The organism is Methylobacterium sp. J-067, assembly GCF_022829465.1.
Taxonomy (GTDB): Bacteria; Pseudomonadota; Alphaproteobacteria; order Rhizobiales; family Beijerinckiaceae; genus Methylobacterium; species Methylobacterium litchii.
Genome location: NZ_JAKSXZ010000108.1, coordinates 1 through 52,315, shown reverse-complemented (window position 1 = coordinate 52,315; position 52,315 = coordinate 1). Strand labels below are relative to the sequence as shown.

At 69.5% G+C, this 52,315-nt stretch carries 66 protein-coding genes and 1 other RNA gene (1 of these 67 cut by a window edge); 26 read left to right on the top strand and 41 right to left on the bottom strand.

Annotated elements, in window-relative coordinates; genetic code table 11:
* The 3 genes in view from MKK52_RS14215 to MKK52_RS14205 are tightly spaced (at most 41 nt apart) and all read right to left on the bottom strand, a layout consistent with a single transcriptional unit that may run on beyond the window.
* A protein-coding gene (locus MKK52_RS14215; RefSeq protein ID WP_243954809.1) for a rhodanese-like domain-containing protein crosses the window boundary here: on the bottom strand, nt 1-470 show its 5' portion. The gene continues 121 nt to the left of window position 1, outside the view; the window shows 470 of its 591 coding nt (coding positions 1-470); it begins with the start codon at nt 468-470; its stop codon lies beyond the left edge, outside the window.
* The gene (locus MKK52_RS14210; RefSeq protein ID WP_243954807.1) at nt 470-1,279 is read right to left on the bottom strand and encodes a quinoprotein dehydrogenase-associated SoxYZ-like carrier; all 810 of its coding nucleotides are present in this window, start codon (nt 1,277-1,279) and stop codon (nt 470-472) included. Before MKK52_RS14210 ends, MKK52_RS14215 begins: the two co-directional genes overlap by 1 nt.
* A 41-nt stretch (nt 1,280-1,320) precedes the next feature.
* On the bottom strand, nt 1,321-2,289 hold the full coding sequence (locus MKK52_RS14205) for a quinoprotein relay system zinc metallohydrolase 2 (protein ID WP_243954805.1): 969 nt from the start codon (nt 2,287-2,289) through the stop codon (nt 1,321-1,323).
* 106 nt (nt 2,290-2,395) lie between these two features.
* Between MKK52_RS14205 and MKK52_RS14200 the strand changes: the two genes are divergently transcribed.
* Nucleotides 2,396-2,980, top strand: a complete 585-nt coding sequence (locus MKK52_RS14200) for a TetR/AcrR family transcriptional regulator (protein ID WP_243954803.1) — start codon at nt 2,396-2,398, stop codon at nt 2,978-2,980.
* On the opposite strand, the gene queC is transcribed toward MKK52_RS14200, so the two are convergent.
* The 3 genes from queC to cobT are packed head-to-tail and all read right to left on the bottom strand — an operon-like array spanning nt 2,961 to nt 5,099.
* A complete protein-coding gene (gene queC / locus MKK52_RS14195; protein WP_243954801.1) occupies nt 2,961-3,683 on the bottom strand; it encodes a 7-cyano-7-deazaguanine synthase QueC in 723 nt (240 codons plus the stop codon). The genes MKK52_RS14200 and queC overlap by 20 nt on opposite strands.
* Complete coding sequence (gene queD / locus MKK52_RS14190) at nt 3,673-4,029, bottom strand: 6-carboxytetrahydropterin synthase QueD (protein WP_243954799.1); 357 nt, start codon at nt 4,027-4,029, stop codon at nt 3,673-3,675. Before queD ends, queC begins: the two co-directional genes overlap by 11 nt.
* 53 nt (nt 4,030-4,082) lie before the next feature.
* A complete protein-coding gene (cobT, locus tag MKK52_RS14185) occupies nt 4,083-5,099 on the bottom strand; it encodes a nicotinate-nucleotide--dimethylbenzimidazole phosphoribosyltransferase (RefSeq protein WP_243954797.1) in 1,017 nt (338 codons plus the stop codon).
* 107 nt (nt 5,100-5,206) lie between these two features.
* Here cobT and cobS point away from each other — a divergent pair, with 107 nt between their 5' ends.
* From cobS to MKK52_RS14170, 3 genes are read left to right on the top strand one after another with little or no spacing between them, the layout of a single operon-like run.
* Nucleotides 5,207-6,031: an adenosylcobinamide-GDP ribazoletransferase gene (cobS, locus tag MKK52_RS14180; protein ID WP_243954795.1), complete on the top strand. Its 825-nt coding sequence runs from the start codon at nt 5,207-5,209 to the stop codon at nt 6,029-6,031.
* Between the two features lie 32 nt (nt 6,032-6,063).
* Complete coding sequence (locus MKK52_RS14175) at nt 6,064-6,276, top strand: DUF1289 domain-containing protein (RefSeq protein ID WP_243955104.1); 213 nt, start codon at nt 6,064-6,066, stop codon at nt 6,274-6,276.
* Entirely contained in the window at nt 6,273-6,968 is a 696-nt protein-coding gene (locus MKK52_RS14170) for a TIGR02281 family clan AA aspartic protease (RefSeq protein ID WP_243954793.1), read from the top strand. The genes MKK52_RS14175 and MKK52_RS14170 overlap by 4 nt, the downstream gene beginning before the upstream one ends.
* Here the strand turns inward: MKK52_RS14170 and dusA are convergent.
* On the bottom strand, nt 6,965-7,996 hold the full coding sequence (gene dusA, locus MKK52_RS14165; RefSeq protein ID WP_313898755.1) for a tRNA dihydrouridine(20/20a) synthase DusA: 1,032 nt from the start codon (nt 7,994-7,996) through the stop codon (nt 6,965-6,967). The genes MKK52_RS14170 and dusA overlap by 4 nt on opposite strands.
* A 36-nt stretch (nt 7,997-8,032) precedes the next feature.
* Nucleotides 8,033-8,953: a tRNA (adenosine(37)-N6)-dimethylallyltransferase MiaA gene (gene miaA / locus MKK52_RS14160; RefSeq protein ID WP_243954791.1), complete on the bottom strand. Its 921-nt coding sequence runs from the start codon at nt 8,951-8,953 to the stop codon at nt 8,033-8,035.
* Nucleotides 8,954-8,966: 13 nt separating this feature from the next.
* On the opposite strand from miaA, the gene serB reads away from it, so the two are divergent.
* Nucleotides 8,967-9,860, top strand: coding sequence for a phosphoserine phosphatase SerB (serB, locus tag MKK52_RS14155; protein WP_243954789.1), 894 nt, complete (start codon nt 8,967-8,969; stop codon nt 9,858-9,860).
* Here the strand turns inward: serB and MKK52_RS14150 are convergent, their stop codons facing one another.
* From MKK52_RS14150 to MKK52_RS14120, 7 genes are all read right to left on the bottom strand, one after another.
* Complete coding sequence (locus MKK52_RS14150; protein ID WP_243954787.1) at nt 9,861-10,703, bottom strand: hypothetical protein; 843 nt, start codon at nt 10,701-10,703, stop codon at nt 9,861-9,863.
* 156 nt (nt 10,704-10,859) lie between these two features.
* Entirely contained in the window at nt 10,860-12,371 is a 1,512-nt protein-coding gene (locus tag MKK52_RS14145; RefSeq protein WP_243954784.1) for a DegQ family serine endoprotease, read from the bottom strand.
* Nucleotides 12,372-12,492: 121 nt separating this feature from the next.
* On the bottom strand, nt 12,493-13,455 hold the full coding sequence (hflC, locus tag MKK52_RS14140) for a protease modulator HflC (protein ID WP_243954782.1): 963 nt from the start codon (nt 13,453-13,455) through the stop codon (nt 12,493-12,495).
* Nucleotides 13,452-14,636 (bottom strand): FtsH protease activity modulator HflK, encoded by a 1,185-nt coding sequence (hflK, locus tag MKK52_RS14135; protein WP_243954781.1) that lies wholly within the window; start codon nt 14,634-14,636, stop codon nt 13,452-13,454. The genes hflC and hflK overlap by 4 nt, the downstream gene beginning before the upstream one ends.
* Nucleotides 14,637-14,877: 241 nt before the next feature.
* Entirely contained in the window at nt 14,878-15,369 is a 492-nt protein-coding gene (locus MKK52_RS14130; RefSeq protein ID WP_243954779.1) for a dihydrofolate reductase, read from the bottom strand.
* A 2-nt stretch (nt 15,370-15,371) separates the two neighbouring features.
* Complete coding sequence (locus tag MKK52_RS14125) at nt 15,372-16,166, bottom strand: thymidylate synthase (RefSeq protein ID WP_243954777.1); 795 nt, start codon at nt 16,164-16,166, stop codon at nt 15,372-15,374.
* 60 nt (nt 16,167-16,226) lie between these two features.
* A complete protein-coding gene (locus MKK52_RS14120; RefSeq protein ID WP_243954775.1) occupies nt 16,227-17,069 on the bottom strand; it encodes a CPBP family intramembrane glutamic endopeptidase in 843 nt (280 codons plus the stop codon).
* Between the two features lie 54 nt (nt 17,070-17,123).
* Here MKK52_RS14120 and ssrA point away from each other — a divergent pair.
* The 3 genes from ssrA to MKK52_RS14105 all read left to right on the top strand — a co-directional run bounded on the left by ssrA (nt 17,124) and on the right by MKK52_RS14105 (nt 18,343).
* Nucleotides 17,124-17,283, top strand: a transfer-messenger RNA (tmRNA) gene (gene ssrA, locus MKK52_RS14115).
* Between the two features lie 17 nt (nt 17,284-17,300).
* Complete coding sequence (locus tag MKK52_RS14110; protein ID WP_243954773.1) at nt 17,301-17,921, top strand: SspB family protein; 621 nt, start codon at nt 17,301-17,303, stop codon at nt 17,919-17,921.
* 275 nt (nt 17,922-18,196) lie between these two features.
* Nucleotides 18,197-18,343, top strand: a complete 147-nt coding sequence (locus tag MKK52_RS14105) for a hypothetical protein (protein WP_243954771.1) — start codon at nt 18,197-18,199, stop codon at nt 18,341-18,343.
* Between the two features lie 16 nt (nt 18,344-18,359).
* Here the strand turns inward: MKK52_RS14105 and MKK52_RS14100 are convergent, their stop codons facing one another.
* Complete coding sequence (locus MKK52_RS14100; protein WP_243955099.1) at nt 18,360-19,760, bottom strand: cytochrome P450; 1,401 nt, start codon at nt 19,758-19,760, stop codon at nt 18,360-18,362.
* A 155-nt stretch (nt 19,761-19,915) separates the two neighbouring features.
* Between MKK52_RS14100 and fumC the strand changes: the two genes are divergently transcribed.
* From fumC to mepA, 5 genes are all read left to right on the top strand, one after another.
* Nucleotides 19,916-21,325, top strand: a complete 1,410-nt coding sequence (gene fumC / locus MKK52_RS14095; protein ID WP_243954769.1) for a class II fumarate hydratase — start codon at nt 19,916-19,918, stop codon at nt 21,323-21,325.
* A 63-nt stretch (nt 21,326-21,388) separates the two neighbouring features.
* Nucleotides 21,389-21,586: a DUF4169 family protein gene (locus MKK52_RS14090; protein ID WP_243954767.1), complete on the top strand. Its 198-nt coding sequence runs from the start codon at nt 21,389-21,391 to the stop codon at nt 21,584-21,586.
* A gap of 9 nt (nt 21,587-21,595) precedes the next feature.
* Complete coding sequence (locus MKK52_RS14085) at nt 21,596-21,823, top strand: ribbon-helix-helix domain-containing protein (RefSeq protein WP_409564666.1); 228 nt, start codon at nt 21,596-21,598, stop codon at nt 21,821-21,823.
* Between the two features lie 96 nt (nt 21,824-21,919).
* Nucleotides 21,920-22,537 (top strand): ParB-like protein, encoded by a 618-nt coding sequence (locus tag MKK52_RS14080; RefSeq protein ID WP_243954765.1) that lies wholly within the window; start codon nt 21,920-21,922, stop codon nt 22,535-22,537.
* Between the two features lie 84 nt (nt 22,538-22,621).
* Nucleotides 22,622-23,542 (top strand): penicillin-insensitive murein endopeptidase, encoded by a 921-nt coding sequence (mepA, locus tag MKK52_RS14075; RefSeq protein ID WP_243954763.1) that lies wholly within the window; start codon nt 22,622-22,624, stop codon nt 23,540-23,542.
* Here mepA and MKK52_RS14070 read toward each other — a convergent pair.
* On the bottom strand, nt 23,539-24,471 hold the full coding sequence (locus MKK52_RS14070) for a sugar kinase (protein WP_243954761.1): 933 nt from the start codon (nt 24,469-24,471) through the stop codon (nt 23,539-23,541). The two genes, mepA and MKK52_RS14070, sit on opposite strands and share 4 nt — an antisense overlap.
* A gap of 110 nt (nt 24,472-24,581) precedes the next feature.
* Here MKK52_RS14070 and MKK52_RS14065 point away from each other — a divergent pair, with 110 nt between their 5' ends.
* Complete coding sequence (locus MKK52_RS14065; protein WP_243954759.1) at nt 24,582-25,454, top strand: SDR family oxidoreductase; 873 nt, start codon at nt 24,582-24,584, stop codon at nt 25,452-25,454.
* A 7-nt stretch (nt 25,455-25,461) separates the two neighbouring features.
* Here MKK52_RS14065 and MKK52_RS14060 read toward each other — a convergent pair whose 3' ends face one another.
* Entirely contained in the window at nt 25,462-26,211 is a 750-nt protein-coding gene (locus tag MKK52_RS14060) for a Crp/Fnr family transcriptional regulator (protein WP_243954757.1), read from the bottom strand.
* A gap of 220 nt (nt 26,212-26,431) precedes the next feature.
* Between MKK52_RS14060 and dgcN the strand changes: the two genes are divergently transcribed.
* From dgcN to MKK52_RS14045, 3 genes are all read left to right on the top strand, one after another.
* Nucleotides 26,432-27,445 carry an N-acetyltransferase DgcN gene (dgcN, locus tag MKK52_RS14055; protein WP_243954755.1) on the top strand — a complete coding sequence of 338 codons (1,014 nt, stop codon included), beginning with the start codon at nt 26,432-26,434 and terminating at the stop codon, nt 27,443-27,445.
* A 2-nt stretch (nt 27,446-27,447) separates the two neighbouring features.
* Nucleotides 27,448-28,431 (top strand): N-acetyl-D-Glu racemase DgcA, encoded by a 984-nt coding sequence (gene dgcA / locus MKK52_RS14050; protein WP_243954754.1) that lies wholly within the window; start codon nt 27,448-27,450, stop codon nt 28,429-28,431.
* Nucleotides 28,432-28,495: 64 nt separating this feature from the next.
* Complete coding sequence (locus MKK52_RS14045) at nt 28,496-29,107, top strand: outer membrane protein (protein WP_243954752.1); 612 nt, start codon at nt 28,496-28,498, stop codon at nt 29,105-29,107.
* Between the two features lie 3 nt (nt 29,108-29,110).
* On the opposite strand, the gene MKK52_RS14040 is transcribed toward MKK52_RS14045, so the two are convergent.
* Genes MKK52_RS14040 through MKK52_RS14030 form a run of 3 tightly spaced genes read right to left on the bottom strand, consistent with a single transcriptional unit; the run spans nt 29,111 to nt 32,072 of the window.
* On the bottom strand, nt 29,111-29,458 hold the full coding sequence (locus MKK52_RS14040; protein ID WP_243954750.1) for a DUF1491 family protein: 348 nt from the start codon (nt 29,456-29,458) through the stop codon (nt 29,111-29,113).
* Nucleotides 29,459-29,467: 9 nt separating this feature from the next.
* Nucleotides 29,468-30,148 (bottom strand): peptidoglycan-binding domain-containing protein, encoded by a 681-nt coding sequence (locus MKK52_RS14035; RefSeq protein WP_243954748.1) that lies wholly within the window; start codon nt 30,146-30,148, stop codon nt 29,468-29,470.
* A 22-nt stretch (nt 30,149-30,170) separates the two neighbouring features.
* Entirely contained in the window at nt 30,171-32,072 is a 1,902-nt protein-coding gene (locus MKK52_RS14030) for a PAS domain-containing sensor histidine kinase (RefSeq protein ID WP_243954746.1), read from the bottom strand.
* A 258-nt stretch (nt 32,073-32,330) separates the two neighbouring features.
* Here MKK52_RS14030 and MKK52_RS14025 point away from each other — a divergent pair, with 258 nt between their 5' ends.
* Nucleotides 32,331-32,636 (top strand): hypothetical protein, encoded by a 306-nt coding sequence (locus MKK52_RS14025; RefSeq protein WP_243954744.1) that lies wholly within the window; start codon nt 32,331-32,333, stop codon nt 32,634-32,636.
* A gap of 24 nt (nt 32,637-32,660) precedes the next feature.
* Here the strand turns inward: MKK52_RS14025 and MKK52_RS14020 are convergent, their stop codons facing one another.
* Both MKK52_RS14020 and MKK52_RS14015 read right to left on the bottom strand, forming a co-directional pair.
* Complete coding sequence (locus MKK52_RS14020) at nt 32,661-33,755, bottom strand: hypothetical protein (protein WP_313898754.1); 1,095 nt, start codon at nt 33,753-33,755, stop codon at nt 32,661-32,663.
* Between the two features lie 104 nt (nt 33,756-33,859).
* Complete coding sequence (locus MKK52_RS14015) at nt 33,860-34,321, bottom strand: GNAT family N-acetyltransferase (protein ID WP_243954742.1); 462 nt, start codon at nt 34,319-34,321, stop codon at nt 33,860-33,862.
* Nucleotides 34,322-34,446: 125 nt separating this feature from the next.
* Here MKK52_RS14015 and MKK52_RS14010 point away from each other — a divergent pair, with 125 nt between their 5' ends.
* A complete protein-coding gene (locus tag MKK52_RS14010; protein ID WP_243954740.1) occupies nt 34,447-34,737 on the top strand; it encodes a hypothetical protein in 291 nt (96 codons plus the stop codon).
* Between the two features lie 119 nt (nt 34,738-34,856).
* Here MKK52_RS14010 and MKK52_RS14005 read toward each other — a convergent pair whose 3' ends face one another.
* Nucleotides 34,857-35,369, bottom strand: coding sequence for a MucR family transcriptional regulator (locus tag MKK52_RS14005; protein WP_243954738.1), 513 nt, complete (start codon nt 35,367-35,369; stop codon nt 34,857-34,859).
* 347 nt (nt 35,370-35,716) lie between these two features.
* Between MKK52_RS14005 and MKK52_RS14000 the strand changes: the two genes are divergently transcribed.
* The gene (locus MKK52_RS14000; protein ID WP_243954736.1) at nt 35,717-36,121 is read left to right on the top strand and encodes a PaaI family thioesterase; all 405 of its coding nucleotides are present in this window, start codon (nt 35,717-35,719) and stop codon (nt 36,119-36,121) included.
* A 7-nt stretch (nt 36,122-36,128) separates the two neighbouring features.
* Here the strand turns inward: MKK52_RS14000 and msrA are convergent, their stop codons facing one another.
* Entirely contained in the window at nt 36,129-36,785 is a 657-nt protein-coding gene (gene msrA / locus MKK52_RS13995) for a peptide-methionine (S)-S-oxide reductase MsrA (RefSeq protein WP_243954734.1), read from the bottom strand.
* 171 nt (nt 36,786-36,956) lie between these two features.
* On the opposite strand from msrA, the gene MKK52_RS13990 reads away from it, so the two are divergent.
* Nucleotides 36,957-37,448: a PAS domain-containing protein gene (locus tag MKK52_RS13990; RefSeq protein ID WP_409564665.1), complete on the top strand. Its 492-nt coding sequence runs from the start codon at nt 36,957-36,959 to the stop codon at nt 37,446-37,448.
* A gap of 9 nt (nt 37,449-37,457) precedes the next feature.
* Here MKK52_RS13990 and MKK52_RS13985 read toward each other — a convergent pair whose 3' ends face one another.
* The gene (locus tag MKK52_RS13985) at nt 37,458-37,778 is read right to left on the bottom strand and encodes a PetM family of cytochrome b6f complex subunit 7 (RefSeq protein WP_243954732.1); all 321 of its coding nucleotides are present in this window, start codon (nt 37,776-37,778) and stop codon (nt 37,458-37,460) included.
* Nucleotides 37,779-37,926: 148 nt separating this feature from the next.
* On the opposite strand from MKK52_RS13985, the gene MKK52_RS13980 reads away from it, so the two are divergent.
* Together MKK52_RS13980 and MKK52_RS13975 are read left to right on the top strand one after the other, a co-directional pair.
* Complete coding sequence (locus MKK52_RS13980; protein WP_243954730.1) at nt 37,927-38,595, top strand: HAD family hydrolase; 669 nt, start codon at nt 37,927-37,929, stop codon at nt 38,593-38,595.
* 394 nt (nt 38,596-38,989) lie between these two features.
* Complete coding sequence (locus MKK52_RS13975; protein WP_243954728.1) at nt 38,990-39,289, top strand: hypothetical protein; 300 nt, start codon at nt 38,990-38,992, stop codon at nt 39,287-39,289.
* A 22-nt stretch (nt 39,290-39,311) separates the two neighbouring features.
* Here the strand turns inward: MKK52_RS13975 and MKK52_RS13970 are convergent, their stop codons facing one another.
* The 3 genes from MKK52_RS13970 to argH form a co-directional block, all read right to left on the bottom strand.
* Complete coding sequence (locus MKK52_RS13970) at nt 39,312-40,013, bottom strand: invasion associated locus b family protein (protein WP_243954726.1); 702 nt, start codon at nt 40,011-40,013, stop codon at nt 39,312-39,314.
* A gap of 125 nt (nt 40,014-40,138) precedes the next feature.
* Complete coding sequence (locus MKK52_RS13965; protein WP_243954724.1) at nt 40,139-40,420, bottom strand: hypothetical protein; 282 nt, start codon at nt 40,418-40,420, stop codon at nt 40,139-40,141.
* A 99-nt stretch (nt 40,421-40,519) separates the two neighbouring features.
* Nucleotides 40,520-41,911, bottom strand: a complete 1,392-nt coding sequence (gene argH / locus MKK52_RS13960; protein WP_243954722.1) for an argininosuccinate lyase — start codon at nt 41,909-41,911, stop codon at nt 40,520-40,522.
* Nucleotides 41,912-41,953: 42 nt separating this feature from the next.
* Between argH and tlpA the strand changes: the two genes are divergently transcribed.
* The 3 genes from tlpA to recA all read left to right on the top strand — a co-directional run bounded on the left by tlpA (nt 41,954) and on the right by recA (nt 45,668).
* The gene (tlpA, locus tag MKK52_RS13955) at nt 41,954-42,589 is read left to right on the top strand and encodes a thiol:disulfide interchange protein TlpA (protein WP_243954719.1); all 636 of its coding nucleotides are present in this window, start codon (nt 41,954-41,956) and stop codon (nt 42,587-42,589) included.
* A 32-nt stretch (nt 42,590-42,621) separates the two neighbouring features.
* The gene (locus MKK52_RS13950; protein WP_243954717.1) at nt 42,622-44,403 is read left to right on the top strand and encodes a carbamoyltransferase; all 1,782 of its coding nucleotides are present in this window, start codon (nt 42,622-42,624) and stop codon (nt 44,401-44,403) included.
* 173 nt (nt 44,404-44,576) lie between these two features.
* Nucleotides 44,577-45,668 (top strand): recombinase RecA, encoded by a 1,092-nt coding sequence (gene recA / locus MKK52_RS13945; RefSeq protein ID WP_243954715.1) that lies wholly within the window; start codon nt 44,577-44,579, stop codon nt 45,666-45,668.
* 191 nt (nt 45,669-45,859) lie between these two features.
* Here the strand turns inward: recA and rpsQ are convergent, their stop codons facing one another.
* The 12 genes from rpsQ to tuf all read right to left on the bottom strand — a co-directional run.
* Entirely contained in the window at nt 45,860-46,126 is a 267-nt protein-coding gene (rpsQ, locus tag MKK52_RS13940; RefSeq protein ID WP_243954713.1) for a 30S ribosomal protein S17, read from the bottom strand.
* Between the two features lie 10 nt (nt 46,127-46,136).
* Nucleotides 46,137-46,355, bottom strand: coding sequence for a 50S ribosomal protein L29 (gene rpmC / locus MKK52_RS13935; protein ID WP_243954711.1), 219 nt, complete (start codon nt 46,353-46,355; stop codon nt 46,137-46,139).
* Between the two features lie 11 nt (nt 46,356-46,366).
* Nucleotides 46,367-46,780: a 50S ribosomal protein L16 gene (rplP, locus tag MKK52_RS13930; protein WP_243954709.1), complete on the bottom strand. Its 414-nt coding sequence runs from the start codon at nt 46,778-46,780 to the stop codon at nt 46,367-46,369.
* A gap of 8 nt (nt 46,781-46,788) precedes the next feature.
* Nucleotides 46,789-47,535 carry a 30S ribosomal protein S3 gene (rpsC, locus tag MKK52_RS13925; RefSeq protein ID WP_243954707.1) on the bottom strand — a complete coding sequence of 249 codons (747 nt, stop codon included), beginning with the start codon at nt 47,533-47,535 and terminating at the stop codon, nt 46,789-46,791.
* Nucleotides 47,536-47,545: 10 nt separating this feature from the next.
* Nucleotides 47,546-47,932 carry a 50S ribosomal protein L22 gene (gene rplV / locus MKK52_RS13920; protein WP_238206638.1) on the bottom strand — a complete coding sequence of 129 codons (387 nt, stop codon included), beginning with the start codon at nt 47,930-47,932 and terminating at the stop codon, nt 47,546-47,548.
* 1 nt (nt 47,933) lies between these two features.
* Complete coding sequence (gene rpsS, locus MKK52_RS13915) at nt 47,934-48,212, bottom strand: 30S ribosomal protein S19 (RefSeq protein WP_012319190.1); 279 nt, start codon at nt 48,210-48,212, stop codon at nt 47,934-47,936.
* 5 nt (nt 48,213-48,217) lie between these two features.
* Nucleotides 48,218-49,054, bottom strand: coding sequence for a 50S ribosomal protein L2 (gene rplB, locus MKK52_RS13910; RefSeq protein WP_243954705.1), 837 nt, complete (start codon nt 49,052-49,054; stop codon nt 48,218-48,220).
* Nucleotides 49,055-49,075: 21 nt separating this feature from the next.
* The gene (locus MKK52_RS13905) at nt 49,076-49,372 is read right to left on the bottom strand and encodes a 50S ribosomal protein L23 (protein ID WP_243954703.1); all 297 of its coding nucleotides are present in this window, start codon (nt 49,370-49,372) and stop codon (nt 49,076-49,078) included.
* A complete protein-coding gene (gene rplD / locus MKK52_RS13900; protein WP_243955093.1) occupies nt 49,369-49,989 on the bottom strand; it encodes a 50S ribosomal protein L4 in 621 nt (206 codons plus the stop codon). The genes MKK52_RS13905 and rplD overlap by 4 nt, the downstream gene beginning before the upstream one ends.
* A complete protein-coding gene (rplC, locus tag MKK52_RS13895; RefSeq protein ID WP_243954701.1) occupies nt 49,989-50,726 on the bottom strand; it encodes a 50S ribosomal protein L3 in 738 nt (245 codons plus the stop codon). Before rplC ends, rplD begins: the two co-directional genes overlap by 1 nt.
* A 49-nt stretch (nt 50,727-50,775) precedes the next feature.
* On the bottom strand, nt 50,776-51,084 hold the full coding sequence (gene rpsJ, locus MKK52_RS13890; RefSeq protein WP_238206654.1) for a 30S ribosomal protein S10: 309 nt from the start codon (nt 51,082-51,084) through the stop codon (nt 50,776-50,778).
* A 73-nt stretch (nt 51,085-51,157) separates the two neighbouring features.
* Nucleotides 51,158-52,315 (bottom strand): elongation factor Tu (gene tuf / locus MKK52_RS13885; protein WP_243954699.1); only part of this gene is annotated, 1,158 nt, incomplete at its 5' end.

The window sequence follows — 52,315 nt, the reverse complement described above, 5'->3', positions numbered from 1 at the left end:
AGGCGCTTGCCGGCGTTCCAGCTTCCCCAGCACTCCACATGGCAGAAGACCACGATGGGCTTGCCCTTGTCGCCGCCGGTCAATTGCTCCACGCGGTTGAAGAACAGGACCTCGCGCTCCGGCGGCAGGGGTGCCGCGCCCGCGTTCGGCAGCCAGACCGCGCCGGGAATCGACGGGTGGACCGGCAGCCAAAGCCGGCCCTCGGGGAAGTTGGCGGGCTTGCGCTCGCGCGGGGCCACGTCGATCAGCACCGGCTTGTCCGGGCCCGCGATCATCTCCGCGACCGCCGCCCCATCGACGACGTGGGCGCCCTTCAGGGTCGGGGGCGTGTAGCCCCGCTGCGGGCCGGTATAGAGACCCGGCGGCTCCGGCACGTTCACCGGCGAGTCGGCGGGCTCGGCGGCAGCAAGGCAGAGGGCGGCGGCCGTGATCGCCGCCGCCCGCCCTAGAAACAGGCCGCGAAGCCCCATCAGTTCGTCGGGCTCGGCGCGTTGAAGCTGTGCGACCAGCGACCACCCTGGTTGTCGCTCGCCGCGACCTTGATCGCCTTTCCATCCGGCTTGAAGCCGAAATTGATCACCGGGTTCGAGGCGATTGAGATGTCGCCCGTCATGGTGAAGACGGTCTCGTCGCCCGCCGAGACGGTGACCTTGTCGATGTAGCGGGCCGGCGTGAAATCGCGCGTCACCTGGTTCATCTGCATGCCCGAAAAGTTCGGGTGGCGGATCATCAGCGTCGCCTCGACGGGCTTGCCGGGCTGCGCTTCGGCGAACTTCATCCGCATGTCGCCCATGCCCTTCATGGCCTCCTCGTCGCTCATGCCCATGGGCGCCGAGCAGCCGCCGGAGGCCTTCACGAACTGCTTCGCCTCGTAGAGTTTGCCGTCCGGCGTCTCCACCACGGCGTGCATGTCCGTGTAGTTGTTCACCCGCACGCGCAGCTTCAGCTCACGGGTGTCGGCGGCCGGGCCGAACTCGAACTTGGCGGCGTAGGGCGCCGGGTTGTCGTCGATGATGAGCGAAACCGACTTGATCTTCTCGCGGTCGGGCATCGACAGGGTGATCGGCACGAGGGCCGCGTCCTCGGCGCGCTTGGGCGCTTCGATCTTCACCAGCGTGTCGGTGGATTCGATGGTCTTGTCGCCGAAGATCGACTTGGCGATCTCCTGCCAGCGCGCGTTGCGCTCCTGATCGGTATCGGATGCGCCCGCCGCGTGGGCGAGCGGCGCGAACAGGGTCGCGGCGGAGAAAGCGAGGGTGAAGGCGAGGGTCGGGCGCATGGCGTAGTCTCCCGTTGTTGCGTTTATCGGTTGATGACGGATCAATCCCACTCGAGTTCCTGGTAAGCCACCGTCACGTTGCGGCGGTTATAGTGCTCGAACAGCTTCCACTTGTCCTGCTGGCCCTGCGCGACCAATCCGACTGCCTTGTCGATGGGCACGTCCTTGGCGATGGCCGCCTTGGTCTCGTCCCGGAGCGCGGTGAGATAGGCGGTGAGGTCCGCCACGGCCGGAGCCAGCTCGACCCGCACCGGGCCATGGCCGGGCACCGCCTGCGCGGCGCCGGTCGCCTTGATCCGTTCCAGCTCCTTCAGCCAGCCCTTCAGGCTGCCGTCGAGGGAAGGGATACGTTCCACGAAGAGCAGGTCCGCCGGGAAGAGCAGGCCGCTCTTGGAATCGCGCATCGAGAGGTCGCTCGTCGTATGCGCCGGGCCATGGGCGGTGAAGACGAGTGTGCGGTCGCCGAGGTCGATCTCGGCCGTGTCCGCCACCGCCATCGTCGGGTAGACGACCGGCCCGGTCTTCTCCTCCCCGAACAGGTCGATCAGCCGCTTGCGGTAGAACTCGCCGCGCGCGTCCAGCGCCTCCTTCAGCTTGGCGTGGCCGACGAAGACCGGCTTGTCCGCCACGAAGGCTCCGGCGCCGAAGGCATGATCCGGGTGGACATGGGTGAGCACCACATGGGTGATCGGCTTGTCCGTGCGCTTGGCGATCTCGCTTCGCAGCCATTGCCCATCCGCGAGGCTTCCGCCGGATTCGGTGACGAGCACGCCATTCTCGCCGACGATGAAGCCGATATTGGCGATGGCATCCAGGTTCTGCGCATCGGCATCGGCGATGAGGCCCTTGCGGATGAAGATGCCGGGGCCGACCTCGTCCATCGTGAAGGTTTCGGCGTAGGCGCGCGGCGAAAGACCCGCCGTCCCGAGGCAGCACAGGCACAGGCCGCCGAACAGCGATTGCCGCCGCGTCAGGCCGCTTCTCGTCGGATGACCGGACGAAGCCGTCATGCCGAAACCTCCCGGTCTTTCTTTCCAACCAATTAGTAGGTAGATTTCGGTGGACGTCAAGCGGCGCTCATGCTTCCGTGATCGTGACGCAGGGCCGAGGAGAGCGATGCGGGACACCCGGGCCGAGTTGCTGATCGAGGCGGAGACCCTGGTGCGCAGCCGGGGCTATGCCGGCTTCAGCTATGCCGACCTCTCGGCGGCGGTGGGCATCCGCAAGGCGAGCATCCACCACCATTTCCCAACCAAGGCCGACCTCGCCGCCGCGCTGATCGCGGCCTACGAGGCTCGGTACGCCGAGGCGATGGCCTCGATCCGCGCCGAGGTGCCGGACGGGCCGGAGCGCATCGCGGCCTATGGCAAGCTCTATCTCGGCGGGGTCGAACAGGGGCTCGGCTGCCTCTGCGCGGCGCTGGCCATCGAGGGCGAGGCCCTGCCGGAGCGTCTGCGCGCGGACATCGTGGCGTTCTTCCGCAAGCACCTCGCATGGCTGGAGGACGTGCTGCGCGAGGGCGTCGCCGACGGGAGCCTGCGCCCCGGCCTCGAGCCCGCGACGCAGGCCCGCGCGATCCTCGCGACCCTCGAAGGGGCGCTGCTGATGGAGCGGCTGTTCGCGAGCCCGGCCGCCTTCGGGGATACGCTGGCGGCCCTGGTCGGCGGGCTCGCCGCCGGTTCTAGCCCGCCGTCGCCGTGAAGCGCGCGTAGCCTTCGGCCCGCAACTGGCAGGCGGGGCATCGGCCGCATCCATAGCCCCATTCGTGGCGTGCGCCGCGCTCGCCGAGGTAGCAGGTGTGGCTCTCCTCCACGATGAGGTCCGTGAGCCTCGTGCCGCCGAGGGATTGCGCGAGGCGCCACGTCGCCGCCTTGTCGATCCACATCAGCGGGGTGTGCAGCACGAAGCGGCGCTCCATCCCGAGGTTCAGCGCCACCTGCAGGGCCTTCACCGTGTCGTCCCGGCAATCCGGGTAGCCGGAATAATCCGTCTCGCACATGCCGGCGACGATGTGCCGGATGCCCCGCCGGTAGGCGAGCGCGGCGGCGAAGGTGAGAAAGACGAGGTTGCGCCCCGGCACGAAGGTGTTCGGGAGACCCGAGGCCTCGAAGCCGATCTCGGTCTCCCGCGTGAGCGCCGTGTCGGAGACGGCGCCCAGCGCGTCGAGGGACAGCACATGGTCCTCACCGAGGCGCTGCCCCCAGGCGGCATCGATGGCCGCGAGGCCGGTGCGCAGGCTCTCCCGGCAATCGAGCTCGATCCGGTGGCGCTGGCCGTAATCGAAGCCCAGCGTCTCGACGCGGTCGTAACGGTCGAGCGCCCAGGCGAGGCAGGTGGCCGAATCCTGCCCGCCGGAGAACAAGACGAGGGCGGCGTCGTCTCCCGCGATGCGCTCAGTCGCCATCGTACTCGGCCCAGGACATCGGCGTCTCGTTGATCCGCACCCGCGCGAGGCCGGGCAGGTCCGGCTTCAGGCGATGCCAGATCCAGGCCGCGATGTTCTCGGCGGTGGGATTTTCGAGCCCCTCGATCTCGTTGAGGCAATGATGGTCGAGCCGCAGCAGGAGCGGGCCGAAGATCGCCTCGATGTCGTAGAAGTCGATCACCCAGCCCGTCCGCTCATCGACCGGCCCCTCGACGGTCAGCTCGACCCGGTAGGAATGCCCGTGCATCCGGTGGCAGCGATGGGTCGCCGGAACGTTCGGCAGGCGGTGCGCCGCCTCGAAGGTGAAGGCCTGGGTGATTCTCATCGGAGGGTCGTTTCACTGAGGGGCGAGCGTGCCGCGAGGTTGGGCATGGTCTATCAACCCCCGCCCTGCCCCGAAACACCCGCCTGTGCGAAGGTCGCCATGCCCGTATGGCAGGCGAGCGCGCCCTTGATGATCCCCATCGCCACGGCGGCGCCCGAGCCCTCGCCGAGGCGCATCCCCAGCGAGACGACCGGCTTCAGGCCGAGCCGGTCCAGCACTTCGGCATGGGCGCCCTCGGCCGAAACGTGCCCCGCGACGCAATGGTCGAGGGCGGACGGGTCGAGCGCATGGAGCACCGCCGCGGCGGCGGTGGACACGTAGCCGTCGATGACCACCGGCACGTGCTGCAACCGTGCGGCGAGGATGGCGCCCGCCATGGCCGCGATCTCGCGGCCTCCGAGCCGGCGCAGGACTTCGAGCGGATCGTCGAGATGACCGGCATGGCAGGCGAGCGCCGCCTCCACCGCCGCGACCTTGCGCGCCAGCCCCTCGCCATCGACGCCCGTGCCGCGTCCGACCCAATGGGCCGGATCGCCGCCAAGCAGGGCGGCGTAGAGCGCCGCCGCGACGGTGGTGTTGCCGATGCCCATCTCGCCGATGCCGAGGCAATCCGTGCCCGCCGCCACCGCCTCCATGCCGAACGCCATGGTGGCGACGCAGGCGCGCTCGTCTAGCGCCGGGCCCTCGGTGATGTCGCCGGTCGGCACGTCGAGGGCGAGGTCGAAGACCTTGAAGCCGAGCCCGTAGGCCGAGCAGAGCTGATTGATGGCCGCGCCCCCGGCGGCGAAATTGTCGAGCATCTGGCGGTTCACGGCATCGGGGAAGGCCGAGACGCCCTTCCGCGTCACCCCGTGGCTGCCCGCGAAGACGCAGACCAGCGGCCGGTCGAAGCTCGGGGGCGCCTTGGCCTGCCACGCAGCGAGCCATGCAACGAGATCTTCCAGCCGCCCGAGGGAGCCGGCGGGCTTGGTCAGCACGGCGTCACGCGCGGCGACCATGGCGGCGGTCTCGGCATCGGGCCCCGGCATGGTGCGGACGAGGTTGCGGATGTCGTCGAAGGGCCCGCTCATCGCTGCCTCGATCCTGTGGGTAGCCGCGTTCCGGGCGGACGAAACCGGCGCCGCCCGCTATGAATGGTGAAGCCGGCGCATCGAACCCGGCATGCGGGACCGCTTCGATGGACAGGCAGACCGGCGGCGAGGCCGATTGGCCAGGGCGCGAGGCCCTGCACGATCTCGCCGCGTGCCTGCGCTTCTACTCCCGCCTGCCGGTACCGCAACTGCCGGGCGAGCCGGATCCCCACCGCGCCCCGGATTTCACCCGCCTGCCCCGGATGCTGCCGCTGGCCGGCGTGATCCTCTCGGCGCCCGCCGCCCTGGTCCTGGCGGCCGGCTGGCTTGCGGGGCTCGGGCCGTTCCTCTCGGCGACCCTGGCGGCGGCGGCGATGGCGGTCACGACCGGCGGGCTGCACGAGGATGGCCTTGCCGACCTCGCGGACGGGCTCGGCGCGGGCGGCGACCGGGCGCGGATGCTCACGATCATGCGCGACAGCCGCATCGGCTCCTATGGCGCCCTCGCCCTGTTCCTCGCCCTCGCCCTGCGGATCGGTGCGCTGGCGACGCTCCTCGACCGTACCGGCCTGCCCGCCGCGACGGGCCTCGTCCTGGCCGCCTCCCTCTCGCGGGTGGCGGCGCTGGCGCCGATGGTGCTGCTGCCCCCCGCCCGCAGCGACGGTCTCTCCGCCGCCGCCGGGCGCCCCGGCCGCGCGAGCCTCGTGATGGCCGGCCTCGTCGGGCTGGCCCTGGCGCTCGCCGCCCTCGCTCTGGGGCTCGAGCCGGGCGGGGTCGCCGCAATGATCGTCCTCGGCGGCCTCGCGGCCTATGGCGTCACCGCCCTCGCCCGGCGGCGCCTCGGCGGGCAGACGGGCGACGTCATCGGCGCCTGCCAGCAGGCCGCCGAGATCGCCGCCCTGCTCGGTCTCGTCGCGGCCCTGGCGCCTTGACCGCACCGCCCTCGTCCCACCACATCCCCCGCATGCCCGCCAGCCCGCCCAAGCCGTCCAGCCCCTGCACCAAGATCTGCGTGCTCGATGACGCGACCGGCCTGTGCCGGGGCTGCGGACGCACCCGCGCCGAGATCGCCGCCTGGGGGATGATGCGCGAGGCCGACCGCCAAGCGATCATGGCCGGGCTCGACGCGCGGCTGCGCGCCGCCTACCCCGCCACGGCGGAGCCCTCCGGCGCATGATCTGGCTCGGCCTCGGGGCGCTCGGGCTCGTCCTCGCCGCCCTCGTCCTGTCGGACGGCGGCGACACCCTCGGCGGCGGCCTCTCCCCCGATATGCTCGCCAACATCGCCTGGACGGGCACGATCCTCGCGCTGATCGTCGCCGGGTTCTGGCGGCAATTCCGGGCTTCGCCACTCCGCAACATCCAGGCGCTCGCCGCCTGGGGATTGATCGGCGCGGCCCTCGTCCTCGGCTACAGCTACCGCGACCGCCTTCAGGATGTCTCCGCGCGGGTGATGGGCGATCTGCGCCCCGGCGCGGCGGTGGACGGCCCCGGCGGGACGGTCACGGTCACGCGCCGCTCGGACGGGACGTTCCGGGTTCGCGGCCAGATCGGCGGGGCGAGCCAGGACTTCCTGTTCGACACGGGGGCGAGCAGCGTGGTGCTCACCGCCGAGAACGCGGCCTCCCTCGGCTTCACGCCCCGGCCCGACGAGTTCACCGCCCGCTTCTCCACCGCGAACGGCCCGACCAGCGCGGCCCCGATCCAGCTGGACTCCCTCTCGGTCGGGTCGATCACCGAGCGCAACGTGAACGCCATGGTGGCCCGGCCCGGCGCCCTCTCCGGCAACCTCATCGGCCAGACCTTCCTCGACCGCCTTTCCCGCTACGAGGTGCGGGGCGACAAGCTGGTCATGACCCAGGGGCGCTAGGCGGCTTCCCGCGCGTCGCCCCTGTCCCGCGAGACCAGGGCGATGGCCGCGCGCAGGGTGTCGAGATCCGCTTCCGGACGCATCCCGTGCGTCGAGAGGTGGCGGCGGAAGGCGCGGGCGCCGGGCCGCCCGTTGAACAGGCCGAGCATGTGGCGCGTCACGGCGTGAAGCCGCTCGCCCGATTGTAGCACGCCCGCCACGTAGGGCTCGAACGCCTCCACGGCGGCGAAGGGATCGGGTGCGGGCGCGGGCACGCCGTAGAGATCGGGATCGACCCGCAGCAGCAGGGCGGGCTCCATGTAGGCCGCGCGGCCGACCATGGCGCCGTCCACCTCCGCGAGGCGCGCCTGTACCTCCGCGATCGTGCGCAGGCCCCCGTTCACCGCCAGCGGCAACTCCGGCCGCGCCTGCTTGAGGCGGGCCGCCCGGTCGTAATCGAGGGGCGGCACGTCCCGGTTCTCCTTCGGTGACAGGCCCTTCAGCCACGCCTTCCGAGCGTGGACCACGAGCCCGTCCACCCCCGCCGCCACGACAGCCTCCGCGAGAGCGTCGAGGGCGGCTTCGGGGTCCTGGTCATCGACGCCGATGCGGCACTTCACCGTCACCGGCACCCGCACGGCGGCCTTCATGGCGGCGACGCACGCGCCGACCAGGGCGGGCTCGCGCATCAGGCAGGCGCCGAAGCGGCCCTCCTGCACCCGGTCGGACGGACAGCCGACGTTGAGGTTGATCTCGCCGTAGCCGAACCCTTCGGCGATCCGCGCCGATTCGGCGAGATCGGCCGGGTTGGACCCGCCGAGCTGCACCGCCACCGGGTGCTCAACAGCCGAGAAGCCGAGCAGCCGTTCCCGGTCGCCGTGGATCACCGCGCCGGTCGTGACCATCTCGGTGTAGAGCCGCGCCCGGCCCGACAGCGCCCGGTGGAAGGCACGGCAATGCCGGTCGGTCCAATCCATCATCGGGGCGACGGAGAACCGCCAGCCCGGAAGGGCGGCCGGTTCGTCCGCAGAGTAGGCGGGAGAAGTCACGGGCAGGATCTGCGGCTTTGGGAAGACGCCGCTCCTCTAGCAGAAGTCCGGCCGGGCGGCATCCTCGGGATCGACCCAGCGCCATGCCTCGCCCATCTGGTGGCGGAACCACGTGAATTGCCGCTTGGCATAGGCGCGGGTGTCGGCCTGCCCCCTGGCGATGGCCTCCTCCAGCCCGAGCGTGCCGTCGAGATGGGCAATCAGGCCCGGCACGCCGTGGGCGCGCATCACCGGCAGCATCGGATCGAGCCGCCGGACGCGGAGCGCGGCCACCTCATCGAGCGCCCCGGCCGCGATCATCGTGTGGAAGCGGGCATCGATCCGCTCGCGCAGGAGCGCCCGGTCGGGGGCGAGGAACAGCTTGACCAGACGCCGGCCCGCCAGCGGCCCTGGCACGGGGTCGCCGTAGAAGCTCGCGATGGGGCGGCCGGTGGCGGCGAGGATTTCCAAGGCCCGCATCACCCGCATCCGGTCGCTCGGGCGCAGCCGCGCCGCCCCCTCGGGATCGCGTCGGGCGAGGTCTTCATGCAGCGCCTCCGTGGGGCGCCCCTCCGCCTCCCGGCGGATCTCCGCGCGGATCGCCTCCGGCACGGGCGGCAGTTCCGAGAAGCCCTGTTCGAGGGTGCGGAAATACAGGCCGGTGCCCCCGACGAAGACGGGCAACCGCCCCTCCCCCTCCGCGAGCAGGGTCGCCGCATCACGGGCGAAATGGCCGAGGGAGTAGTTCGTCGCCCCGTCCACATGGCCGTAGAGCCGGTGCGGGACGGCCGCCTCCTCGGCCGCGTCGGGCCGGGCGGTCAGGACGCGCAGATCCGCATAGACCTGCATCGAATCCGTGTTGACGACAACACCGCCGGCCTCGCGGGCGATGCGACTGGCCAAGGCCGACTTGCCCGAGGCGGTCGGGCCTGCGATGAGAACCGCCGCCGGGCGCTCCCCGGCTTCCCACAACGGCAAGGCTTACCTCCGCATGCTGGTCGCGGTCCTGATAGCAAACCCGGACCGCCCGGCCATCACGGATGCGGTGCTCGCGGAAAGCCGCCGGGTGCTCGCCACCGAGCATCCCACCCGCATCCTTCATCGCGAAGTCGCCGCCGAAATCCTCGTGCCCGGCGCGCCTTCGGATGCCGCCGCGTTCACGGAGCGCCTGCGCACGGCGCTCGGCGGCGAACCCCTCGACATCGCCGTGCTGCCGGCCGATGCCCACCGCCGCAAGCGCCTGTTCCTCGCCGACATGGATTCGACCATGATCGAGCAGGAATGCATCGATGAACTCGCCGGGACGCTCGGTTTCAAGGACCATGTCGCGGCGATCACCGAACGGGCGATGCGCGGCGAGATCGCCTTCGAGCCCGCGCTGCGCGAGCGCGTCGCCCTGCTGAAGGACATTCCGGTCGGCGTGGTGGACGGCCTCATCGCCGACACCCTGACTCTGACGCCGGGCGGGCGCACCCTGGTGCGGACCATGGCCGCCCACGGCGCCCATACCTGCCTCGTGTCGGGCGGCTTCACCTTGTTCACCGGCCCCATCGCGGCCAAGCTCGGCTTCGCGGAGCACCGGGCGAACCGCCTCGCGGTGGAGGACGGCAAGCTCACCGGATCGGTCGAAGACCCGATCGTCGGCAAGGCCGAGAAGCGCGCGACCCTCATGGAACTGCGTGACCGGTTCGGCTTGGCGCCCGCCGAGACGATGGCCGTGGGCGACGGCGCGAACGACCTCGACATGCTGGGCGAGGCCGGGCTCGGCGTCGCCTTCCGCGCCAAGCCGGCGGTCGCCGCCGCCGCGCGAGCGCGCGTGGAGCACGCCGACCTCACCGCCCTCCTCTATCTCCAGGGCTACGCGGCCTCCGAATTCGTCGGCTGATCAGGCAGCGAAGATCCGCCGCTGGTAATCGATCACCAGTTCGTCCACGGCCGCTTCCGTCAGCGCCGCCTCACCCTTGGGGCGAAGCCAGAGCCACGACATCATCCGGTAGCGCGCCTCGACGCAGAGCAGCCACGAATCCCAGTCCGACCAGTTCCGCAGGAGCGGGATGTTGCGCATGTCGCGCAGGCCGTCCTTGACCTCGCACACGTCGAAATAGCGCTCGGCGGCCTGCTTCAACTCAGCGATGGCGTTGTCCCGCCGGGCGGGGTCGGTGAGCAGGAAATCGTGCAGTTCGATGATGACGTGGGAGTGCTGAAGCCGGCTGAGAACCGCGTCGGTGAACAGCGAGAACTCCGCCCCCTCGATATCGCAGAGCATGACGCATTGCGGCAGCGCGACGCCGCTCGCCTCCACGCGATCGAGGAAATCGGGCGTCGCCTCGCCGAAGACGGAGATCCTGTCCGCGACGCCATGAGCCTGCGCCATCTCGGCGAGGGCCCTTTGTCGGTCGGCATCCAGTTCGAAGATGAGGCTTCGTCCGAAGGCGCCGACCTCCACCAGCCCCACGCCGAACACCCCATCCGCCCCGCCGAGATCGACTAGCACCTTCCGGGGGCTGCGGAGCAGATCGAGGATGGCGCAGATGGAGACCTCGTAGGTCCCGAGGATGTAGGCGCTGGAGATGATCTCGGCCCAGTTGCTGGGCGGCACGCGGAACCCCTTCAGGATCCCGTACTGCACCACCGAGTCGCACTGCGACCGGATCATCATCGACAGGTACTCGCGCCGGGCATGGACCGCGCGGGTCGTCGTGTCGTCGAAATAGCGGAGCAGTTCCATGCCGGGTCGCGGGATCAGCCAGAGCGTCGAAGACGACGCTTTTAGCTGATCCCACCCGGCAATATCCAGTGATCGAGAGTATTGACAATATTGGGTTGAGCAATACTGAGACTACAACCCTTAGATGCGGGTTGGGATCCGCGTATCGGTTCTCGTTCAGTCCAATCCGAGCGCCACGAAGCGCACATCACCATTCGCGGCGGCGACGAGCAGGAGCACGGACTTGCGGCCGTCCTTCTTCAGGGCGTCGATGCGCTTGGTCACGTCGGCCGGCGTCGAGACAGCCTCCTGGCCGACCTCCACGATCAGTTCGCCCGGCTGAATGCGCTTGTCGGCGGCGTTCGAGCTGGGATCGACGCGGGTCACCACGACGCCCTTCTGGCCGTCCTTGATGTTGTAGCGCTTGCGGAGATCGTCCGTGAGCGAGGACAGGTTGAGGCCAAGGGCCTGACGCACGGCGTTGTCGGCATCAGGCTGCTTGAGGTTGGCCTGCTGCGGCTTCTCGTTATCCTCCAGGCGGCCGAGGGTGACCGCCTTCGTCACTTCCTCGCCCTTGCGCACGACCACCACATCGACCTTCTGGCCGACCGGGGTGGAGGCCACGATGCGCGGCAAGTCGCTCGACGCCTTCACCGCCGTGCCGTTGAACTTCACGATGACGTCGCCGACATCGAGCCCGGCGGTCTTGGCGGGGCCCTTCTCGTCCACGCCCGCGACGAGGGCGCCGCGCGCGCCGCCCTTGAGGCCCAGAGCCTCGGCGGTGGCGTCGTCCACGTTCTGGATGCGCACGCCGAGCCAGCCGCGACGGACCTCGCCGAACTCGCGCAGCTGATCGATCACCTGCTTGCTCGTGTTCGACGGTACGGCGAAGCCGATGCCCACCGAGCCGCCAGTCGGCGACAGGATCGCGGTGTTGATGCCGATGACCTCGCCGTCCATGTTGAACAGCGGGCCGCCGGAATTGCCCTTGTTGATGGCCGCGTCGGTCTGGATGTAGTTGTCGTAGGGGCCGGACTCGATGTTGCGGCCCCGGGCCGAGACGATGCCAGCCGAGACCGAGCCGCCCAGGCCGAACGGGTTACCGATGGCGATCACCCAATCGCCCGGCCGCATCTTGTCGGAATCGCCGAAGGGCACCGCCTTGAGCGGGCGGTCGGCCGTCGGCTTTACTCGCAGCACGGCGAGATCGACCTTGGAATCCTTACCGATGATCTCGGCCTTCAGCTTCGTGCCGTCGTGCAGGATCACCTGAATGTCGTTGGCATCGCCGATGACGTGGTTGTTCGTCACCACGATGCCGGAGGCGTCGATGATGAAGCCCGAACCCAGCGAGTTCGACTTGCGCGACCGCGGCGCCTCCTCGCTGTTGCCGCCACCCCCGCGACCGCCGCGCTTGTTGAAGAACTCCTCGAACAGGTCCTCGAAGGGCGTGCCCGGCGGAAGCTGCGGCATGGTGCGGCTGGAGCGCGCCTCGACGGTGGTCGAGGCCGAGATGTTCACCACCGCGTCGGTGACCTGCTCGGAGAGGTCGGCGAGGGAGGCCGGCCCCTTGGCGAAGGCCGGCGCCGGCAGGGTCGCGCCCAGCACGGTGACGCCCAGCATGATCGCCGTGGCGACGGGGCGCAGGCGGGTGAACGGCCCCGGACGGGATGCCTCGACGGGGTTCATGGCGGACCTCTTCAGCAAAGCGTTTCCCTCAGGCGCCGGCCGCTGCATGGCGGCCGGCGGTTCGTCACGGGTCATGCCCGTGCAAAGGTAGCCCGCGAACGCGCAGCGTCCAGCGTCGGGGTCAGCGCGCCGCGCCCGCCGTGGAGCCCGTCGCGGCCGCCGGATCCTGGCCGGGGCGACCGTTCGCCGGCGCTTGCCCGCCCTGGCCCTTCGGATCGCTGAAGTAGCGGAAGAAGTCCGTGTTCGGGCTGATGACGAGGCGCGTGTCGGAACCCTTCAGCCCCGTCTCGTAGGCCTGCATCGAGCGGTAGAACGCGAAGAAGTCCCGGTCCTTGGCGAAGGCGTCGGCGAGGATGCGGTTCTTGTCGGCGTCGCCCTGGCCGCGCAGCTGCTCGGACTTCTGCGTCGCCTCGGCGAGGATCACCGTCACCTCGCGGTCGGCCTTGGCGCGGATGGTCGCCGCCGCCTGCTCGCCGTTGGCGCGGATGTCGGCCGCCTCCCGCTCGCGCTCGGTCTTCATCCGCCGGTAGACGGCGGCCGAGTTCTGCGCGGGCAGATCGACGCGGGTCATGCGCAGGTCCACGATCTCGATGCCGAGCGCCCTGGCCTGCCGGTTCACGTCTTCCTGGATGTTGTGCATCAGCTGGCCGCGCTCGTTCTTGACGATGGCGTCACGGGTCGAGCGGGCGAGCACGCTGCGCAGGCTGGAATTGGTGAAGCTCTGCAGGCGCTGGTTGGCGATGTTGATGTTGCCCACCGACTGGTAGAAGCGCAGCGGATCGAGGATCCGGTAGCGGGCGAAAGCATCGACTTCGAGGTTCTGCCGGTCGGCGGTGAGGATCGTCTGCACCGGCAGGTCGAGATCGAGCACCCGCTTGTCGAAGGTGACGACCGTCTCGGCGAACGGGATCTTGAAGTAGAGGCCCGGCTTCTCCTCGCCGGTGGCGTTGAGGACGGCGCGGACGCGGCCGAACTGCAGGACGAGGGCCTGCTGCATCTGGCCGACGACGAAGACCGACGCGTAGAGGCCGATCGCCACGATCGCCGCGACGACGATGAGGCCCGTGCGGAGTGCCTGATTCATCGGGCGGCTCCCGTCTGGGCCGGGCCACGGGCGCCGAACTCGGAAAGGGGCAGCACGGGCAGCACACCCGCCGCCGTCGAGGCGGAGCCGGGCGACCCGTTCTGATCGATGATCACCTTGTTCACGGAGCCCAGAACCTTCTCCATCGTCTCCAGGAAGATCCGCTCGCGGCTGATTTCCGGCGAGAGCTTGTACGAGGCGTAGACCTCGTTGAAGCGCGCCGCCTGACCGGTGGCGTCGGCGGTCGCCTTCGTCTTGTAGGCCTCGGAGGCCTGGACGATCTGCGAGGCCTTGCCTCGGGCCTGCGGGACCTCACGGCTGGCGTAGGTCTTCGCCTCGTTCTGCGCGGTGTCCGCGTCCTGCTGCGCGGCGTTCACGTCCACGAAGGCGGGACGCACCTCCGGCGGCGGGTTCACCGAGACCAGCTGCACCACCTCGATGCGCACGCCCGCGCCGTACTCGTCCAGCGCCTTCTGGACCATCTCCTTCACCTCCTGCGCGATGCTCGCCTGCTCGTTGGTGAGGATCGCCTGGATGTTCCGGCGGCCGATCACCTCGCGCATGGCGCTCTCGGCGATGGCCTTGATGGTGCCTTCGGGGTTCTGGATGTTGAACACGAAGTCCGAGGCCTTGAGCGGGTTCACCCGCCACTGCACCTCGAAGTCCAGGTCGACGATGTTTTCGTCGCCGGTGAGCATCAGGCTCTCGTCGGGCACGTCGCGGTTGCGCGTCTGGCCCGGCCCGGTGCGGTAGCCGACCTGGATGGAGTTCACCTGACCGACATTCGGCTTCACGACGCCGCCGATCGGATAGGGGAAGTTGTAACGAAGGCCCTCGCCCGTCGAGCCGACATAGCGGCCGAAGATGGTCTCGATGCCGACCTGATAGGGCTCGACCTTATAGAAGCCGGTGGCGAGCCACACGGCCACGGCGAGCGCGCCGATCACCAGGGCCCCGCGACCGCCGCCGAAGCCGGAGCCGCTGCCCGAGGGGCCGCCCGGTCCGCCGCCGCCGGGGATGATCCGCCGCAGGCGGTCCTGGCCGCGCTTCAACAGGTCTTCGAGGTTCGGCGGGGTGTTGCCACCGCCCCCGCCCCCACCCCAGGGTCCACCGCCGTTGCCGTTGGGGCGCCCCCACGGGCCGCCACCACCGCCACCGCCATTCTGATTGCTCCAAGGCATCCTGGCCGTCGTCTCCTGACCTGCCGCACCCGCCGCGCCCGCGTCTGGGCGCCCCCTGCCAACGGTCGCAACCGCCGGCTCAATCCCGAGTGCCGCCCAATCGCCTGGGATTCACACCGTCGACATCCGCAGAGGCGCAGGCGACGGCGGACCCCTCACGGCACCTGCGGGTCCGCCCCCCTCGCTGTCAAGGCTGGCAGGTGGGCACGGCGAGCCCCGAGCGCAACCGCGACGGGCCGCCTCAGCGCAAACGGGCCAAGTCGATAAATGCGTAAGGATAATCGTCCTTCGGCCCGGCCGGGTGCGCTTCGCGGAACACCTCGCGGTAGGCCGTGCGGTCGAAGGCCGGGAAACGCACGTCGCCCTCGGGCTCGGCCTCGACCTCCGTCAGGTGGATGATGTCGGCCCGCGGTAGGGCGAGTGCGTAGACCTCCGCGCCGCCCACCACCATCAGCCGGTCCCCCGCCGCCGCGACCGCGCTCTCCCACTCATGCACCGTCTCCGCGCCCTCCACCCGGAAGGCGGGATCGCGCGTGAGCACCAGCGTCCGCCGGCCGGGCAAGGGCCGCCCGATGGACTCCCAGGTGCGGCGGCCCATGAGCAGCGTCGTGCCCATGGTGAGCGCCTTGAACCGCTTGAGATCGCTGGACAGGTGCCACGCGAGCCCGTTGTCCCGCCCGATGACGCCGTTGCGGGCGACCGCGACGACGAGGGCGATGGTCGGTGCGGCCATGGTCAGACAGCGACCGGCGCGGCGATCGCCGGATGCGGGGCGTAGCCCTCGATGGCGATGTCCTCGAAACGGAAGGCGAAGAGGTCGCGTACCGCCGGGTTCAGGCGCAGCTGCGGCAGGGGCCTCGGCTCGCGCTCCAGCAGGATGCGGGTCTGGTCGAGGTGGTTGCGGTAGAGGTGGACGTCGCCGAAGCTGTGCACGAAGTCGCCGGGGGCCAGCCCCGAGACCTGCGCGACCATATGAGTCAGCAGCGCATAGCTCGCGATGTTGAACGGTACGCCGAGGAAGGCGTCCGCCGAGCGCTGGTAGAGCTGGCAGGAAAGCCGACCCTCGGCCACGTAGAACTGGAACAGGCAATGGCAGGGTGCCAGCGCCATCCGGTCGAGATCGGCCGGGTTCCAGGCCGAGACCACGAGGCGGCGAGAATCCGGGTTGCGGGCGATCTCGTCCAGCACCCAGCGGATCTGATCGACGCTGCTGCCATCCGGCTTCGCCCAGGAGCGCCATTGCCGGCCATAGACCGGGCCGAGATCGCCCTGCTCGTCGGCCCACTCGTCCCAGATCGTCACGCCGTTCTCGCGCAGATAGGCGACGTTGGTGTCGCCCGCGAGGAACCACAGCAATTCGTGGACGATGGACTTCAGATGCAGCCGCTTCGTCGTGACGAGCGGGAAGCCCTGGCTCAGGTCGAAACGCATCTGGTGCCCGAAGACCGAGAGGGTCCCCGTGCCCGTGCGGTCCTCCTTGGCCACCCCCTCGTCGAGGATCTTCCGGAGCAGGCTCTGATACGCGTCCATCGGACGAGCCTGCGCCGCCGGGCCGCCGGGGGCAAGCCCGGCGCGGGCCTGTCCCCAGGGTCAGTGCGGCCAGAGCAGGTAGACGACCAGCGCGAGGTTCGACCATCCGTGCAGGGCGATGCCGGGCCAGAGCCGGCCGGTGCGCCAGCGCAGCAGTCCGACGGCGAAGGCGAGCGGCAGCAGCGAGATCGGCCGGGCGAGGCCGAAGGACGAGATGTGCGCCAGCGCGAAGACGAGGGACGTCGCGGCGACCGCCCAGGCCGTGCCGAGGGTGCGGTTGACGAGGTGATACATCTCGCCGCGCACCAGCAATTCCTCGGCGAGCGGCGCGAGGATCGTGAGGTAGGCGAGCCACGCCACCACCGCCGTCCGGTCCATGAAGGGCGAGAGGCGCAGGCCCCGCCCGAACCCGCCGCCCATCAGCTCGGCCGTGCCCGTCACCCAGGCGATGTGCAGGACCGGCCAGAACAGCAGGATGCTGAGCAGGACCACCGGCCGCAGGCCGTTCGGCTTCTCCCGGTCGAGGGCGAGGCGGCGGCGCCAGCCGCTGCGATCTCGCCACCACGCCCAGGCGATCACCATGGAGGCGAGGAGCACCTGCCGCAGCACATCGACGGCGAAGGCCCGGTGGGCGAGTTGCACCACCCCGACGAACGGCCGCCGGGCTATCGGCAGGAACGGATCGATCCCGTACCAGAGGTCGAACCCCACCCGCACGATCCCGAGGGCGGCGAAGCTCGCGACACCGAGGCAGACGATGCCGAAGGCGACCATCCGGCCGAGGGCGAGGAGGGTCGGCCAGAGCCCGTGCGCGCCCGACCGATCGCGTGGGGGCGCGTCGGCGGCCACACTCACCGGATCGCCCATCGCCTCCGGCACGGTTGCGGCGTGATCGGGCTTCAAAACCGGGCCGATCCCCTCTATATTCGTTTTGCCGGGTCGCAAGGCCGGCCATGGCGATAAACGTTCTTCGAAATAAACCTATCGGACCCGGGGGCGGTACCCGGCGCCTCCCTTCAAGCCCAGGACCGATGGCCGCAAGGCCGCGGATGAATGGACTGGGCTTCGGCGGCGGCGAAGGTGGATCGACGAGGGCGTACAGGCGGCGGACGGGTCGGGCAAAGCGAACGCAGAATGGCAGACGACCTGATTCGCTACGACCTGCTGGTGCAGGACGCCCTTCGCGGCGTCGTCCGCAAGGTGCTCTCGGATGCCGCCCAGAACGGGCTGATGGGCGAGCACCACTTCTACGTCTCGTTCCGCACCGAAGCGCCGGGCGTGCGCATCTCGCAGGCCCTGCGGGACAAGTATCCGCAGGACATGACGATCGTCCTGCAGCACCAGTTCTGGGATCTGAACGTCACCGAGCATGCGTTCGAGGTCGGGCTGTCCTTCTCCGGTGTGCCGGAGCGGCTGCTGGTGCCGTTCGACGCGCTCTCTGGCTTCTTCGACCCCTCCGTGCAGTTCGGCCTGAAGTTCGACCTTGGCGAAGTCGGCAACGACCTGCCGGCCGAGCCTGAGACTCCTGTCGCCAAGAACGGCCCGCGCGGCGCGGCGTCCGAGCCGGGTGAGGTCAAGCCGAAGACCGGCACCGGCCTCGCGACCATCGGCGCGACGGGCGTCCCGACCGTGCTGCCGGCCGCCGCCCAAGGCGGCAAGACCGACGACAAGGCCCCCCGCCCCGCCGCCAAGAAGGACGGCGAGGAAGGCACGGCCGAAGTCGTCAGTCTCGACGCCTTCCGCAAGAAGAGCTGATGATCGCCCTTAGGCGCCATGGTTGAGCCGGCTCCGCTCACATCCGGTGAGCGGAAGTTCCGGGCCAAGCGATACAACGAAGGATTGAAACTTGCGGCGACGCTCTTCAATTCGTTGTCGATCGTCACGTTCGGCACGGCCTTCGTCGGCCCGATCACCCAGGGCCACTTCGAAGTCCTGTCCGGCGGCGGATGGGCTTTGCTTCTCCCGGCGTTGTGCCTACATTTCGTAGCGCAGGCAGTCCTCCGACTGCTCCGTCCAGAGGAGTGAGCGGCATGCCCTTGGACTATGCGCTTCAGATCACCGCTATCGCCTTCGGGCTGTCGGTGCTGGGCCTCGGCGGTGCGTTCATCGCGTCGCGCATCTACGACCGGAACACCCGGCGCTACGACGAGGCCGCGCGGCTGCACAAGGCCGACTAGGCCCAGGCCGCCCGGTTCACCCCCTCACCTCGGCATCCATCCGCAACCCGTGCTCCGGCCGGAGCGTGACCCTGTGCAGGGGCGTCACTGGCGGGTGGTCCGGCGGCAGGCGGAAGCGCACGACGCGGAGAACGTGGGCGAGGAGGATCGTCGCCTCCTGCACCGAGAAGCTCTGCCCGATGCAGACGCGCGGACCCGCTCCGAAGGGCAGATAGGTGAAGCGCGCGATCTGCTCCCGCCGTCCGGGCATGAACCGCTCCGGCATGAAGGCGTCCGGCTCGTCCCAGAGCAGGTGGTGGCGGTGCAGCACCCAGGGGGCGATCAGCACGAGGCTCCCCTTGGGCACCTTGATCCGCCCGAACCGATCCGGCTCCACGGCCTGACGGCTGAGGAAAGGCACGGGCGGGAACAGGCGCATCCCCTCCTCCACGATGGCCCGCGTGAAGGGGAGCGCGTCGAGGGCGAAATCCCCCTCGCCTGCCGCATCGATTTCCGCCTCCACCTGCTCCTGCGCCGCCGCGTCCTGCGACAGGCAGTAGAGCGCCCAGGTCAGCGCGTTGGCGGTCGTCTCGTGGCCGGCGGCGATGAAGGTGGCGATGTTCGCCCGCACCGCGAGGTCCGTGAGCCCGTTGCCGGTCTCGGGATCCTGCGCGGCGAGGAGCAGGGTCAGCAGGTCCTGCGGCGCCTCGGCGGTCTCCATCAGCGTGCGACGCCGCGTGATGAGTTCATCGACGATCTCCGCGAAGTATCGCCCGGCGGGGCGCGCCCGCAGCCGGCCGATGCGCGGGATGAAGTCCGGCATGCCGAACACGTCGAGGGGGTCGATGGGCCCGACCGCTTCGAGGAAGCGGGTGATCGCACGGCCCAGGGCGTCCGGGTCGCCGGGCAATCCTTGCGTGAAGATCGTCCGTTCCAGCACGTCGAGGGTGGCGCGGGTCATCTCCAGGGCGACATCGACGCGCATCCCGTCGCGGCGGCGTAGGCGCTTGGCGATGCGGGCGCCGGCCGCGTTCATCGCGGCCTCGAAGCTGCGCACGGTGCGCGCGGAGAAGATCGGCGCGAGCGTCCGCCGCTGCAGCCGCCACTCGTCACCCTCGGCGCTGAGCAGCCCGTTGCCGAGGCCGGGCGCCAGGACGCGACGCTGGAGGTCGTCCTTGCGGTAGCGTTCGGCGTTGTCGATCAGCACCTGCCGGATCAGCGACGGTTCGCTCACCACGGTGATGCGCCCCATCACGCCCTCGGCCGCCACCACGGGCAGGCGGAAATGGGCATCCGCCCAGGTGGTGATCGGGTTGCGCCGGGCGGCCTTGAGGAAGTCGAGGAGGCCGAGCGGCTGCGTCAGCCGCGGCGGGACCGGCGGGCGGAACCGAGTCGCGGCGGCGTGTCCCTGGACGGGATCGGATAGGTCGGTGGACAGGCTCGTCGCTCCCGGGCTCGTGGTGGCCGTCGCCGCCCTACCGTTAACGGTGGACAGAGCGGCATGGATGTCGGGCAGCCCCGACCATGCGGCATCGCGCTCAGGCCCCGCCTCCGTTAAGTAGGCACCGCAGTGCACCAGACGTAGAGGCCACGATGTCGCCCACCGAAACCGCGACCCGCACCGAATCCGATACCTTCGGCCCGATCGAGGTTCCGGCCCATCGCTATTGGGGCGCGCAGACCCAGCGCTCGATCCAGAACTTCAAGATCGGCACGGAGCACATGCCCGCGCCGCTGGTCCACGCGCTCGGCCTCGTGAAGCAGGCCGCCGCCCTGGTGAACAAGGATCTCGGCGTCCTGGAGCCGAAGCTCGCCGACGCCATCGCTGCCGCCTCCGCCACCGTCGTGGCCGGCGAGCACGACGACGAGTTCCCCCTGGTGGTCTGGCAGACCGGCTCGGGCACGCAATCGAACATGAACGCCAACGAGGTGATCGCGAGCCTCGCCAACGAGGCGATGGGCGGCCAGCGCGGCGGCAAGAGCCCGATCCACCCCAACGACCATTGCAACCGGGGCCAGTCCTCGAACGACACCTTCCCCACCGCGATGCACATCGCCGTGGCGCGGGAGATCGAGGGCCGGCTGATGCCCGCCCTCACGCACCTCCACGAAGCCCTCGACGCCAAGGCGAAGGCGTTCGAGAGCATCGTGAAGATCGGCCGCACCCACCTGCAGGACGCGACCCCGGTCTCGCTGGGCCAGGAATTCTCCGGCTACGCGACCCAGGTGGCCCTCGGCGGCGCCCGCGTGGCCGCGACCCTGCCGGGCGTGCTCGCCCTGGCGCAGGGCGGCACGGCGGTGGGCACGGGCCTCAACGCCCACCCCGAATTCGCCGACCGCTTCGCCGCGAAGGTCGCGGAACTGACCGGCCTGCCCTTCACCTCGGCGCAGAACAAGTTCGAGGCGCTGGCCACCCACGACGCCCTGGTCTTCACGCAGGGCGCGCTCTCGGCGCTGGCCGCCGGCCTGTTCAAGATCGCGCAGGATATCCGCCTGCTCGGCTCCGGCCCGCGTTCGGGCCTCGGCGAACTCTCCCTGCCGGAGAACGAGCCGGGCTCCTCGATCATGCCGGGCAAGGTGAACCCGACCCAGTGCGAGGCGCTGACGATGGTCTGCGCCCAGGTGATCGGCAACGGCACCACGGTAAGCTTCGCCGGCTCGCAGGGCAATTTCGAGCTGAACGTGTTCAAGCCCGTCATTGCCAACGCCGTGCTGCAATCGGTGCGCCTGCTGGCGGACGCGGCGGTGAGCTTCACCGACAATTGCGTCGTCGGCATCAAGGCCAACGAGGACAAGATCGCCGACCTGATGAGCCGGTCGCTCATGCTGGTCACGGCGCTCGCCCCCTCCATCGGCTACGACAAGGCCGCGACCATCGCCAAGACGGCGCACAAGAACGGCACGACCCTGAAGGAAGAAGCCCTCCGTCTCGGCTACGTGACCGAGGAAGAGTTCGAGCGCGTCGTGCGGCCGGAGACCATGCTCGCCCCGAGCGCCGAGTAGGACCGGGACGGGCCGGCGCGGTTCTTGCGCCGGCCCGAAAGACGGACAGGGAGGGTTCGCGGGATGGGTGAAGTCATCAACCTTCGTCAGGTCCGCAAGGCCCGCGCCCGGGCCGAGGCCGATGCGCAAGCGGAGACGAACCGCATCGCCTTCGGCACTCCTAAGAAGGCGAAGACCCTCCAGCAGAAGCGCAAGGCGCTGGAAGAGACCCGGCACGAGGGCCACCGCCTCGAGGAGCCGGAGGACGGCGCCAGGGACTAGGTCGATCCGTTGAGCGGGATCGTCAAACGCTCGGTGATGATCGCCGGCCACCGCACCAGCGTGTCCCTCGAAGATCCGTTCTGGCAGGCGCTCACCGCCCTCGCCGCGGACGAAGGGCGCTCGGTCCAGGCGCTGATCGGCACCATCGACGGCACGCGCGGGGAGCAGAACCTCTCCTCCGCGATCCGGCTCCATGTCCTGGATGCCGCGCGAAAGGGGCTCCTCCGCACATCGTGATGGGCTCTCCCCCGCACGTAGACCGCGATGCGGTGGTTTGTGACGCCTGTGCGACCTACACCGCGTGTTTTCGACGCAACGTCACGCGAGGTGTTCATGGCCAGCCGCGAACCGCTTCTGAATCCTGTGCCGATCAGCGAACTGCGCCCGACGCAGATGACCGTGGGCCTGAGGGAGGTCGCCGAGAAGCGGCGGCGCTGGCAGGAATACGACGCGGAGAAGAAGGCCGCCTTCCTCGGCGCGCACATGATCCCGGCCCTGCTCGGCCCAAAGAAGCGGCACTACGTCATCGATCACCACCACCTCTCGCGCGCTCTCCACGAGGAGGGTGTGAAGGACGTGCTCGTGACGGTCGTCGCCGACTTGCACCACCTCGACAAGGACGCCTTCTGGACCGTGTGCGATCACAAGTCCTGGGTGCACCCCTACGACCATGAGGGCATCCGCCGGGACTTCGCGGACATCCCGAAATCCATGTCCGACCTGAAGGACGACCCATTCCGCAGCCTCGCGGGCGAGTTGCGCCGGTCCGGCGGCTTCGCCAAGGACACGACGCCGTTCAGCGAGTTCCTGTGGGCGGACTTCCTGCGCCGGAACATCAAGGGGAAGCGGGTCGAGGACGATTTCTCGGCGGCGCTCGAGAAAGCGCTCTCCCTCGCGAAGTCGAAGGACGCCGGCTACCTCCCGGGCTGGTGCGGGCCGTCGAAGGGCTGACGCTCCGTCGGATCCTGCCCGAAAAACGCCGCGGCCTTCGGCGAGGATGCAGCGTTCCTACGCGCCTCCCGGACCGACGCCCGCATGACGCTTCCGCGCCTCGCCTGCCTCACGACCTTCGCCGCCCTGGCCCTGACCGGCGCGGCGCATGCCCAGGACAGGGGGAGCGTGAACCCGAAACCGCTGCCGCCGCTGGCCAATCCGGACGATCCCTCGACGCCGGCCAAGGCCCTGTTCGGCCGCGTCACCCACCCGAGTGCGGGGGCGCCGCACATCTACGGCTTTTACGCGAAGGGGTGCTTCTCCGGCGGCGAGGCGCTGGCCCTCGACGGGCCGCATTGGCAGGTGATGCGCCCCTCCCGCAACCGGATGTACGGGCTGCCGGTGATGGTCGACTTCCTCGAGCGCCTGTCCGAGAAGGCGACGCGGGTCGGCTGGCCCGGCCTCCTCGTGGGCGACATGGCGCAGCCGCGCGGCGGGCCGATGATCACCGGCCACGCCTCGCACCAGATCGGCATCGACGCCGACGTGTGGCTGACGCCGATGCCCGACCACCGGATGAGCCGCGCCGAGCGCGAGGAGACCTCCGCCACGGACATGGTCCGCAGCGACCGCCTCGACATCGACCCGGATGTCTGGACCCCGAACCACCTGCAACTGATCAAGCTCACCGCCGAGCAGCCGGAGGTGGAGCGCATCTTCGTCAACGCCGCGATCAAGAAGGCCCTGTGCCGGGAATCCGGCGGGGGGCGCTGGCTGTCGAAGGTGCGCCCGATGTATGGGCACAACTACCACTACCATATCCGCCTGAGCTGCCCGGCGGGCCAGAGCGATTGCCAATCGCAGGATCCGCCGCCCTCAGGCGATGGCTGCGACGACCTCGGCTATTGGTTCTCCGACGCCGTGCTTCACCCGAAGCCGCCGAAGACCAAGCCGAAGCCCAGGCCGCAGATGACCATGGCCGCCCTACCCGCCGCCTGCCGTGCGGTGTTGAAGGCGCCCTAGCCCGGCATCGCCTCGCGCGGGATGATCGCGCCGGGATGGGTGATGACCACGGCGGCGAGCCGGTGCCCGGCCCGCGCGGCGGCGGCCGGGGCCTCCCCCCGCAGGCGGGCGGCGAGGTAGCCGGCCGCGAAGCTGTCCCCGGCGGCGGTGGTGTCGATGGGCGACACCCGCTCCGGCACCGGCACCGGCACCGCCTCGGCGGGGTCGTCGCCGCGCACCAGGCAACCGGGCTCGGCGAGCTTCACCACCGCCTCCGCGACGCCGGCCCCGTCGAGCCAGGCCAGCACCGCATCGGGTGAGCCGTCCCCCGCGAGCGCGGCCCAATCCTCGCAGCCGGCGAGCACCACGTCGCTGAGCCCGGCCATGCGGTCGTAGGCCTCCCGCGCCTCGGCGAGATCCGGCCAACCGCGCGGCCGGAAGTTCGTGTCGAAGGCGATCCGCGCTCCCCCCGTGCGAGCCCGTTCCAGGGCGGCGAACAGCGCCTCCCGCGCCGTCCCTGCAAACAGCGACAGGCTGATCCCGGAGAGGTAGACGAGCCCTGCCCCGGCGAGCGCCCCCTCCGTCGCGGCGCGATGGGGCGGGTCGAACAGCCGGCGCACGGGCGCCGCGTCGCGCCAGTAGAGGAAGCGCCGCTCGCCGGACGGGTCGGTCTCGATGACGTAGAGCCCAGGCAGGCTGCCGGGGATGCGGCGGACTTGGCCGGTGCCGATGCCCTCCTCCTCCCAGGCGCGCAGCATTTCCGCGCTGAAATCGTCGCCGCCGAGGGCGGTGACGTAATCGACCGCCGCCCCCAGCCGGGCGAGGTAGAGGGCCGTGTTGAGCGTGTCGCCGCCGAAGCCCCGCGAGAGCAGCCCATCGGGCCGCGTGCGCATTTCGAGCATGCATTCGCCGAAGCAGGCGACGCGGCGTCCGGTCAGGTCGGCTTGCATGGTCGGGCCTCCTGTTCGCGTCCCATCGCCACGGGATGGACGTGGAACGTGAGCGAACCGCGTCCTGTTGGCGGGGTAACCGGCGCGAGGCGCCTGGAGAAGGACACCCCATGACCGATCCGCTTCACAAGTACCCCCGTCCGCCCTTCGAAGGCCAGCCGCAGAGCTTCCCCGGCAAGACCGGCAAGATGAGCCCCGAGCCGGACCACGGCGAGGAGAGCTACAAGGGTTCGGGCAAGCTCACCGGCAAGGTCGCGCTGATCACCGGCGGCGATTCCGGTATCGGCCGCGCCGTGGCCATCGCCTATGCCCGCGAGGGCGCCGACGTCGCCATTTCCTACCTCCCCGACGAGCAGGCGGATGCCGAGGGGGTCAAGCAGTGGATCGAGAAGGCGGGCCGCAAGGCGCTGCTCCTGCCCGGCGACCTGAAGCAGGCGAGCTACGCCAAGGAGATCGTCTCCAAGACCGCCGAGGCGTTCGGGCGGCTCGACATCGTCGTGAACAACGGCGCCTTCCAGCAGCCCGGCAAGAGCCTGGAAGAGATCGAGGACCACATCTTTGAGGATCACTTCAAGACCAACGTATTCGGCTCGTTTTACGTCACCAAGGCGGCTCTCGCACATCTGCAGCCCGGCTCGTCGGTGATCTTCACCTCGTCGGTGAACTCGAAGCACCCGATGCCGACGCTGATGGCCTACAGCGCCACCAAGGGCGCGCTGAGCAACATGGTGCTGAGCCTCGCGCAGCTCCTCGCGGAGAAGGGCATCCGCGTGAACGGCGTGCTGCCGGGCCCGATCTGGACGCCGTTCATCCCCGCCGGCATGAGCGAGGACGCGGTGAAGTCCTTCGGCAGTCAAGTGCCCTTCGGCCGCCCCGGCCAGCCCGCCGAACTCGCCTCGGCCTATGTGATGCTCGCCGCCGAGGAGAGCAGCTACACCTCCGGCGCCCTGATCACGGTGGCCGGCGCGATGCCGGTCCTCTAGGCGCCCCTCAGGGCCTGATCGCCTCCAGGCCGCGCGCCGCATCGCGCGCGGCCCGCAGGTGCAGGTAGGACGGATCGAACTTGGCGAGCCGGCGCAGCCCCTCGGGATCGAGAAGGGTCAGGCGCCGGCCCTTCAGGCTGAGGAGGCCGGCGGCGCGCACGTCCTGCAACGTCCGGTTGATGTGGACCGTGGTCTGGCCGAGGGCGTCGGCAAGGTCGGGCTGGGTCAGCGGCATCGGGCAGTTCGTCCCGTCCGCGAGGCCGACGGCGGCGAGCCGCGCGTGCAATTCGCAGAACAGATGCGCGAGACGCTCGACACCGGAGCGGCGCCCGAGACTCACCGTCCATTCCCGCTGGATCGCGGCGCAGGCCAGTTCCTCCCGGTGGAAGGCGAGGTCGAGGGACGGGTTCCGGCTCTTCAACTCGACCATGGCCGTGCCCGGAATGCGCGCGATGGCCACGGGCGTCAGTGCGCCGATGGCGTGGTCGCGCCGGTCGAGCAGATAGATGTGCGGGTCGCAGCAATCCCCCGGCAGGAGGATCGAGATGATCTGCCGGCGGCCATCCTCGAATTGCCTGTAACGGCAGGCCCAGCCGCTCATCACGACGTTGACGCCGCGCGGATCTTCTCCCTCCTCCACAATATCCGCCCGAGGCTCGATCAGTCTCGACGGTTCGAGGACCTCCGCAAGCATGTCCCGGTCGGCGGTGGTCAGGGGAACGAAGTTTTTCAGCTTTCGCGACAGGGGGGTTTCCATCAGGGCCGCGGACTTGTTTGAGAGGCGACGTCCCGCCTAGCCGTGGGCCGGGCAGCGACCACCACACAGGTTATGATTGGCCGAGGCTCCGGCCGGTTGTGTCGGATTTCGCGTGGGGCAACGAGGATCGGTCTAGGTCGCGGCGGGAACGGTCGAGCTTCCGCCTTGCGGGACGGCGCCCCGATCCCGCATAGACGGGACGAAGCGAGAGGTCCGTCCGATGCAGATCGCCACGCCCTACCTGATGTTCCTCGGCGACGTGCCCGACGCGCTGGCGGCCAAGACCGCCTACGGCATCAAGGATTGGCGGCCGGAATGGTGCATCGGCCAGATGCGCCTGCCGGGCTGCCAGGCCGATCTCGGGATTCCCGACCTCACCCTCCCCGAGGCCCTGGCCAAGGGGTGCCGCACCCTGGTCGTCGGCGTCGTGAACGCGGGCGGCGTCCTGCCGGACCATTGGGTGAAGGAGATTGTCGCCGCCATCGAGGCCGGGTTCGACGTTGCGAGCGGCCTGCACACCCGCCTCGGCGCCGTGCCGGCCATCGCCGAGGCCGCGACCAAGCGGGGCAGCAAGCTCCACGACGTGCGCCACAGCAGCGAGACCTTCGCGACTGGCAAGGGCACCCGCCGCGCGGGGCGCCGCCTGCTGACCGTCGGCACCGATTGCTCGGTCGGCAAAAAGTACACGACGCTGGCCCTGGAGAAGGGCATGCGCGCACGCGGCCTCGATGCCGACTTCCGCGCCACCGGACAGACCGGTGTGTTCATCTCCGGCAAGGGTGTCGCAATCGACGCCGTGGTGGCGGATTTCATCTCCGGCGCCGTCGAGACGATCTCGCCGGAGACCGCGCCGCACCATTGGGACCTGATCGAGGGCCAAGGCTCGCTTTACCACCCGTCCTTCGCGGGCGTGAGCCTCGGCCTGCTCCACGGGGCGCAGCCCGACGCCTTCATCGTCTGCCACGAGCCGACCCGCACCACGATGCGCGGCGTCTCGCACCCGCTGCCGACGATCCGGGAGGTCATCGACCTCACCGTGCAGCTCGGCCGCCTGACCAACCCGGACATCCGCCCCGTGGGCATCGCCGTGAACACGCAGGCCCTCGCCGAGGACGAGGCGCGGACGCTCCTCGACGCCCTCGCCGCCGAACATGGCCTGCCCGCCACCGACCCGGTGCGCTTCGGCGTCGAGGCGCTGGTTGACCGGATCGTTGCCGACTTCCCGGAGGCCTGACCATGGTCCGCCGCCTGAGCCTGTCGGTCGAGCGCTTCCCCATCGCGGGGGCCTTCACCATCTCGCGCGGAAGCCGCACCGAGATCGCCGTCGTGGTCGCGCGGATCGAGGACGGCGCCCATGCGGGCCGGGGCGAGTGCGTGCCCTATCCCCGCTACGGCGAGAGCGTCGAGAGCGTGTCGGCGCTCATCGAGGCGCAGGCGGACGTCCTGGCCGGGGGTATCGACCGCGAGGCCCTGGCCCAGCTGATGCCGGCGGGCGCGGCCCGCAACGCGCTCGATTGCGCCCTCCTCGACCTGGAGGCGAAGCGATCCGGCCGGCGCGCCTGGGAAATCCTGGGCCTGCCCGCGCCCGCGCCGGCCACCACGGCCTACACGCTGAGCCTGGGCACGCCGGAGAGCATGGGCGAGGCGGCGCGCAAGGCGGCGTCCCGTCCGCTCCTCAAGGTGAAACTCGGCGGCGACGGCGACCCGGAGCGGATCGCCGCCGTCCGAGCCGGCGCCCCGGATTCCCGGCTGATCGTGGATGCCAACGAGGCGTGGCGGCCCTCGAACGTCGAGGCCAACCTCGCGGCCTGCCTCGCGGCGGGGGTCGCGCTGATCGAGCAGCCCTTGCCGGCGGGCGAAGACGCTCTGCTGGCGGACATCCCGCACCTCGTGCCGGTCTGCGCCGACGAGAGCCTGCACGACCGCGCCGGGCTCGATGCCCTGGCCGGGCGCTACGACGCGATCAACATCAAGCTCGACAAGACCGGCGGCCTCACCGAGGCGGTGATGCTGGCCAACGAGGCGCGGGCGCGGGGGCTGACCGTGATGGTCGGCTGCATGCTGGGCACGTCGCTCGGCATGGCGCCGGCCACGCTGCTGACCGGGGGCGCCGCGTTCATCGACCTCGACGGGCCATTGCTGCTGGCCCGAGACCGGGAGCCGCCGCTTCGCTACGAGGGCAGCACCATCTTCCCGCCCGACCCCGACCTATGGGGATAGCCACTCGCCGGGACGTGAGCTTGGCCGTCTGTCGCGACGGCGCCAACGTCTGTATCATGGGGGCATGACAGGACCGGCCTCCTTCAGCCCGCTCGTCGCCTGCCTTGCCCTGCTCTGCGGCGCAGGGCCTGCGGCGGCGCAGTTCGTGCCGTTCTCGGTGAGCTTCGGTCCCCTGCCGACCTTCGCGTGGCCGGGGCCGGAGATCGACGGACCGAGCCGGTGGGAGGGCTCCTACGCGCGCCTCTCCACCGGTTTCGAAGCCGTCTCCTCGAAACGTCTCGGCGGCTATTCCGGCCCGACCCTCGGCTTCGAGGGCGGCCGGTTCTGGCAGGAGGGGCGCTTCGTCTACGGCATCTCCGGTGGCGTCGATTACCTGATCCCGACCGGCGGCACCCTGAACCCCGGTTTCGGCCGCCTCGCCTATTCCCGCGATTTCGCGGGCGCCGTCCACGCGCAGGTGGGGACGCTGCTCACGCCGAGTGTCCTGCTCTACGGCAAGGTCGGCGGCTTCGCGGTCCACGAAACCCTGCGCGCCGGGCCGACCCCGTTCTCGCAGCCCTTCACCCGCGACGACGTCGCCGTCCTGCCGGATGCCCGCGTCGGGGTGGAATGGGCGCTGACCGAACGGTTGTCCGTCGCCGTCGAGGCGGGCGTCGTCGGCAACCGCCTGCGCTGAGCCTCACTCCTCGGCGATGTCGAGGAAGTGCCGGCCGGCGCGGTCATCGATCTCCACGATCCACAGATCGGAATCGAAGCGGATCTCTCGGGTGAGCCGTTCCTCCACGTCGAGGGGCGTGGCGCCCGCGAGCACGGGGGTGAAGCGCCTCTCGCCGAGATCGTCGGGCTCGGCCATCAACGCTTGGGGCGCCGGGCCGTAGAGGTCGGCGGTGCCGTCGAGGCGATCCACCTTCACGAAGATCGCACCCGCTTCCGCCGCGCCGCGACGCCGGAGCACGGCGGGAATGGTGAGGTCGTTGAGCCGGCGCAGATGCGCGGAGACCCAGAAATCGGAGCGCAGGCGGGGCATGGCGCAGGCCTACCCCTTCGCCGCTCCGGCTTCGAGGGCCTTCAGCGTGCGCCCGGCCGCCTCGCCGGTCACCGGCAACTTGCGGTCGCGCTCGAACTTCTCGATGGCCGCCTTGGTGGCGGGCCCCATGGCGCCGTCGGCCTTGATCGGCCCGTAGCCGAGCTTCGACAGGGCGCGCTGGGCGCGTGTCACCGCCACGTCGGCGGCCGGCGCCTCGGCCTTCGCGGGCGTGGGGGCGGGCTTCTGGCGCGGGTTGACCGAGGCGGTCGTGTCCTCGGCTCGGATCAGGTCGCCGATGGAATCCCCGGCGGCGGTCTTCGCCGTCTCCTTGGGGGCCTCCTTCGCCGCGTCGCGCTGGACGGGCGCGGGGGCGGCGGCGGGCGCGGGCACCTTCGCGGCGACCTTGGCGGGCACCTGCGGCAGGATCGGCGCCGGATGGCGGCCCTTCTGGGAATCGAGGGCGTTGACACAGATGAAGCCGGCGGCGCCGAGCGCGATCACCGCGCCGAAGACCGCCCCCGGCCGCTCGCGGCACAGGACCTTGCCCTCGGCCAAGCCGAAGCGCAGCATTTCGGCCGCCACGGCCTTCCAGCCCCCCTTCCGCAGGGACGGCATCGGTTTCTGAGCGGCCCGCGCCGGACGCCGTTGGCGCCCCTCGCTCGCGACGGTGATCTCGCGATAGCCAGCCATCGAATCTCCTTCCAGGCTCTCCTCAGCCGGCCCGCCGGAACGGCACCGATACGGTGAGATCGGACGCCGCCACCGCGCCGGAGATCGGCTCGGGGTCGAACAGGCCGAGGGGGAGCCTTACAACCTTGGGCTTTGCCAGCGCCGCACCGCGGACGGCGGTGAAGATCGGCGCGGGACCGCCCGGCGCATCCTGATCGCAACCGGCATAAGGAAGTGTCACCGTCACGATGGTTCCGTGGCCCGGCGCGCTCTCGATGCGGATCGTGCCGCCGTGCAGGCCGACGAGACCCTGCACAACCGAGAGTCCGAGGCCCGTGCCCTCGTGGCTGCGGGCATAGCCGCTGGTGCCCGCCTGGAAGAACGGGGTGCCGAGCCGCGGCAGGTCGTCGGCGGCGATGCCGACGCCCGTATCCGCGACGGTGATTTCGAGCCCGTCCACCGCACGGTTGAGGCTGACCGCCACCGTGCCCCCCGCGCCCGTGTATTTCAGGGCGTTGGAGATGAGGTTGATGAGCACCTGACGGCAGGCGCGGGGATCGGCCACGATCTCCTGCGGCCCGGCCGGGTTGGCGATGAGCTGCACCGCGCCCTCGCCGGCCTTGAGCTTCATCAAGTTGCAGCAGGACAGGACCAGTTCGGACGCATCCATCAGGTCCGGCTTGTAGTCGAAGTTGCCGCTCTGGATCCGGCTCATGTCGAGGAGCGTGTTGACCACGTCGAGGAGGTGGCGGCCCGATTGCTCGATCACGCCGGCATATTCCTGCGACTGATCGGGTCCGATCGTGATGCCGCCCGCCCCCGAGAGCACTTCGGAGAAGCCGATGATGGCGTTGAGCGGCGTGCGCAGCTCGTGGGTGACGTTGGCGAGGAAGCGGCCCTTCACGGCGTCGGCGAGTTCGGCGGCCGTGCGCGCGGCCTCCAGTTCCTGGGCGTGGCGGTGATGCTCGGTCATGTCGCGGGTGACGGCGACGACCGTCATCTCGCCGGCCAGCCCCGCATCGGCGATGCAGTGGGCGCGCATTTCCGCATGGATTAGGTCCGCCCGGTCGGCGCGGCGGGCGGCCGGATCGACATGCAGCCGAACGGCCAGCGTCGCCGGGCGGCCGGTGGCCGCGACGTCGCTCAGCGCGCTGAGCAGGGCGGGACGGTCGGCGACGTGGACGCGCTTCAGCAGGCCGTGGCCCCGCAGGGTCGCCGCGTCGCTGCCGACGAGCTTGATCGCCGAGGCGGAGGCCTCGATCACCCGGCCGTTGCAATCGTGCCAGGTCACGAGGTCGTCGATGGCCGAGAGGAGTAGGCGGTCGCGGGCCTCGTTGCTGCGTAGGCGCTCGCGCCACGCGCCCTCGTTGCGCAGGTGCTCGACGGCCTGGGCCGCCACATGGCCGAGGGCGGCCAGGGCGAAGACCGGCAGGGCGATGTTCACGGGCAGGGCGATGACCGGGTCGGCGCCGAGCCACAGCGAACCGATCAGCACGGCCCCGACGCCGAGGGCGGCGAGCACCGTTGCGGCCACGGTGGCGCGCCAGGAGCCGGAGACCAGGGCTTCGAGGGGGATGACCGCGAGCCACACGGCGGCGGGCGAGGCCGGGCCGCCGGTGATCATGGCGAGGCAGACGACGAGGCCGGTGAGCCCCGCCGAGGACACGGCGTGGGCGATCCAGAGGGAGCCGGTGCGCGACAGGAGCACGGCGGCCAGGACCGGCAGGAGCAGGCTCGCGAAGGCGGCGGCCTCGATCGCCGAGGGCACGCCCCGCCACAGGAGATAGGGAGGCAGCGCCGCCATGGTGACGAGACCGGTGGCGAGGCGGGACACGAGGAACCGCTCGTGCCGGTGCCGCATGCCGGAATCCTCGCTAGCGGAGCGGTGCACGAGACCGGCGAGGCGCTCGTCGAACAGGCTGGTCAGGACTTTATGGATGGTCAAGACTCACACCCGCGGCGCCAAGGTGCTTGTCAGACACCCGAGACGCTTCCTGTTCGACTTCGAACGACAGGGATAAGCTCTCAGACCCCCCTTAAACGAGTGTTGCGGAACTTTCGCGACTGCCAGAGATGCTTTCCACGAAGTAACCGAGATCCCGGGGGAATACGTTCACCATTTCGCAGGATTGGCGGCGAGGGTTGACGCCGGCTTCACCGAACCGAGCCAATCGTCCGCTCCGCATTCACGAAGGGGCGCCCCATGTTGTTCGTCCTGCGCGTCGTCCTGGTCGTCGGGGCGCTGTCCTATCTCGCGCTGCTGCGCGGCGGCGCCGATTCGGTGGAGGAGGCGCGCAAGCTCGCCACCCTCCCCTCCCCGAAGACGGCGGCCCCGGCCGTGACGGCCCTCGTGCCGCCGGAGACCCGCGAGCGGGTGGTGCGCGATGTCCTGGCGAAGGGGTTGATCGCCGAACTGAGCCGCCGGGCCGTGGCCGAGGAGCCCGCCGCATCCCGCGACACCCTCAACGAAGCCGACCGCAGCCCCGCCTGGCGTGGCGTGGAGCGGTAAGACGCCGGGCGATCCGGGACCGATCTAGCGGCTGCCGTCGAGGCGGTTCCGCGCGGGCGGGGCTGCGCGCACCGGGGCCGCGCGCTCGGTGCCGTGACGGAACGAGGCTTCCGGGCCGTGATAGGGCCGGTGGAGGTCGGGCGTGCGCTCGGCCAGGGGCCGGTCGAGGAGCGTGGCCAGCAGGTCGCGGGCCGCCGCGCGGCCGAGGGAGCGGAACACCGCCACCAGCGCCGTCACCCGCTCTGCCGAGCGCGCCACGCCCTGGTTGAGCGTCAGGAACACATAGACCGCCTCGTCCTCGTGCAGCCCTGCCGCGCGCATGGCCAGGGTCAGCAGGTCGTAGCGGGCATCGGGCTCGCCGGCCTCGGTCACGAAGTCGGTGGGCAGGCCGAGGGAAGCCGCCAGCGTCTCGACGAAGGTCGGCACATCCCGGTCGGTGGACAGCGCGGTCAGCGCCGCGCCGAGGCCGCGCGGCACGGGCGGACAGGAACGCAGCCCCGCAACCGCCTCGACCGCGCGGACGATGGCCTCGCGCGTCGCCGGATCGGCATGGAGATAGAGCGGTGCGAGATCGCCCGCCGCGAGATCCGGCCGGGCGAGGAGGACGCGGGCGAGATCGGCATCGCGGCGAGCGCGGCCGACCACCCGGCGCAGGGGCTCGCCGCCCAGGATGATCTCCCGGTTGAGGGCGAGGGCGAGATCGACCTCGGGCCGACCGTCACGCGACAAGTCTTCGATCGCCTCGCGGCGGAGCGACGGCAGCGAGGCGAGCCGGGCCGTGAGCATGGCCGGCATGGGACCGTCTTCGGCCGTGTCCGCGTCGGCGGCGGCCGGGGGGGCGATGATGCCCCGCGCCGCCAGGGCTTCCAGAACGGCCGGGGGCGTCTCGGGATGGGCGGCGAGCTTCTCGGCGACGACGCGGAGGGTTTCCTGATCGACGGTCGGAATCAATCCACAGGCCAGGGAGGTAAAAGTCTCGCGCACCGCCCGGTCCCGACGGGGCGCGCGCAAGTAGAGGTCCGTCTGCACGCGCAGGATGACGGGTTTGAGATCGAGCTGTTCGATCCTCGACAGTTCGAGGAGCCCGGAAAGGTCCGGCAGCGCATCAGATGCAGGCATCAGGGACCGGTTTACGCACGAGTACCGTTAGCCGAACCTAAGCCAGCGGCGTGAATCGACCTTTAAGCTGCGCCTTTTCCGATATGCTCCACCCTGGGACCGTCTCACTCGGCCTGCGACCCGCGCCGCAGCAGCGGTCGGAGGAGCAGGCCGCCCTCCGGCAGGAAGCCGGTCGCCGCCGCGAACTCTGCCAGCCCCGCCGACCCGGCATCGGGCACGAGGAGCAGCCGGTCGCATCCCGCGAGGCGGGCCGAGCGCGAGACCGCCTTCACGAGCAGTCGCCCGATGCCCCGGCGCCGCGCATCGGGGACGACGGCCAGGGTCGCGATCAGCCCAGCCGGCCGGGCCGCCGCGAGGTCGTGCACCACCTGCAGCGCGACGATCCCGCTCGGCGGCCCCCATTCCACGGCGATGAGCGCACTTCCGCCCGTCCTGTTTAACGCCTCGACCCGCCCCGCGAGGGCGGCGGGGTCGGCGGGGGCGCCGAGATCCGCCATCAGCGCCGCGAGGCCCGGCGCGTCGGCGGGGGATGCGGCGCGGATCTCCAGCCCGTAACGTTGGCCCAATCCGGTCTCCGGGAAACGGGACCGGATCGTCCGGTCTTGACGGTGAGATAGCGGCGCATCCGCCGCCCTTCCACGGCAGACGGCCTGCACCCATGTCTCAGGACAGACAATCCGAGGAGTCGAGAATGACGAAGACGGGCATTTCCCTGGCGGCGGCCCTGGCCGTCCTGCCGATGGCGACGGGCGCCGTCCTGGCCCAGCCCCTTCCGCCGGGCGTCGCCCCGCTGCCTCCCGGCGGCTTCGCGATCATCGACCGCAACAACACGGGCGGGGCGGTGAACATAACGATCCCCCGGGGCGCCACCGGCGCGGAGACCTACACGTCGAACTCGGCGGCGGGCGGCAATGCCGGGCGGCCGGAACTGGCGGTGCCGAACGGCAGCGGCGGCGGCGGGGGCGGCGGCAATTCCCGCTGAGACACAAAAGGTGCCTGGCCCCTGGGGGCCGGCACCTTTCAAGTCGGCATGGTCCCGGTGAGGACGGGGGCTCGCGCCCCCATCTCGGAGGGCCTTCCCGCAGGAAGGCCGGCGGCGACTTAGGCCGGCTCCTTCGTCTTGCGGGCGCGGGGCGCGCGCTTCGGCTTCTCGGCCGGCTCGTCCTGCGCGGCCGGCTCCTCGGCGGCGACCGCGGACGACTTGCGGCGCTGCTGGCCGAGGCCGAGGCTGCGGGCGAGCTCCGACCGCTGCGCCGAATAGCTCGCGGCAGTGGACGGATAATCGCGCGGCAGGCCGTAACGCTCGCGGTACTGCTCGATGGTCAGACCATTGCGCGAGAGGTGACGCTTGAGCGTCTTGTACGGCTTGCCGTCGATGAATGAAATCAGAGCATCCGGCGTGATCGACTTGCGCACCTGCGCGGGGGTCGGCTTGTCCGCGACTTCCGGCGCAGCCGGGGCGGGCGACGCCAACTTGAGCAACGCTTCATGCACGCCGGCGAGAAGCGCTGGCAGTTCCCCGACCGGGACCGAATTATTCGAGACATAAGCGGACACGATATCCGAAGCTTGCTCGATCAAGCTCTCGTAGGGGACTGCTGCCGTATCGTCCATCGTTGATTCCCTCTCCTTGGGGCTTCAGCGACGGTTCTAACGTTTGTGCGCCAAAATCAAGAGACACGAGAACACAATTTTCGTCAGGCACAGAGAAATCTGTCATGATTATTCGCAAAGGCCTCAAGCGCAGTCGTCCGAAACGGAACTTCCTGCACGAAGCAGCCTGAGACGCGTTAGCGCTTCGGCTTCCAGGCGCGTCTCGTTTTGAAGGGTTACGACGTGAGTAGTACGGGTTTCGACATTAATCGGTCTAAACTTGCCGTATCTGGTATGCCTGCACTGTACGACCGTTGCGAGCATCGAGCCGTCGGCGCGCCGCGAACGCGCGGAGAAGAGGCCCTAAAATGACGGAATGGGATCCCGAGACCATCTTCGGAGCGCAGATTCCATTCGTGCGGTTCTGCGGAATAGAAGCATTGGACGTCACAGAGGGCCGCACCCGCCTCAGGCTTGTCATGCGCCCAGAGCATAGTAACAACCTGGGTATCGCCCATGGCGGGATCGTCTGCACCCTGCTCGACGTGGCCATGGGCACCGCCGCCCGCCTCACCGCCGGGTGCCCGGTCGTGACCCTCGACATGCAGACGCGCTTCCTCAACCCCGGCCGGGGCACGTTGGAGGCGGTGGGACGCGTGACGCGCGGCGGGCGCTCGATCCTGTTCTGCGAAGCCGAGATGCGGGACGCCGAGGGCGTCCCGGTGGCGAGCGCGACGGGGCTCCTGAAGCCGGTGGCGAGGACGCCGACCTAGCTGAGGCTCAGGCCGGAACGTCGACGCCCACGGGGCAGCTGACGCCCGTGCCGCCGAGACCGCAATAGCCGCCCGGGTTCTTGGCCAGATATTGCTGATGGTACTCCTCGGCGAAGTAGAACGGGCCGAGGGGGACGATCTCGGTGGTCACGTCGGCGTACCGGCGCGCGCGCAGCGCCTCGGCATAGGCCGCCCGGACGCCCTTCGCGATGCGGGCCTGCTCCGGCCCGTTCGTGTAGATGCCGGAGCGGTACTGCGTGCCGACATCGTTGCCCTGGCGCATCCCCTGGGTCGGATTGTGGCTCTCGAAGAAGATCCGCAGCAGCGCGTCGAGGGGCAACACGACCGGATCGAAGGCGACCAGCACCACCTCGTTGTGGCCGGTGCGGCCGGTGCAGACCTCCTCGTAGATCGGGTTCGGCGTGTAGCCCCCGGCGTAGCCCACCGCCGTCACGAACACGCCCTCCGGCACCTGCCAGAAGCGCCGCTCCGCGCCCCAGAAGCAGCCGAGGCCGAGCACGACGGTCTCGGTGCCCTCGGGATAGGGGCCCTTAAGCGGGTTGCCGTTCACGAAGTGGCGCTCGGCCGTGCGCAGTGGGGTCGGACGGCCCGGCAGGGCGTCGGCCGCATTCGGCATCTCGACCTTCTTGCGGAAAAGGAACATCGCTCGCCCCGCGTGATTGTTCGGACCGCTCCCCAATATGGGATCGCCCCGTTCGCCGCGAAAGCGAAGGCATCTCCGCCGCAGCGGGAAACCTATTCCGAGGGACTAGACCACGGACGGGTAATTCTGATTGTACTCGGCGGCACGGTGCCAGGCAGGGAGACGAGACAGGTGGGAACGGAGCAGGCCACCACCCATCTTCTCGGAAGCTTGGAGAGCGAGGCGCAACTAGGCGACCCCTTTGCGGCGGCGGTGCGGGCCACGCGCATGCCGATGATCGTCACCGACCCCCGGCAGTTCGACAACCCCATCGTGTTCGCCAACGAGGCGTTCCTCAAGCTCACCGGCTACAGCCGCCTTGAGGTGACGGGGCGCAATTGCCGCTTCCTGCAGGGCCCGGACACCGATCCCGAGGCCGTCGCGCGGCTCCGCGGCGCCATCCGCGACGAGACCGACATCAAGATCGACATCCTGAACTACCGCAAGGACGGCTCGACCTTCCACAACGCCCTCTATGTCGGCCCGGTGCGCGACGAGGACGGCAAGGTCGTCTACTTCTTCGCCTCGCAGCTCGACGTCTCGGAGCATCACCGGATGCAGGCCGAGATCGCCGACCTGAAGAGCCGCCTCGCCGAGGCCGAGGCGCGGCTCGACCGGCGCTGAGCCGACGCCTCAGGGCCGCGTCAGGAAGCCGATGGGCTCGCGGCCGGGCTGGCCGAGCCACAGCAGGAACGCCCCGAGGACGAGCCCGACCAGGGAGGCCGGCGCGAGGGTGAGCGGCAGTCCGAGCACGTGCCACAGCCAGGGCGCCGCGCCCTCCACCCCCGTCTGCAGCGCCCCCGCCCTGTCCTTGAACAGGGTGGTGATCACGTCCGACACGGAGGTGAGGCGCGGGCCGTTATTCGCGATGGAGCGGGCGCCGTCATAGACCAGGGCGACGAAGCCGCCGGCCATCAAGACGAGACCGAGCAGGCGGGCGAGGAAACGGAGCATCACCGGGTCATCGAACCGCGCCGGGGCGGCGCGGTATTCCGCCTACGGGCTGCAGCGGGCCGGTGCAAGCGGTTGCCTGCCGCCGAGCCCCGTGCCACAGCCCCGCTTCGGAGGGCATCCCTCCGCGTGTGGGGGACGAGGGCTCGAAATGGCAGGCGCGACACCCGCCCTCGTGATCTTCGATTGCGACGGCGTCCTCGTGGACAGCGAACCGCTGAGCCTCGCCACCCTCACCGCCGGCCTCAACCGCATCGGCGTGCCCATCGACCTCGAAACGGTGCGCAACCGCTTCGCGGGCACCTCCATGGTCTCGATCATGGGGCATATCGAGCGCGATTACGGCATCCCCGCCCCCGAGGGCTTCGTCGATGCCGTGAAGGCCGAGACCCTCGCCACCTTCGACCGGGAGTTGAAGGCGATGCCCGGCGTCGCGGCGGCGATCCGGGGCCTCGACCTGCCGGTCTGCGTGGCGTCGAGCAGCGATCCGGTGCGGCTGCGCCACTCCCTCACCCTGACCCACCTGCTGGATCTCTTCTCCGGCCACGTCTTCTCCTCCACGCAGGTGGCGCGTGGGAAGCCTTTCCCGGACCTGTTTCTCTTCGCCGCCGAGCAAATGGGCGAAGCGCCGGCCTCCTGCCTCGTCATCGAGGACAGCGTGCCCGGCGTGACGGCGGCCGTGGCGGCCGGGATACGGGTCGTCGGCTTCACCGGCGGCGGGCATTGGACTCACGACCGGGCGGGCACCGATCTCCTGCGCGCCGGGGCAGAAACGGTGTTCTCCGATTATCTGAACCTCTCCAAAGTCATCACAGATTAGGAATGCACTTCAGAGTTGCGTTGCTGCGCAACAGGCTGGCATTGTCATAATTCCACTGAGCTCGGCCTCGAAAACGGAAGACAATTTCGTTGACGTCTGATGTTCGTGGGGGCATCATGTAGTCGTCGGCCTTGAAATGGCCGGCCGCGGTGATTTGATTAGCGTCGCTTGCGCCGCGTCACCAAACGCTAAAGCACTGCGAGGGCTTACCTATACCTCGCGGTCCTTCGATCTGGAGGACATCGTGACTGTCATACTCATGTCGCATCGGTCCCCGCTTCAGCTCCATCCGCGCTGTCGACGTTAGCCGCCCATTCCGATCCTCTCGGAAGTCACCGGCCCGTCACCGCAATCAGGCACGCCTTTTGCGCCGGCCCAGGGAGTCGCTCGTCCGATGCCCACATCCCTCTCGCTCGTCACACCCGTGAATCACACAGACACTCCCCTCCCCTCAGGCGAACCGCCGCCTCTGCCCTTCGAACCGGGCCCCGCCCTCGCGCGGGTGATCGAAGTGGGGGAGGTCGCGGCCGGTATCGCGGTGCCGGAGGATCGCGGCGTGCGGTTCTTCTCGGCCTCGCGGGATTTCGACGGCCTCGATGGCATGCTGTTCCGCAGCCCGGAGCAGGCGGCCCGCGCCGTCCGCGATCTGACGCGGCCGGGCGCGCGGAAGACCCCGCGCGCCGTCGCCGTCTAGGGCGCGACGGGGGTCACGCGCCCTACTTGGCGCATTCCTCGCGGGCGCGCTTGATCGCGTCCGCGAAGCCGGCCAGTTCGTATTCGTCGCTGGTCGGGTTGCCGCGCATCGAGGTGGTCTTGATGGTCAGCTTCGGCGCGCGGCCACTCATCTCCGTCACCACCCGCGTCTCGTCGGTTGGGTTCTGCAACCAAGCGTTGCCATCCTTGACGACGAGCCCGTAGCGGGACGCTCCAAGGCTCAGGCTCGGATCGGTCGCCGCCGCTGGGGAGCCAGCCTTGACCTGCGCGGCGGCGGGCTTGGGCGGGAAGCCCAGCATCACGGCCACCTCGTTGGGCACGTTCTCGGCCTTGCGCACCGTGACGAACAGGTAGGCGCTGTCGCGTTTCAGGGTCTTGGGCGACCGGGTCTGCGGCTGCGCGATGGCGTAGCAGATCCGGCTGCGCGCCTCGCCGTTCACGAAGACGTTCCAATCCCCGAAGATCGCCACCGGCACCGCCTGCTGCATGCCCGGCGGGGTCACTTGGCTCGTCTCGGACTTCCGGCTGCTCCGGCGCGAGGAATGGCGCGAGCGCCGGCTCGGCGCCGCTTCGGCCGGAGCCTCCGCGTCCTGCGCCACGGCCGGCGACACGCCGAACAGGCGGTTTGCCATCGAATCCGGCGGTGCGGCACAGGCGAGCAGAGCGACGAGGCCGACCGGAATCAGATGGGAGACGCGGACCATATTCATTCCCTGCGGGCGCGAGCCGAAGCGAGCTGTGCCTTTAGGGATCGATTAATGAACCCGGCTCGGGACAACAGCAAGGCGGCCGGCGACGAGCGCCGTGGACTGATCAGCCGTGAGCCGTTTCAAACCGCGCGGATTTCGGCGGCGGCGATGGCCGGCGCGACGAGGGCCGGCGACGGCTCGCTGTCCGAGTCCATCTGCACCGTGACCGGGGCCGGCACGGCATTGGGCAGGGCCCGGCGCTTCGGCGGATCGTTGTAGGGGGTGTTGTAGCCCTTGCGGACGGCGGCCCAGAAGACCTCCCGCGACAGATCGGTGCCCACCAGAGCGGCGTCTATGACAGCGCTCGCATGGGCGGCGAGATCGGCAACCTCTTCAGGCGTCATCCAGCTTTCGATCGACATGCTGTGCGGTCTCTCCCGTCGCGCGCTGACCCCCCATAACGCGGCGCACCTAGCTAGACGGTGAACGCACCACCGCATCGCTGGTTGCGCCGCATCATCTCAGCGTGAGGATTCGTCGAGACGGCCGAGCCAAGCCTGCGCCTGGGTGCGGACGTTGTCCGGTGCCGTGCCGCCGTAGCTGGTGCGGCTCGCCACCGAATTCTCGACGCCGAGCACCGCGTAGATCGCCTCGGTGATCTTCGGCTCGGCCTCCTGCATCTCCGCGAGCGAGAGGTCTTCGAGACCGACGCCCTTCGCGGCGGCGGCGCCGACGAGACGCCCGGTGACGTGGTGGGCCTGCCGGAACGGCATGCCGAGTTCGCGCACGAGCCAGTCGGCGAGGTCGGTGGCGGTGCTGAAGCCGGAGCCTGCCGCCTTGGCGAGGACGTCGGCCACCGGCTCCAGGTCCCGCACCATGCCGGTCATGGCCGCGAGGCAGAGCGAGAGGGCCTGGAGGGCATCGAACGTGCCTTCCTTGTCCTCCTGCATGTCCTTCGAATAGGCGAGCGGCAGGCCCTTCATGACGATGAGCAGGCCGGTGAGCGCGCCGACGATCCGCCCCGCCTTGGCGCGGACCAGCTCGGCCGCGTCGGGGTTGCGCTTCTGCGGCATGATCGAGGAGCCGGTCGTGTAACCGTCCGACAGCTTCACAAAGCCGAACTGGGCCGAGGTCCACACGACCAGTTCCTCGGCGAAGCGCGACAGGTGGACGGCGCAGATCGAAGCCGCCGAGAGCGCTTCGAGGGCGAAGTCGCGGTCGGCCACGGAATCCAGCGAGTTCGCCGTCGGCCGGTCGAAGCCGAGCGCCGCCGCCGTGGCGTGCCGATCGATGGGGAACGAGGTGCCCGCCAGCGCCGCCGCCCCGAGGGGGCATTCGTTGAGCCGCGCCCGCGCGTCGCGGAACCGGCCCCGGTCGCGGGCCAGCATCTCGACATAGGCGAGGCAATGGTGCCCGAACGTCACCGGCTGGGCGGATTGCAGGTGCGTGAAGCCCGGCATCACCGTGCCGGCATGGGCCAGCGCCTTCTCGGCCAGCGCCCGCTGCAGGTCGGCGGCCTGGGCATCCAGGGAATCGAGGGTGTCGCGCACCCACAATTTCATGTCGGTGGCGACCTGATCGTTGCGCGAGCGCGCCGTGTGCAGGCGCCCGGCGCCCGGCCCGACGATCTCGGTCAGCCGGCTCTCGACGGACATGTGGATGTCCTCAAGCTCGCGCTTGAACACGAAGCTGCCGGCTTCGATCTCGTCGCGGACGCTCTTGAGCCCGGCCTCGATCGCCGCCACATCCTCCGCAGGCAGGATCCCCGCCTTGCCCAGCATCGCCACATGCGCCAGCGAGCCGCGGATATCCTGGGGCGCGAGACGCTTGTCGAACCCGATGGAGGCGTTGATCTCCTCCATGATCTCGGCGGGGCCGCTCGCGAAGCGCCCGCCCCACATCCGGTTGCTCATGTCGATCCTTCCGCGCCGCGCCAGTTCCAAGAGGCAAGCCTGATGCCCGTCCGCAGAGGCTTCATCGCGGGCGCCGGCCTCGCGGCGCTCGGCCTTGCCGGGCTTGCCCTATACGGGAGCGGTCTCATGGGCGGCAACGGGGGAATGGTCTCCGGCCCCTGCGCCGGCTCCGCGCCCGCCCTCACCCGCGTCGAGGCCGCCGCCAAGGGCGACGTCGCCGGCATGCAGGCGCCGAAGCAATCGAAGCCCGCCCCCGACCTGACGTTCAAGGGCCCGGACGGTGCCGAGACGACCCTCGCCGCCATGAAGGGCCGGCTGCTCCTGGTGAATCTGTGGGCGACGTGGTGCGCCCCCTGCAAGGCCGAGATGCCGGCCCTCGACCGGCTCCAGGCGCAGATGGGCGGCAAGGATTTCGACGTGGTGGCGATCAACGTCGACACGCGCAACCTCGACAAGCCGGCGGACTGGCTGAAACAGGCGGGCATCACCCACCTGCCCTTCTACGCCGATCCCGGAGGGCGCGTCCTGCCCGCCGTCCAGCGCCACGCCGATTCGGCGGGCTTGCCCACGACGCTGCTGATCGACGGCGCCGGCTGCACCATCGGCGTGATGAAGGGCGGGGCCGAATGGTCGAGCCCCGACGGCCTCGCCCTGATCCGCGCCGCCCTCGGCCGTTGATCGCAGGGACGGCGCGGGCTAACCCCGCCCGGATGCGGTTCTATCTCGGTCTCGCGACCACCTTCCACGATCCGGCCCTCGCCCTGGTGGGGCCGGACGGCACGCTGCTCTTCGCCGAGGCGACGGAGCGCTTCCTGCAATACAAGCGGGCGCCGAATTGTGAGCCCGACGCCCCGGCGATCATCGCACCGCTGCTGCGCGAGTTCGTCCCGCCGGGCTCGGAGATCGTCGTCGCCTCGACCTGGGGCGAGCAGTTCAGCGATTTCCTGAAGGGGCAGGCCCAGGCGGGCACCTTCGACCTGCCGACGCTGGCCGCGCATCCGGTCGATCTCAACGCGTCCTTCGTGCCCGAACAGGCCGAGCGGGTCTTCATCGCCGACCTCCATCTCGCGCAAGCGCGCGCGGGCCTTGGCACCCTGCTCGCCCTCACCCAGGACGTGCGCACCGGCGGCCGCCCGCCCCGCGCGCGGGTCGTCGGACAACGGCGCTATGCGCACCACCTCTGCCACGCCGCCTACGGCCTGTGGGGCAGCCCCTTCGCGGAGGCCACTTCCGTGACCGTCGACGGCATGGGCGAGACCGGCGCCTCCGCGATCCACCGCCTCAAGGATGGGCGGATCGAGGAGGTGAAGCGCCATCGCGGACGCGGATCGCTGGGCTTCCTCTACGGCCTCATCACCGACCTCGCCGGGTTCGATCAGGTGAAGGGCGAGGAATGGAAGATCATGGGGCTCGCCCCCTATGGCCGTCCCGATCCGGACCTCGCCGCCATCCTCGCCTGCCTCTACCGGGTGGAAGGTACGCGCCTGCGCTTCGCCGATGCGGACACGATCCGCGGCGTCGCGGCCGAACTCCTGGCCCGCCGCCCGGCCGACGCTCTAGAGCACGGCTGGGCCGACCTCGCCCGCTGCGGACAGGACCTGTTCGGCACCCTCATGGACGTCCTGGTGGCGGAAGCCCACGCCCTCGCCCCATCCGAAAACCTCGTGATCGCGGGCGGCTGCGGGCTGAACTCCTCCTACAACGGCCGCGTGCTCGGCCGCTCGCCCTTCACCCGGCTGCATGTCCCCTCGGCCCCGGCCGATGACGGCAACGCCGTCGGCGCGGCGTGGCTTGCCTACCAGGAGGACCATCCCGACTGGTCCGGCCCGCCGGAGGAAGCCCGGCCGCTGACGCCCTATCTCGGCGCCCGCGTCTCGACCACGCCGATGGAGCGCCTTGCCGAGCAGGAGCCCCGCGCCCGCAAGCTCGGCCACGGCGCCGTGACGCGGGAGGCCGCGCGCATCCTGGCCGCCGGAGGCCTCGTCGGGTGGGTGCAGGGTCAGGCCGAATTCGGGCCCCGCTCCCTCGGCAACCGCTCGATCCTGGCCGATCCGCGCCCGGCCGGCGCCAAGGACGCCCTGAACGCCAAGGTGAAGTACCGCGAAGCCTTCCGTCCCTTCGCGCCGTCGATCCTCGCCGAGGCCGGCCCGGACTGGTTCGAAGACTTCGCGGACAGCCCCTACATGGAGCGCACGCTGGTCTGGAAGGACAGCGTGCGGGACAAGGTGCCCGCCGTCGTGCACGAGGATGGCACCGGCCGGCTCCAAACCGTCACCGCCCAGCGCAACCCCGCCTACGCCGCCCTCATCGCGGCGTTCCGTGACCTGACCGGCGTGCCGGTCCTGCTCAACACGAGCTTCAACGTGATGGGCAAGCCGATCCTCCACACGGCGGAGGACGCGATCCTCATGTTCTACACCACAGGCCTCGACGCCCTCGTCGTGGAGGACTGGATCGTCGTGAAGGACCCGGCGATGATTCGCAGCGCCTGACGCCTGTTTGGGCGCACGCGGCTGGCGTTCTCAATCACCGGTTAGAACCGGCGGCGTTCCGCCAGTCGGAACGCCGTTCCCGCCCTTGCCGAACAAGAACAAAGAGAGTACAAAATCGCTCCGGCGGGCGCGTTGTGATCGGCGCCCATCCTCTCCATAAGGAGCGTCGCCAGATGGCCCAGCCCGCGCTGAAAGTGTTGGATATGCCCCCCGCTGATAAGGACAAGTCGAAGGCGATCGACGCCGCCCTGTCGCAGATCGAGCGGGCGTTCGGCAAAGGCTCGATCATGCGCCTTGGCAAGAACGACAAGGTGCAGGAAGTCGAGACGATCTCCACCGGCTCGCTGGGCCTCGACATCGCGCTCGGCGTCGGCGGCCTGCCGCGCGGCCGGGTGATCGAGGTGTACGGCCCGGAATCCTCCGGCAAGACCACGCTCGCCCTGCACACCATCGCCGAAGCCCAGAAGAAGGGCGGCGTCTGCGCCTTCGTGGATGCCGAGCACGCCCTCGATCCGGTCTACGCCCGTAAGCTCGGCGTGAACCTCGACGACCTGCTGATCTCCCAGCCCGACACGGGCGAGCAGGCCCTGGAGATCACCGATACGCTGGTGCGCTCCGGCGCCATCGACGTGCTCGTGGTCGACTCGGTGGCGGCGCTCACGCCCCGCGCCGAGATCGAGGGCGAGATGGGCGAGAGCCAGCCCGGCCTTCAGGCCCGCCTGATGAGCCAGGCCCTGCGCAAGCTGACCGGCTCGATCTCGCGCTCGAACTGCATGGTCATCTTCATCAACCAGATCCGCATGAAGATCGGCGTGATGTACGGCTCGCCGGAGACCACGACGGGCGGCAATGCCCTGAAGTTCTACGCGTCGGTGCGGCTCGACATCCGCCGTGTCTCGACCCTCAAGGAGCGCGACGAGGCCATCGGCAATCAGGTCCGTGTGAAGGTGGTGAAGAACAAGGTCGCCCCGCCGTTCAAGCAGGTCGAGTTCGACATCATGTTCGGCGAGGGCATCTCGAAGGTTGGCGAGCTGATCGACCTCGGCGTGAAGGCCGGCATCGTCGAGAAGTCGGGCGCGTGGTTCTCTCACGACAGCCAGCGCCTCGGCCAGGGCCGCGAGAACTCGAAGGGCTTCCTGAGGGACAACCCGACGATCGCCGCCAAGATCGAAGGCATGATCCGCCAGAATTCCGGCCTCGTGGCCGAGAAGATCCTCGAGAACGCGAAGCCGACCGAGGACGACCTGGATCCGGGCGAGGCGTAAGCGTCTCCCCACCAAATGAAACTGAAACGGCCCCGGAGAAATCCGGGGCCGTTTTCGCTTCGGCGGCTCGCCAACAACGAAGCCCCCGCGAAACTGACGCAAACGCAAAACGGCGAAGCGATCCCACGGGGATCGCTTCGCCGTCATGGTCCGAGGAAGGAGCGTGGTCGAGCGTAGTACCCGACCGCGCCTCAGGCGGCTTCGCCGGCCTCGGTCTGAGTGGCGGCTTCGCCCTCGACCAGCTTCCAGGTCTTGAGCTTCGAGAAGGGACGGCACTCCTCGATGAACACCGTCTGCCCGACCTTGGCCGCATTGGCCTCGTCGTGGGCATGGTAGTTCTTCGAACGGCGGACGGTCTTCTTCATCACCGGGTGGGTGAAGCGACGCTCCACCTTCACGACGACAGTCTTCTCGCCCTTGTCGCTGACGACGACACCCTGCAAAACGCGCTTCGGCATGGTGTTCTCCTCAAGCCTTGGCGGCGGATGCGAGCGTCTGCTGACGCTGCAGCGTGCGCACGCGGGCGATGTCCCGCCGCACCTCACGGATGCGGGAGACGTTCTCGAGTTGGCCGGTTGCCCCCTGGAAGCGCAGGTTGAACTGCTCCTTCTTGAGGTTCACCAGCTCATCGGCGAGCTGATCGGCGGACAGCGCCTTCAGGTCGGCGTGGCGTTGGATGGTCTTCACGAACGATCTCCTTAATCGGCGATGCGCGTGATGATGCGGGTCCGCACCGGCAGCTTCGCCGCGCCGAGGCGCAGGGCCTCGCGGGCGATGTCGGCGGTGACACCGTCGACCTCGAACATGATACGGCCGGGATGGATGCGCGCGGCCCAGAAGTCCGGCGCACCCTTGCCCGAGCCCATGCGGACTTCGGTCGGCTTGGTCGAGACCGGGACGTCCGGGAACACCCGGATCCAGACACGGCCCTGACGCTTCATCTCACGCGTGATGGCGCGGCGGGCAGCTTCGATCTGGCGGGCGGTGACGCGCTCGGGCTCCATCGCCTTCAGGCCGAATTGCCCGAAGTTCAGGTCGAAGCCGCCCTTGGCCGCACCGTGGATGCGGCCCTTGAACTGCTTGCGGAACTTGGTCTTCTTGGGTTGCAGCATGGCTTACCTCACGCGTGCTCGCGCTCGCGACGCGGGCGGTCACGACCACCCTCACCGTCGCGCTCGCGGCGCCCGCCGGAGCGGCCGCCCTCTTCCTGGGCCTTCTTGTCCTGGGCCATCGGATCGTGCTCAAGGATCTCGCCCTTGAACACCCACACCTTGATACCGCAGGTGCCGTAGGTGGTGAACGCCGTGGCGGTCCCGTAATCCACGTCCGCACGCAGGGTATGCAGCGGAACGCGGCCCTCGCGGTACCACTCCTGGCGGGCGATCTCGGCGCCACCGAGACGACCAGAGCAGTTGATCCGGATGCCTTCGGCACCGAGGCGCATCGCCGACTGCACGGCGCGCTTCATGGCACGACGGAAGGCGACACGGCGCTCGAGCTGCTGGGCGATCGAGTCGGCCACCAGGGTGGCGTCGATCTCGGGCTTGCGCACCTCGACGATGTTGATGGTCACGTCGGCCTTGGTCATGGTGCCGACGAGCTTGCGCAGCTTCTCGATGTCCGCGCCCTTCTTGCCGATCACCACGCCCGGACGACCCGAGTGGATGGTGACGCGGCACTTCCGGTGCGGACGCTCGATGACGATCTTGGAGACCGCCGCCTGCTTGAGCTGCTTCATGAGGGCGGCACGGATGGCGACGTCCTCGTGCATGAGCTTCGCGTATTCGCCCTTGTTGGCGAACCAACGGGAGTCCCAGGTCCGGTTGATGCCGAGCCGGAGACCGATCGGGTTGACTTTCTGACCCATCAGATCCTCCTCAGGCCGCTTCAGCCGCGCGCACTTCGCGAACCACGATGGTGAGGTTCGAGAAGGGCTTCAGAATGCGCGCGCCGCGGCCGCGGGCACGGGCGTGGAACCGCTTCAGGACCAGCGCCTTACCCACGAAGGCCTGGCTGACGACGAGGTCGTCGACATCCAGATCGTGGTTGTTCTCGGCGTTGGCGATCGCGCTTTCGAGGCACTTCTTCACATCGGTGGCGATGCGCTTGCGGGAGAACTGGAGGTCGGCGAGCGCCGTCTCCACCTTCTTCCCACGGATGAGCTGCGCCACGAGATTCAGCTTCTGCGGGGACACGCGCAGCATGCGCGCAACCGCCTTGGCTTCGTTCTCAGGGAGCGCGCGGGGGGTAGCCTGCTTGCCCATATCAGCGCCTCTTCGCCTTCTTGTCGGCCGCGTGGCCGGGGAAGGTGCGGGTCGGCGAGAACTCGCCGAACTTGTGGCCGACCATTTCCTCGGTGACGTAGACCGGAATGTGCTTCTGGCCGTTATGAACGCCGAAGGTGAGTCCGACGAACTGCGGCAGGATCGTGGAGCGGCGGCTCCAGATCTTGATGACCTCGGAGCGCGAGGAACCCCGCGCCGCCTCGGCCTTCTTGAAGAGGTAGCCGTCGACGAACGGCCCCTTCCAGAGAGAGCGTGCCATGGTGGTTACTTCTTGCGGTTATGACGGCTGGACAGGATGAAGACGTCGGTCCGCTTGTTGGACCGGGTCTTCTTGCCCTTGGTGGGCACACCCCAAGGCGTGACCGGGTTACGGCCGCCGGAGGTGCGGCCCTCGCCGCCGCCATGCGGGTGGTCGACCGGGTTCATCGCCACGCCGCGGTTGTGCGGGCGCTTGCCGAGCCAGCGATTCCGCCCGGCCTTGCCGAGCGAGATGTTCATGTGGTCCGGGTTCGACACCGCACCGACGCTCGCGAAGCACTGGCCGTGCACGAGACGCTGCTCGCCCGAGTTCAGGCGAACCGTCACGTAACCCTGGTCGCGACCCACGATCTGCGCGTAGTTGCCGGCGGAGCGGGCGATCGCGCCGCCCTTGCCGATCTTCAGCTCCACGTTGTGGACGATCGTGCCGACCGGCATCGAGCCGATCGGGCCGGCATTGCCCGGCTTGATGTCCACGTTCTCGCCAGCCACCACCTTGTCGCCAGCGGCGAGCCGCTGCGGAGCCAGGATGTAGCTCTGCTTGCCGTCAGGGTAGTTGATCAGCGCGATGAACGCGGTGCGGTTCGGATCGTACTCGATCCGCTCCACGGTCGCGGCCACGTTGAGCTGATCACGACGCTTGAAGTCGACGTTACGCAGCGAACGCTTATGGCCACCACCACGGAACCGCACGGTGATGCGGCCGAGATTGTTGCGGCCGCCCGAGGAGCTCTTGCCCTCGGTCAGCGCCTTCACCGGCTTGCCCTTGTAGAGCTCACGGCGGTCAACGAGCACGAGCTGACGCAGGCTCGGCGTGACCGGTTTGAATGTCTTCAAAGCCATCGGCTCGTCCTCGATCCTGCCTCAGAGCCCGGTGGTGACGTCGATCGTGTGGCCTTCGGCCAGGGTCACAATCGCTTTCTTCACATCCGAGCGCTGGCCGCGGAGCCCGCGGAAAACCTTCTTCTTGCCCTTGGTGATGAGCGTGTTGACGCCCGTCACCTTGACGTCGAACAGCTTCTCGACCGCTTCCTTGATCTGCGGCTTGGTAGCCTTCGGGGCAACCCGGAAGACGACCTTGTTCTGTTCGGTCTGGTTCGTCGCCTTCTCGGTGATGACCGGGGAGACGATGATGTCGTAATGGCGCGGATCGGCACTCATTTGAAACGCTCCTCCAGCGCGTCGACCGCCGCCTTCGTGAGCACGAGCTTCTCGCGGCGCAGGATGTCGTAGACGTTGATGCCCTGGACGGGCAGCACGTCGATCTGCGGGATGGCGCGAGCCGCCCGGCCGAAGTTCACGTCGACCTCGGCACCGCCGATGATCAGGGCGTTCGACAGGCCCATCTTGCCGAAGGTCTCGATGAGCCCCTTGGTCTTGTGGTCGGCGACCTTGATGTCGTCGACGACGATCAGGGTCTCCGCCTTCGCCTTGGCGGACAGGGCGTGACGCAGGGCCAGCGCGCGGACCTTCTTGGGAAGGTCGTGGCTGTGGTCGCGCACGACCGGACCGAAAGCCCGGCCACCGCCGCGGAACTGCGGCGCGGACGCCGCGCCGTGACGGGCATTACCAGTGCCCTTCTGCTTGTAGAGCTTCTTGCGGGTCCGGTTCACGTCCGAGCGGTTCTGCACGGCATGGGTGCCGGCGCGCCGCTTGGCGAGCTGCCAACGAACCATGCGCTGAAGCAGGTCGGCGCGGGGCTCCAGACCGAAGATCTCTTCGTTCAGGTCGACCGAGCCGGCTCCGGCCCCGTCGAGGGTGGTGACATCGAGCTTCATCATACGGTCTCCTCAGCCGCGGGGGCCTCGGGGGCCGTCTGAGACGCGTCGGCGGAGGAACCGTTCTCACGGAACTTGCCCGGCAGCGGCACGTCGGCGGGGAGCTTGCGCTTCACCGCATCGCGGATCTGGATCCAGCCGCCGGCCACGCCCGGCACCGCGCCCTCGACGAGGATCAGGCCCCGCTCGGGATCTGTGCGCACGACGCGCAGGTTCTGGGTCGTGACCCGCTCGACGCCGAGATGGCCCGGCATCTTCTTGTTCTTGAAGGTCTTGCCCGGATCCTGACGGCCACCGGTCGAACCGATCGAACGGTGCGACACCGACACGCCGTGAGTGGCGCGCAGACCGCCGAAGTTCCAGCGCTTCATACCACCGGCGAAGCCCTTACCCGTGGTCGTGCCCGTAACGTCGACGAACTGGCCGGGGATGAAGTGGTCGGCGGTGATCTCGGCACCGACCGGGATCAGCGCGTCCTCGGACACGCGGAACTCGGCGAGCTTCTTCTTCGGCTCCACCTTGGCGACCGCAAAGCGGCCACGCTCGGCGGCGGAGACGTTCTTGACCTTGGCCTTGCCGACGCCGACCTGCAGCGCGACGTAGCCGTTCTTCTCGATCGTGCGGTGGGCAACCACCTGGCACTGATCAACCTTGAGCACCGTGACCGGCACATGCTCCCCCGCGTCCGTGAAGACGCGGGTCATGCCGACCTTCTGTGCAATGACCCCTGAGCGCATAGGTATCTCCCCCGCGCGGTGAAACGGTAAGCTCTGAACCCTCAAAGGGTCAGAGCTTGATCTCCACGTCGACGCCGGCAGCGAGGTCGAGCTTCATCAGCGCGTCCACAGTCTGGGGAGTCGGATCGACGATATCGAGGACACGCTTGTGCGTGCGCATCTCGAACTGCTCGCGCGACTTCTTGTCGATGTGCGGCGAGCGGTTGACGGTAAAGCGAGCGATGTGCGTCGGCAGCGGGATCGGGCCCCGGATCTGCGCGCCCGTCCGCTTCGCCGTCGAGACAATCTCGCGGGTCGAGGCATCGAGGATGCGGTGATCGAACGCCTTGAGGCGAATGCGAATGTTTTGACCGTTCATGACCTTCGGGCCTTGAGAGGGAGGGCGGGGAGGCGGATCCCCGCCCCTCCCTTCAGGTTCTGATGTGACGAGATCAGTCGTTGATGGCGGCGACGACGCCGGCGCCGACGGTGCGGCCGCCCTCGCGGATGGCGAAGCGCAGCTTCTCTTCCATGGCCACCGGCACGATCAGCACCACGTCCATGGTCACGTTGTCGCCCGGCATCACCATCTCGGTGCCCTCGGGCAGCGTGCACACGCCGGTCACGTCCGTCGTGCGGAAGTAGAACTGCGGCCGGTAGTTCGTGAAGAACGGCGTGTGGCGGCCGCCCTCCTCCTTCGTCAGGATGTACGCCTCGGCCTTGAACTTCGAGTGCGGCTTCACCGAACCCGGCTTGCACACGACCTGGCCGCGCTCCACGTCCTCGCGCTTCGTGCCGCGCAGCAGCACGCCCACGTTGTCGCCCGCCTGGCCCTGGTCGAGCAGCTTGCGGAACATCTCGACGCCGGTCACCGTCGTCTTCGTCGTCGGGCGGATGCCGACGATCTCGACTTCCTCACCGACCTTCACGATCCCGCGCTCGACGCGGCCCGTCACCACCGTGCCGCGGCCCGAGATCGAGAACACGTCCTCGATCGGCATCAGGAACGGCAGGTCGATCGGGCGCTCCGGCTGCGGGATGTACTCGTCCACCGACTGCATCAGCTTGAGCACGGCGTCGTGGCCGATCGCCTTGTCGCCGTTGTCAAGCGCCACCTTGGCCGAGCCCTTGGTGATCGGGATGTCGTCGCCCGGGAAGTCGTACTTCGACAGGAGCTCGCGCACCTCCATCTCGACGAGCTCGAGCAGCTCCTCGTCGTCCACGAGGTCGACCTTGTTCAGGAACACCACCAGCGCCGGCACGCCGACCTGACGGGCGAGCAGGATGTGCTCGCGGGTCTGCGGCATCGGGCCGTCGGCCGCCGACACCACCAGGATCGCGCCGTCCATCTGCGCCGCGCCCGTGATCATGTTCTTCACGTAGTCGGCGTGGCCGGGGCAGTCGACGTGCGCGTAGTGGCGGTTCGTGGTCTCGTACTCGACGTGCGCGGTCGAGATCGTGATCCCGCGTGCCTTCTCCTCGGGAGCCTTGTCGATCTGGTCGTAGGCCGTGAACGTCGCGCCGCCGGACTCCGCCAGGACCTTCGTGATCGCCGCCGTCAGCGACGTCTTGCCGTGGTCCACGTGCCCGATCGTGCCGATGTTGCAGTG

Excerpts from the sequence above, each read along its gene's own strand:
- MKK52_RS14210 (WP_243954807.1), bottom strand. The coding sequence starts at position 1,279 with ATGCGCCCGACCCTCGCCTTCACCCTCGCTTTCTCCGCCGCGACCCTG.
- MKK52_RS14205 (WP_243954805.1), bottom strand. The coding sequence starts at position 2,289 with ATGACGGCTTCGTCCGGTCATCCGACGAGAAGCGGCCTGACGCGGCGG.
- MKK52_RS14200 (WP_243954803.1), top strand. The coding sequence starts at position 2,396 with ATGCGGGACACCCGGGCCGAGTTGCTGATCGAGGCGGAGACCCTGGTG.
- queC (WP_243954801.1), bottom strand. The coding sequence starts at position 3,683 with ATGGCGACTGAGCGCATCGCGGGAGACGACGCCGCCCTCGTCTTGTTC.
- queD (WP_243954799.1), bottom strand. The coding sequence starts at position 4,029 with ATGAGAATCACCCAGGCCTTCACCTTCGAGGCGGCGCACCGCCTGCCG.
- cobT (WP_243954797.1), bottom strand. The coding sequence starts at position 5,099 with ATGAGCGGGCCCTTCGACGACATCCGCAACCTCGTCCGCACCATGCCG.
- cobS (WP_243954795.1), top strand. The coding sequence starts at position 5,207 with ATGGACAGGCAGACCGGCGGCGAGGCCGATTGGCCAGGGCGCGAGGCC.
- MKK52_RS14175 (WP_243955104.1), top strand. The coding sequence starts at position 6,064 with ATGCCCGCCAGCCCGCCCAAGCCGTCCAGCCCCTGCACCAAGATCTGC.
- MKK52_RS14170 (WP_243954793.1), top strand. The coding sequence starts at position 6,273 with ATGATCTGGCTCGGCCTCGGGGCGCTCGGGCTCGTCCTCGCCGCCCTC.
- serB (WP_243954789.1), top strand. The coding sequence starts at position 8,967 with ATGCTGGTCGCGGTCCTGATAGCAAACCCGGACCGCCCGGCCATCACG.
- MKK52_RS14150 (WP_243954787.1), bottom strand. The coding sequence starts at position 10,703 with ATGGAACTGCTCCGCTATTTCGACGACACGACGACCCGCGCGGTCCAT.
- MKK52_RS14145 (WP_243954784.1), bottom strand. The coding sequence starts at position 12,371 with ATGAACCCCGTCGAGGCATCCCGTCCGGGGCCGTTCACCCGCCTGCGC.
- hflC (WP_243954782.1), bottom strand. The coding sequence starts at position 13,455 with ATGAATCAGGCACTCCGCACGGGCCTCATCGTCGTCGCGGCGATCGTG.
- hflK (WP_243954781.1), bottom strand. The coding sequence starts at position 14,636 with ATGCCTTGGAGCAATCAGAATGGCGGTGGCGGTGGTGGCGGCCCGTGG.
- MKK52_RS14130 (WP_243954779.1), bottom strand. The coding sequence starts at position 15,369 with ATGGCCGCACCGACCATCGCCCTCGTCGTCGCGGTCGCCCGCAACGGC.
- MKK52_RS14125 (WP_243954777.1), bottom strand. The coding sequence starts at position 16,166 with ATGGACGCGTATCAGAGCCTGCTCCGGAAGATCCTCGACGAGGGGGTG.
- MKK52_RS14110 (WP_243954773.1), top strand. The coding sequence starts at position 17,301 with ATGGCAGACGACCTGATTCGCTACGACCTGCTGGTGCAGGACGCCCTT.
- MKK52_RS14105 (WP_243954771.1), top strand. The coding sequence starts at position 18,197 with ATGCCCTTGGACTATGCGCTTCAGATCACCGCTATCGCCTTCGGGCTG.
- fumC (WP_243954769.1), top strand. The coding sequence starts at position 19,916 with ATGTCGCCCACCGAAACCGCGACCCGCACCGAATCCGATACCTTCGGC.
- MKK52_RS14090 (WP_243954767.1), top strand. The coding sequence starts at position 21,389 with ATGGGTGAAGTCATCAACCTTCGTCAGGTCCGCAAGGCCCGCGCCCGG.
- MKK52_RS14080 (WP_243954765.1), top strand. The coding sequence starts at position 21,920 with ATGGCCAGCCGCGAACCGCTTCTGAATCCTGTGCCGATCAGCGAACTG.
- mepA (WP_243954763.1), top strand. The coding sequence starts at position 22,622 with ATGACGCTTCCGCGCCTCGCCTGCCTCACGACCTTCGCCGCCCTGGCC.
- MKK52_RS14070 (WP_243954761.1), bottom strand. The coding sequence starts at position 24,471 with ATGCAAGCCGACCTGACCGGACGCCGCGTCGCCTGCTTCGGCGAATGC.
- MKK52_RS14065 (WP_243954759.1), top strand. The coding sequence starts at position 24,582 with ATGACCGATCCGCTTCACAAGTACCCCCGTCCGCCCTTCGAAGGCCAG.
- MKK52_RS14060 (WP_243954757.1), bottom strand. The coding sequence starts at position 26,211 with ATGGAAACCCCCCTGTCGCGAAAGCTGAAAAACTTCGTTCCCCTGACC.
- dgcN (WP_243954755.1), top strand. The coding sequence starts at position 26,432 with ATGCAGATCGCCACGCCCTACCTGATGTTCCTCGGCGACGTGCCCGAC.
- dgcA (WP_243954754.1), top strand. The coding sequence starts at position 27,448 with ATGGTCCGCCGCCTGAGCCTGTCGGTCGAGCGCTTCCCCATCGCGGGG.
- MKK52_RS14045 (WP_243954752.1), top strand. The coding sequence starts at position 28,496 with ATGACAGGACCGGCCTCCTTCAGCCCGCTCGTCGCCTGCCTTGCCCTG.
- MKK52_RS14040 (WP_243954750.1), bottom strand. The coding sequence starts at position 29,458 with ATGCCCCGCCTGCGCTCCGATTTCTGGGTCTCCGCGCATCTGCGCCGG.
- MKK52_RS14035 (WP_243954748.1), bottom strand. The coding sequence starts at position 30,148 with ATGGCTGGCTATCGCGAGATCACCGTCGCGAGCGAGGGGCGCCAACGG.
- MKK52_RS14025 (WP_243954744.1), top strand. The coding sequence starts at position 32,331 with ATGTTGTTCGTCCTGCGCGTCGTCCTGGTCGTCGGGGCGCTGTCCTAT.
- MKK52_RS14020 (WP_313898754.1), bottom strand. The coding sequence starts at position 33,755 with ATGCCTGCATCTGATGCGCTGCCGGACCTTTCCGGGCTCCTCGAACTG.
- MKK52_RS14010 (WP_243954740.1), top strand. The coding sequence starts at position 34,447 with ATGACGAAGACGGGCATTTCCCTGGCGGCGGCCCTGGCCGTCCTGCCG.
- MKK52_RS14005 (WP_243954738.1), bottom strand. The coding sequence starts at position 35,369 with ATGGACGATACGGCAGCAGTCCCCTACGAGAGCTTGATCGAGCAAGCT.
- MKK52_RS14000 (WP_243954736.1), top strand. The coding sequence starts at position 35,717 with ATGACGGAATGGGATCCCGAGACCATCTTCGGAGCGCAGATTCCATTC.
- msrA (WP_243954734.1), bottom strand. The coding sequence starts at position 36,785 with ATGTTCCTTTTCCGCAAGAAGGTCGAGATGCCGAATGCGGCCGACGCC.
- MKK52_RS13985 (WP_243954732.1), bottom strand. The coding sequence starts at position 37,778 with ATGCTCCGTTTCCTCGCCCGCCTGCTCGGTCTCGTCTTGATGGCCGGC.
- MKK52_RS13980 (WP_243954730.1), top strand. The coding sequence starts at position 37,927 with ATGGCAGGCGCGACACCCGCCCTCGTGATCTTCGATTGCGACGGCGTC.
- MKK52_RS13975 (WP_243954728.1), top strand. The coding sequence starts at position 38,990 with ATGCCCACATCCCTCTCGCTCGTCACACCCGTGAATCACACAGACACT.
- MKK52_RS13970 (WP_243954726.1), bottom strand. The coding sequence starts at position 40,013 with ATGGTCCGCGTCTCCCATCTGATTCCGGTCGGCCTCGTCGCTCTGCTC.
- MKK52_RS13965 (WP_243954724.1), bottom strand. The coding sequence starts at position 40,420 with ATGTCGATCGAAAGCTGGATGACGCCTGAAGAGGTTGCCGATCTCGCC.
- argH (WP_243954722.1), bottom strand. The coding sequence starts at position 41,911 with ATGAGCAACCGGATGTGGGGCGGGCGCTTCGCGAGCGGCCCCGCCGAG.
- tlpA (WP_243954719.1), top strand. The coding sequence starts at position 41,954 with ATGCCCGTCCGCAGAGGCTTCATCGCGGGCGCCGGCCTCGCGGCGCTC.
- MKK52_RS13950 (WP_243954717.1), top strand. The coding sequence starts at position 42,622 with ATGCGGTTCTATCTCGGTCTCGCGACCACCTTCCACGATCCGGCCCTC.
- recA (WP_243954715.1), top strand. The coding sequence starts at position 44,577 with ATGGCCCAGCCCGCGCTGAAAGTGTTGGATATGCCCCCCGCTGATAAG.
- rpsQ (WP_243954713.1), bottom strand. The coding sequence starts at position 46,126 with ATGCCGAAGCGCGTTTTGCAGGGTGTCGTCGTCAGCGACAAGGGCGAG.
- rplP (WP_243954709.1), bottom strand. The coding sequence starts at position 46,780 with ATGCTGCAACCCAAGAAGACCAAGTTCCGCAAGCAGTTCAAGGGCCGC.
- rpsC (WP_243954707.1), bottom strand. The coding sequence starts at position 47,535 with ATGGGTCAGAAAGTCAACCCGATCGGTCTCCGGCTCGGCATCAACCGG.
- rplV (WP_238206638.1), bottom strand. The coding sequence starts at position 47,932 with ATGGGCAAGCAGGCTACCCCCCGCGCGCTCCCTGAGAACGAAGCCAAG.
- rpsS (WP_012319190.1), bottom strand. The coding sequence starts at position 48,212 with ATGGCACGCTCTCTCTGGAAGGGGCCGTTCGTCGACGGCTACCTCTTC.
- rplB (WP_243954705.1), bottom strand. The coding sequence starts at position 49,054 with ATGGCTTTGAAGACATTCAAACCGGTCACGCCGAGCCTGCGTCAGCTC.
- MKK52_RS13905 (WP_243954703.1), bottom strand. The coding sequence starts at position 49,372 with ATGAGTGCCGATCCGCGCCATTACGACATCATCGTCTCCCCGGTCATC.
- rplD (WP_243955093.1), bottom strand. The coding sequence starts at position 49,989 with ATGAAGCTCGATGTCACCACCCTCGACGGGGCCGGAGCCGGCTCGGTC.
- rplC (WP_243954701.1), bottom strand. The coding sequence starts at position 50,726 with ATGCGCTCAGGGGTCATTGCACAGAAGGTCGGCATGACCCGCGTCTTC.
- rpsJ (WP_238206654.1), bottom strand. The coding sequence starts at position 51,084 with ATGAACGGTCAAAACATTCGCATTCGCCTCAAGGCGTTCGATCACCGC.